The sequence below is a fragment of the Aeromonas sp. 604176 genome (assembly GCF_049170755.1).
Classification (GTDB): domain Bacteria; phylum Pseudomonadota; class Gammaproteobacteria; order Enterobacterales; family Aeromonadaceae; genus Aeromonas; species Aeromonas veronii_A.
In genome coordinates this window covers 1-45,261 of sequence record NZ_JAAKNE010000024.1, presented here as the reverse complement: position 1 = coordinate 45,261, position 45,261 = coordinate 1, and the positions used below count along the sequence as shown (strand labels likewise).

Annotated in this window: 36 protein-coding genes, 4 tRNA genes and 1 pseudogene; 21 read left to right on the top strand and 20 right to left on the bottom strand. The window is 59.6% G+C overall.

From position 1 onward, the window contains the following. On the top strand, nt 1–951 hold a 951-nt coding region (locus G5358_RS06550; protein WP_421323823.1), incomplete at its 5' end, for an SEC-C metal-binding domain-containing protein. Between the two features lie 184 nt (nt 952–1,135). After that, nucleotides 1,136–1,540, top strand: coding sequence for an 8-oxo-dGTP diphosphatase MutT (mutT, locus tag G5358_RS06545; RefSeq protein WP_204384572.1), 405 nt, complete (start codon nt 1,136–1,138; stop codon nt 1,538–1,540). Nucleotides 1,541–1,617: 77 nt separating this feature from the next. Here the strand turns inward: mutT and yacG are convergent, their stop codons facing one another. The 9 genes from yacG to G5358_RS06500 all read right to left on the bottom strand — a co-directional run bounded on the left by yacG (nt 1,618) and on the right by G5358_RS06500 (nt 9,353). Next, nucleotides 1,618–1,812 (bottom strand): DNA gyrase inhibitor YacG, encoded by a 195-nt coding sequence (yacG, locus tag G5358_RS06540; RefSeq protein WP_005336142.1) that lies wholly within the window; start codon nt 1,810–1,812, stop codon nt 1,618–1,620. 9 nt (nt 1,813–1,821) lie between these two features. Continuing rightward, the gene (gene zapD, locus G5358_RS06535) at nt 1,822–2,544 is read right to left on the bottom strand and encodes a cell division protein ZapD (protein WP_005355104.1); all 723 of its coding nucleotides are present in this window, start codon (nt 2,542–2,544) and stop codon (nt 1,822–1,824) included. A 37-nt stretch (nt 2,545–2,581) separates the two neighbouring features. Continuing rightward, the gene (gene coaE / locus G5358_RS06530; RefSeq protein ID WP_338455675.1) at nt 2,582–3,196 is read right to left on the bottom strand and encodes a dephospho-CoA kinase; all 615 of its coding nucleotides are present in this window, start codon (nt 3,194–3,196) and stop codon (nt 2,582–2,584) included. 13 nt (nt 3,197–3,209) lie between these two features. Beyond that, nucleotides 3,210–4,082: a prepilin peptidase gene (locus G5358_RS06525; protein WP_421236043.1), complete on the bottom strand. Its 873-nt coding sequence runs from the start codon at nt 4,080–4,082 to the stop codon at nt 3,210–3,212. Nucleotides 4,083–4,143: 61 nt separating this feature from the next. Next, nucleotides 4,144–5,385, bottom strand: coding sequence for a type II secretion system F family protein (locus tag G5358_RS06520; RefSeq protein ID WP_421223102.1), 1,242 nt, complete (start codon nt 5,383–5,385; stop codon nt 4,144–4,146). Between the two features lie 129 nt (nt 5,386–5,514). Next, a complete protein-coding gene (gene tapB, locus G5358_RS06515) occupies nt 5,515–7,221 on the bottom strand; it encodes a PilB family type IVa pilus assembly ATPase TapB (RefSeq protein ID WP_216952199.1) in 1,707 nt (568 codons plus the stop codon). Between the two features lie 3 nt (nt 7,222–7,224). Continuing rightward, nucleotides 7,225–7,701, bottom strand: a complete 477-nt coding sequence (locus tag G5358_RS06510) for a pilin (protein WP_421254449.1) — start codon at nt 7,699–7,701, stop codon at nt 7,225–7,227. Between the two features lie 314 nt (nt 7,702–8,015). Continuing rightward, nucleotides 8,016–8,879 carry a carboxylating nicotinate-nucleotide diphosphorylase gene (gene nadC / locus G5358_RS06505; protein ID WP_227341829.1) on the bottom strand — a complete coding sequence of 288 codons (864 nt, stop codon included), beginning with the start codon at nt 8,877–8,879 and terminating at the stop codon, nt 8,016–8,018. Between the two features lie 3 nt (nt 8,880–8,882). Next, the gene (locus tag G5358_RS06500) at nt 8,883–9,353 is read right to left on the bottom strand and encodes a retropepsin-like aspartic protease family protein (protein ID WP_040068932.1); all 471 of its coding nucleotides are present in this window, start codon (nt 9,351–9,353) and stop codon (nt 8,883–8,885) included. A gap of 130 nt (nt 9,354–9,483) precedes the next feature. Here G5358_RS06500 and ampD point away from each other — a divergent pair, with 130 nt between their 5' ends. The 5 genes from ampD to lpdA all read left to right on the top strand — a co-directional run bounded on the left by ampD (nt 9,484) and on the right by lpdA (nt 17,427). Further along, nucleotides 9,484–10,059 carry a 1,6-anhydro-N-acetylmuramyl-L-alanine amidase AmpD gene (gene ampD, locus G5358_RS06495; RefSeq protein ID WP_069554218.1) on the top strand — a complete coding sequence of 192 codons (576 nt, stop codon included), beginning with the start codon at nt 9,484–9,486 and terminating at the stop codon, nt 10,057–10,059. A 278-nt stretch (nt 10,060–10,337) separates the two neighbouring features. Continuing rightward, nucleotides 10,338–11,102 carry a pyruvate dehydrogenase complex transcriptional repressor PdhR gene (gene pdhR / locus G5358_RS06490; protein ID WP_421269950.1) on the top strand — a complete coding sequence of 255 codons (765 nt, stop codon included), beginning with the start codon at nt 10,338–10,340 and terminating at the stop codon, nt 11,100–11,102. A 79-nt stretch (nt 11,103–11,181) separates the two neighbouring features. Continuing rightward, nucleotides 11,182–13,842 carry a pyruvate dehydrogenase (acetyl-transferring), homodimeric type gene (gene aceE, locus G5358_RS06485; RefSeq protein WP_270905385.1) on the top strand — a complete coding sequence of 887 codons (2,661 nt, stop codon included), beginning with the start codon at nt 11,182–11,184 and terminating at the stop codon, nt 13,840–13,842. Nucleotides 13,843–13,961: 119 nt separating this feature from the next. Next, entirely contained in the window at nt 13,962–15,851 is a 1,890-nt protein-coding gene (gene aceF / locus G5358_RS06480; RefSeq protein WP_204419767.1) for a pyruvate dehydrogenase complex dihydrolipoyllysine-residue acetyltransferase, read from the top strand. 148 nt (nt 15,852–15,999) lie between these two features. After that, complete coding sequence (lpdA, locus tag G5358_RS06475) at nt 16,000–17,427, top strand: dihydrolipoyl dehydrogenase (protein WP_005336123.1); 1,428 nt, start codon at nt 16,000–16,002, stop codon at nt 17,425–17,427. Between the two features lie 69 nt (nt 17,428–17,496). Here lpdA and G5358_RS06470 read toward each other — a convergent pair whose 3' ends face one another. Both G5358_RS06470 and G5358_RS06465 read right to left on the bottom strand, forming a co-directional pair. Next, on the bottom strand, nt 17,497–17,679 hold the full coding sequence (locus G5358_RS06470) for a hypothetical protein (protein ID WP_216952195.1): 183 nt from the start codon (nt 17,677–17,679) through the stop codon (nt 17,497–17,499). A 143-nt stretch (nt 17,680–17,822) separates the two neighbouring features. Then, nucleotides 17,823–19,733: a methyl-accepting chemotaxis protein gene (locus G5358_RS06465; protein WP_421323822.1), complete on the bottom strand. Its 1,911-nt coding sequence runs from the start codon at nt 19,731–19,733 to the stop codon at nt 17,823–17,825. Between the two features lie 234 nt (nt 19,734–19,967). Here G5358_RS06465 and G5358_RS06460 point away from each other — a divergent pair, with 234 nt between their 5' ends. After that, nucleotides 19,968–22,223 carry a patatin-like phospholipase family protein gene (locus G5358_RS06460; protein ID WP_421323824.1) on the top strand — a complete coding sequence of 752 codons (2,256 nt, stop codon included), beginning with the start codon at nt 19,968–19,970 and terminating at the stop codon, nt 22,221–22,223. 229 nt (nt 22,224–22,452) lie between these two features. Further along, nucleotides 22,453–25,050, top strand: coding sequence for a bifunctional aconitate hydratase 2/2-methylisocitrate dehydratase (acnB, locus tag G5358_RS06455; RefSeq protein WP_421323821.1), 2,598 nt, complete (start codon nt 22,453–22,455; stop codon nt 25,048–25,050). A 107-nt stretch (nt 25,051–25,157) separates the two neighbouring features. Here acnB and G5358_RS06450 read toward each other — a convergent pair whose 3' ends face one another. Further along, entirely contained in the window at nt 25,158–27,575 is a 2,418-nt protein-coding gene (locus G5358_RS06450) for a GH92 family glycosyl hydrolase (protein ID WP_216954456.1), read from the bottom strand. Nucleotides 27,576–28,152: 577 nt separating this feature from the next. Between G5358_RS06450 and G5358_RS06445 the strand changes: the two genes are divergently transcribed. The 3 genes from G5358_RS06445 (at nt 28,153) to G5358_RS06435 (ending at nt 32,433) form a co-directional block, all read left to right on the top strand. Continuing rightward, nucleotides 28,153–29,739, top strand: coding sequence for an EAL domain-containing protein (locus G5358_RS06445; RefSeq protein ID WP_088868335.1), 1,587 nt, complete (start codon nt 28,153–28,155; stop codon nt 29,737–29,739). Nucleotides 29,740–29,901: 162 nt separating this feature from the next. Next, nucleotides 29,902–31,296, top strand: a complete 1,395-nt coding sequence (locus tag G5358_RS06440) for a D-arabinono-1,4-lactone oxidase (RefSeq protein WP_421323820.1) — start codon at nt 29,902–29,904, stop codon at nt 31,294–31,296. Between the two features lie 9 nt (nt 31,297–31,305). Continuing rightward, a complete protein-coding gene (locus G5358_RS06435; protein ID WP_421323819.1) occupies nt 31,306–32,433 on the top strand; it encodes a CobW family GTP-binding protein in 1,128 nt (375 codons plus the stop codon). On the opposite strand, the gene G5358_RS06430 is transcribed toward G5358_RS06435, so the two are convergent. Beyond that, the gene (locus G5358_RS06430) at nt 32,418–35,525 is read right to left on the bottom strand and encodes an efflux RND transporter permease subunit (RefSeq protein WP_421323818.1); all 3,108 of its coding nucleotides are present in this window, start codon (nt 35,523–35,525) and stop codon (nt 32,418–32,420) included. The two genes, G5358_RS06435 and G5358_RS06430, sit on opposite strands and share 16 nt — an antisense overlap. Beyond that, nucleotides 35,522–36,622, bottom strand: a complete 1,101-nt coding sequence (locus tag G5358_RS06425; RefSeq protein WP_421276346.1) for an efflux RND transporter periplasmic adaptor subunit — start codon at nt 36,620–36,622, stop codon at nt 35,522–35,524. Before G5358_RS06425 ends, G5358_RS06430 begins: the two co-directional genes overlap by 4 nt. Before the next feature lie 90 nt (nt 36,623–36,712). On the opposite strand from G5358_RS06425, the gene G5358_RS06420 reads away from it, so the two are divergent. Further along, complete coding sequence (locus G5358_RS06420) at nt 36,713–37,321, top strand: TetR/AcrR family transcriptional regulator (protein WP_158113360.1); 609 nt, start codon at nt 36,713–36,715, stop codon at nt 37,319–37,321. 11 nt (nt 37,322–37,332) lie between these two features. Then, complete coding sequence (mdtD, locus tag G5358_RS06415) at nt 37,333–38,736, top strand: multidrug transporter subunit MdtD (RefSeq protein WP_421323817.1); 1,404 nt, start codon at nt 37,333–37,335, stop codon at nt 38,734–38,736. Here the strand turns inward: mdtD and G5358_RS06410 are convergent. From G5358_RS06410 to folB, 3 genes are all read right to left on the bottom strand, one after another. Next, complete coding sequence (locus G5358_RS06410; protein WP_158113362.1) at nt 38,708–39,196, bottom strand: YbaK/EbsC family protein; 489 nt, start codon at nt 39,194–39,196, stop codon at nt 38,708–38,710. The two genes, mdtD and G5358_RS06410, sit on opposite strands and share 29 nt — an antisense overlap. 126 nt (nt 39,197–39,322) lie before the next feature. Then, nucleotides 39,323–39,832, bottom strand: coding sequence for a 2-amino-4-hydroxy-6-hydroxymethyldihydropteridine diphosphokinase (gene folK / locus G5358_RS06405; RefSeq protein WP_107684303.1), 510 nt, complete (start codon nt 39,830–39,832; stop codon nt 39,323–39,325). Further along, nucleotides 39,832–40,203 carry a dihydroneopterin aldolase gene (gene folB, locus G5358_RS06400; RefSeq protein WP_270905374.1) on the bottom strand — a complete coding sequence of 124 codons (372 nt, stop codon included), beginning with the start codon at nt 40,201–40,203 and terminating at the stop codon, nt 39,832–39,834. The genes folK and folB overlap by 1 nt, the downstream gene beginning before the upstream one ends. A 157-nt stretch (nt 40,204–40,360) precedes the next feature. On the opposite strand from folB, the gene plsY reads away from it, so the two are divergent. The 6 genes from plsY (at nt 40,361) to G5358_RS06370 (ending at nt 42,716) form a co-directional block, all read left to right on the top strand. Beyond that, nucleotides 40,361–41,023 (top strand): glycerol-3-phosphate 1-O-acyltransferase PlsY, encoded by a 663-nt coding sequence (gene plsY / locus G5358_RS06395; RefSeq protein WP_270905373.1) that lies wholly within the window; start codon nt 40,361–40,363, stop codon nt 41,021–41,023. A 47-nt stretch (nt 41,024–41,070) separates the two neighbouring features. Beyond that, nucleotides 41,071–41,146, top strand: a tRNA-Phe gene (locus G5358_RS06390). Between the two features lie 52 nt (nt 41,147–41,198). Further along, nucleotides 41,199–41,274: transfer RNA gene (locus G5358_RS06385), tRNA-Thr, on the top strand. Nucleotides 41,275–41,277: 3 nt separating this feature from the next. After that, nucleotides 41,278–41,353 (top strand) — tRNA-Phe (locus G5358_RS06380). 8 nt (nt 41,354–41,361) lie between these two features. Further along, nucleotides 41,362–41,437, top strand: a tRNA-Asn gene (locus G5358_RS06375). 106 nt (nt 41,438–41,543) lie between these two features. Beyond that, nucleotides 41,544–42,716, top strand: coding sequence for a nucleoside recognition domain-containing protein (locus tag G5358_RS06370; RefSeq protein WP_421323816.1), 1,173 nt, complete (start codon nt 41,544–41,546; stop codon nt 42,714–42,716). Between the two features lie 76 nt (nt 42,717–42,792). Here G5358_RS06370 and G5358_RS06365 read toward each other — a convergent pair whose 3' ends face one another. Further along, complete coding sequence (locus tag G5358_RS06365; protein WP_421323815.1) at nt 42,793–43,485, bottom strand: B3/4 domain-containing protein; 693 nt, start codon at nt 43,483–43,485, stop codon at nt 42,793–42,795. Between the two features lie 136 nt (nt 43,486–43,621). Then, nucleotides 43,622–43,900 (bottom strand): hypothetical protein, encoded by a 279-nt coding sequence (locus G5358_RS06360; RefSeq protein ID WP_421323814.1) that lies wholly within the window; start codon nt 43,898–43,900, stop codon nt 43,622–43,624. A gap of 27 nt (nt 43,901–43,927) precedes the next feature. Between G5358_RS06360 and G5358_RS06355 the strand changes: the two genes are divergently transcribed. After that, nucleotides 43,928–44,383, top strand: a complete 456-nt coding sequence (locus G5358_RS06355; protein ID WP_421323813.1) for a hypothetical protein — start codon at nt 43,928–43,930, stop codon at nt 44,381–44,383. Nucleotides 44,384–44,817: 434 nt separating this feature from the next. Here the strand turns inward: G5358_RS06355 and G5358_RS06350 are convergent. Beyond that, nucleotides 44,818–45,261 (bottom strand): annotated as a pseudogene (locus G5358_RS06350) (argininosuccinate lyase); the annotation flags it as partial.

The window sequence follows — 45,261 nt, the reverse complement described above, 5'->3', positions numbered from 1 at the left end:
GAAGATACCCTGATGCGGATCTTCGCCTCCGATCGCGTGACCGGCATGATGAAGAAGCTGGGCATGGAAGAGGGCGAAGCCATCGAGCACCCATGGGTCACCAAGGCGATCGAAAACGCCCAGCGCAAGGTGGAAGGTCGCAACTTCGACATCCGCAAGAGCTTGCTGGAGTTTGATGACGTGGCCAACGACCAGCGCAAGGTGGTCTACGAGCAGCGTAACGAGCTGCTGGATACCAACGACATCTCCGAGACCATTCACGTTATCCGTGACGACGTCTACGGCGCGGTGATCGACGAGTACATCCCGCCCCAGTCTCTGGAAGAGATGTGGGATGTGCCGGGTTTGGAAGCACGCCTGAAGGCCGACTTCGCGCTGGATCTGCCGCTGCAACAGTGGCTGGCGGAAGATGACAAGCTGTATGAAGAGAAGCTGCGCGAGCGCATTCTGGACGAAGCCACCAAGCTCTATGCCCACAAGGAAGAGCTGGTCGGCAAAGAGGTGCTGCGCAACTTCGAGAAGGCGGTGATGCTGCAAACTCTGGATGGTCTGTGGAAAGAGCATCTGGCGGCCATGGATCACCTGCGTCAGGGCATCCATCTGCGCGGTTACGCCCAGAAGAACCCCAAGCAGGAGTACAAGCGCGAATCCTTCGATCTGTTCACCCAGATGCTGGAAACCCTCAAGCGCGACGTGGTCAGCATCCTGAGCCGTGTTCAGGTGCAGGAGCGCGATGTGGAAGCGATGGAAGAGCAGCAGCGCCAGCAGGCGGAAGCCGCTCCCCGCACCTATACCCACGCCGCTGCCGAGAGCCAGCTGGCCGATGAACAGGCCGCAGGCGAAGAGGGCCACACCACCTTCGTGCGCGACGAGCAGAAGGTTGGTCGCAACGATCCCTGCCCGTGCGGCTCCGGCAAGAAGTACAAGCACTGCCACGGTCAGTTGACCTGATCGACGCTATGCCATAACAGGCGGGCCAAGTGCCCGCCTTGTTTTTGCCAGAGGGTGGCAAAGTCACTAGGGTGGCGCCACTTGACGGAAAGAAATCGGATATCAGGCATCATCGGTCGCTCACCCAGCCGGAGGTTGGGCTCATCGAACGGCACGATCATGTATCGCGTGTAAAGGTAGCAAGATGGAACAGAAAAAACGGATCTGGGTGGCGGTTGGCGTCATCGAGAATGAACGGGGCGATATCTTCATCGCCAGACGCTCCTCCGATCGCCATCAGGGAGATCGCTGGGAGTTTCCCGGTGGCAAGGTGGAGTCGGGCGAGGATCTGCTCACCGCGCTGGATCGGGAGCTGTGGGAAGAGATTGGCATCCGGGTTTTGGATTGTGCCCCCTTTATGGAACTGCAGCACGACTACCCCGAGAAGCAGGTGTTGCTGGATATCTGGAAGGTGACCCGTTTCAGCGGTGAGCCGTTCGGCAAGGAGGGGCAAGAGTGTCTGTGGGTGCCGGTGGCCGAGCTGAACAACTACCACTTCCCCGATGCCAATGGCCCGATTGTAGCGCGGCTACAGGGTCTGCAGGCTTGAGCCGGTAGCAATCAACAAGCATCAAAAAAGGGCCAATCGGCCCTTTTTTGATATTGCAGAGGTGAGTGACCAGGGGCTTATAGCCACTGATCGCCCTCTTCCGGCTCCGGCAGCAGATCCGGGTTGATCTCCCCCGGGATCCGCTTCTCTTCATCGGCCCACTCGCCAAGATCGATCAGTTGGCAGCGCTTGCTACAGAAGGGGCGAAACGGGCTCTGCGGGCCCCACTCCACTTCGCTCTGGCAGGTCGGACACTTTACCTTGGTGACCATAAGCCCTCCTTAGCAGCAGGCGAGCTGGAACGGCACGTCGCCAATCGGCTGTTCTGCGGTGGGCAGAAAGCGTAGGGCGAAGCGGTTCTTGTGGCCGCTCAGGGTTGGGTAGCAGAACAGATTGCCCGGCAGCTTGATGCGGATCAGCTCGGCGCTCTCGGCGGTGTCCTGGAAGAAACCGTTGCTGGCAACCTGCTCACTGAAGCTGCCCGATTCACGCCACAGGCGCAGCAGCAGAGTGATGGCATTCATCAGCAGATTGATATCGCTCAGCCAGCCTTGCATCTGCTGGTGACGGGCAATGGCCGGTGTGCCGAGCCAGTGGTGTAGCTGCGGCACATCGAAGGCACACAGGCCACCCGGGATGGAGAAACGCTGGCGAATGGAGCCGAGCAGACGATCCTCTTTCAGGCGGGCACCCGGGCGTGGCGAGTTGAGCAGGTTGCGAGAGAGCTGGCTGCTCTCTTGCTGCATCAGTTTGATCTGCTCCAGATCGACATCGGGCAGGCTGGCCCAGTGGCTCAGACGCTGGCCGAGACGCTCCAGATCCTTGATGAGGTCGGCGCGCAGGTCACCACGCTCCAGCAACTCCTGCAGATCGAACAGCCCCTTGAAGAAGGCGATATGTGCCCAGGATTGTTCACTCTCCAGATTGTCGCGGATCTGGGAAAACAGGGACTCCAGACGAAGATAGGTCCGGCTTTTTTCATTGAGGGGGAAATCGTAAATCATGCCTAATCCTGGCCAGCCATAAACCGGCCTAGTGTACTCACACTTGGCGGCCTTGTTGAGAGGCAATTGCCAGATATGTCTCGTGCAGCGCCAAAATCCGCGTTTTAATCGCCATTTCGCTGCCATTGTGGTTTTCGATGACATCATCCGCCGCCGCGAGGCGTTCCACCCGACTCGCTTGGGCGGCGATGATGGCCTTGGCTTGCTCGGCCGATACCCCATCACGGCGACAGGTGCGCTCAATCTGGGTCGCTTCATCCACATCGATCACCAGCACCCGGTTGGCGAGGCCGGTGAGTTTGTTCTCCACCAGCAGTGGCACCACCAGCAGGCAGTAAGGAGAACTGGCCGCGGCACACTGGCGCAGCATTTCGCTGCGAATCAGCGGGTGGAGCAGGGCATTGAGCCACTCCTTGGCCTGTGGATCGCTGAAGACCCGCTCGCGCAGGGCACGACGGTCGAGTTGACCGCTCGGATCAATCACATCCGGGCCAAAATGGTCGGCGATGGCGGCAAGGGCCGGGGTACCCGGCTCGACCACTGCGCGGGCGATCACATCGGCATCCACCACCTCGATACCCAGCGCGGCAAACTGATTGGCGATAGTGGTCTTGCCGCTGCCGATACCACCTGTGATAGCAACTACATACATGGGGGCCTCTTGCTCAAAGCAGGGTAGAGAGATACCAGCGGGTGATGGTATCGCCCCATAGCAGGGCGATCCAGCCCGCTATGGCGAGGTAGGGGCCGAAGGGGATGGGCTTGCCCTGATGATGTTTTTGCAAGGCGATCAGGCTGATGCCGATCACGGCGCCGACCAGAGATGAGAGCAGCAGAATTATGGGCAGGGCCTGCCAACCGAGCCAGGCCCCCAGCGCCGCCAGCAGCTTGAAGTCACCATAGCCCATCCCCTCCTTGCCAGTGAGCAGCTTGAAAGCCCAGTAGAGGCTCCAGAGCACCAGATAGCCCGCCATGGCGCCAATCACGGCATCTGTCAGCGGCACGAAGCCACCAGCCAGATTGAACAGCAGCCCGCCCCACAGCAGTGGCAGGGTGAGCTGGTCGGGCAGCAACATCTTGTCGAGATCGATAAAGGTGAGGGCGACCAGCACCCAGGTCAGCAGCAGGGCGGCCAGCGTGCCCCAGCCCGGGGTTATGACCATTGCTACGGCGAGCGAGAGCAGGGCGGTCAGCAGCTCTACCAGCGGATAGCGGGCCGAAATAGGGGCCTGGCACTCACCACAGCGCCCCTTGAGCCAGAGCCAGCTCAACAGCGGGATATTTTCCAGTGCTGTGATGGCATGGCCGCAATGGGGGCATGCCGAGCGCGGCACCATCAGGTTGTAGCGCGGTTCGGTTGATTGCTCTTCATCGGGGGTGAAGTAGCCTCGATATTCAGCCTGCCATTCTCGTTCCAGCATGATGGGCAACCGATGGATCACCACGTTGAGAAAGCTGCCGATCATCAGGGAGAAAAGAAAAACCAGCGAGAAGTAGAGCCAGGGCAAGCTGTGAGCCAGCTCGAGAAGAAGTGTCATAACCAACCGTCAGTTATTGAATGAGGGGGAGGGCATGGTTTTGGTGCCATGCCCTGATAAATCAGCCTACCACGTCGCCAAGCTTGAAGATGGGCAGGTACATGGCAATAACCATGCCGCCGACCAGCACCCCAAGCACCACCATGATGAGGGGTTCCAGCAGGCTGGTGAGGCCATCGACCAGATCATCCACCTCCTGTTCGAATATGGTGGCGACCTTGGAGAGCATATCATCGATGGCGCCGGACTCCTCACCGATCATCACCATCTGGATCACCATATCGGGGAAGAGATCGACGGTGCGCATCGCCACGTTGATCTGCATGCCGGCCACCACCTCATTACGGATCGCCATGACGGCGGTGCGATAGACATAGTTGCCGGAGGCACCTGCTGCCGAAATCAGCGCATCTACCAGCGGAATACCGGCGGAGAAGGTGGTAGACAGGGTGCGGGCGAAGCGGGCCATGGCCGCCTTGTGCAGGATCATCCCGACCACCGGAATGGTGAGGACGAACTTGTCGGTATTGTCTTTCACCTTCTGAGAGGCCCGCCAGGCCCGCACGTAAAGGAAGATGCCAAGGGCCGTGCCACCAAAGAAGACATACCACCAGTTCTGCATAAAGCGGGAGATGCCGATAACAAACTGGGTGAACACCGGCAGCTCGGCACCGAAGCTCTTGAAGATATCCTCGAACTGTGGAATGACGAACAGCAGCAGGATGGAGGTGACCACGATGGCGACCAGAATGACCATGGTGGGGTAGAACATCGCCTTCTTGATCTTCGACTTGAGCGCTTCCGACTTTTCCCGATAGGTGGCGATACGGTCGTAGATGGTTTCCAGCGCACCGGATTGCTCCCCCGCCTCAACCAGATCGCAGTAGAGATCGTCAAAATGGCGAGGGTGGCGGCGCAACGCCTCCGACATGGGGGTTCCGGTCTCAACATCGGAGGCGATCTCACCCATCAGCTCGCGCATGGCGGCTTTCTCGTGGCTGCGGGCGATGATCTGCAGGCTCTGTACTAGTGGTACGCCGGCGGAGAGCATGGTGGTGATCTGGCGGGAGATAATCGCGATATCCATCGGCTTGATCTTGGCGCCGCCCTTGGAGAAGAGCCCCTGGGATTTTTTGGCCACCTTGGTGACGTTTACCCCCTGCTTGCGCAGCTCCGCCTTGACGGTATTGATGCTGTCAGCCTGCAGCTCGCCGGAGACCTTCTGCCCCTTGCGATTGACCCCGTGCCAGCGGAAGGCGAAGACTTTTTTCGGGGGGGTGTTCTTTTTCGTTAGGGTTGCCATCTTTGCATCCTGCAATTGGGCGGATGGTCAGGGAGCCCCTGAACCATCTGACCTGATAAATATCCTCAAACGGCTTGGCACCATCTGGTCGCTTGCTGGTAGATCATCTTGCTCGCATCTTGGCGAGGTTTAATTGGTGGTGACCCGGTTGACCTCGGCCAGGCTGGTGACACCGAGCCGTGCCTTCTCCAGTCCCGAGGTGCGCAGGGTGCGCATGCCCTCTTTCTGGGCAATCGCCGCAATTTGCAGGGAGTTGGCCCCCTGCATGATCAATTTTGCGATATTTTCCGACATTAGCATGATTTCGTAGATGCCGACTCGCCCCTTGTAGCCACCGGAACACTCCTTGCAACCAACCGGTTTGAACAGTCGCAAGCCGGCTGCCAGCTGCTGTGGGGTAAAACCCAGTTCCAGCAGCTCGGCTTCCGGCACTACCTCCGGCGCCTTGCAGTGGTCACACAGCTTGCGGGCCAGCCGTTGGGCCATGATCAGGGTGACCGAAGAGGCGATATTGAAGGCGGGCACCCCCATGTTCATCATCCGGGTCAGGGTTTCGGCAGCCGAGTTGGTATGCAGGGTCGAGAGCACCAGGTGGCCGGTTTGTGCCGCCTTGATGGCGATCTCGGCGGTTTCGAGATCCCGTATCTCCCCCACCATCACCACATCTGGATCTTGCCGCAAGAAGGAGCGCAGAGCGCTGGCAAAGGTGAGCCCCGCCTTGGGGTTGACCTGTACCTGGTTGACGCCCGGCAGATTGATCTCCACCGGATCTTCGGCGGTGGAGATGTTTACCTCGGTGGTGTTGAGAATATTGAGGCCGGTATAGAGCGAGACCGTCTTGCCCGAGCCGGTGGGGCCGGTGACCAGTATCATCCCCTGCGGTTTCGAGAGGGCTCGCAGGTACTGTGCCTTCTGGCGGTCGTCAAAGCCAAGCTGCTCGATATTGAGGCGGGCCGCCGAGGAGTCGAGCAGACGGATAACGATCTTCTCCCCCCACATGGTGGGCAGGGTGTTGACCCGCATATCCATCGACTTGTTGCGCGACAGCTTCAATTTGATGCGGCCATCCTGCGGCAGCCGCCGCTCGGCGATATCGAGCCGCGCCATCACCTTGAGGCGGGCAGAGAAGCGGTTGGCCAGATTGACCGGCGGGGTAGCGATTTCGTGCAGAATCCCGTCGATGCGAAAGCGCACCCGATACTTGAATTCGTAAGGCTCGAAGTGCAGGTCGGAGGCGCCGCGCTTGATGGCATCCATCAGGATCTTGTTGATGTACTTGACGATGGGGGCATCGTCATCGGCGGTATTGACGCTCTCGTCCAGCCTGCTGCTCTCGTCGCTTACCTCGAGGTCGGAGATCTCGGCCTCGTCGATATCCTCCATGCCGAGGGCGTCGTTTTCGCTCTCCAGCAGCTTGCCGATCGCGGCGGTAAGCTTATTCTCCTCCACCAGCAGCGCCTCGGTATGAAGGCCGAAACTGAAGCCAAAGTCCTCCAGGGCCGAGACATTGGTCGGATCCGACATGGCGATATAGAGAGTGTGGCCTTGGGTATAGATGGGCAGCACATGGTGTTTCTCAATCAGCTTCTGATTGAGGTACTTCTGCGGGATCTCGGCCAAATCGAAGGCGGCAAGATCCAGCAGAGGTACCCCATACTCCAGCTCGCAAAAATCGGCGAGCGCCTTGCTGTCGAGGATGTCGTTTTCTATCAGAAAGGTGACAAAGGGTTTGCGCTGGGCCTTGGCCTGGCTCAGATAGCGCTGGGAGTCCTCTTCACTGATCAGTGAAGAGGCGGCCAGGCTTAACGCCAGGCCGCTATTAGGGCTAGATGTCATGTATTAGCAGATGCCTGCTGTTACACAAGTCCCCCCATTGGCATCGCTGGAACCATCATGCTTCCAAGTCACTTGTTTTGTTGTCGCATCCACAGTTCCTTTAAGAATGTAAGTTGCTCCTGCTGCACTAGAACCTGAGTTTATGCCTTGAGATGTCACCGTAATTTTTACGTTAGGAGCTGTGTCTGCTGCGAGAGCCACGGCATTTACATAGCCTGCAGCAGAAGGCGCTGGAGGTATGCCGTTTGCACCTTGACTGGTACAAAGAGTATTGGTTGTGGCAATGTCTTTTGTTTGAGCACATACCTCAACAGCAGTTTTTAGTGCCCCTGTAGCTGAGATTACTTCTGAGAATTTCGCTTTTTGTGTGTACGTTTGATATGCAGGCAATGCAATCGCCGCCAGAATGGCTACGATCGCGACCACGATCATCAATTCAATAAGTGTAAAGCCTGATTGTTTCTTCATTTCGCTGTTCATGGAAAATATCCTTTTATCCTTGGTTCCTGGGAAGTGCCGGTGGAAAATCATCTGCACGTCAGTATCTTATCCGAGCTGTCAGGGGTGGCAACAGAGATTGTCTATTTTGTTAATCACACTTCTTTCATTTAGCAAAAACTTGATGCGTGTCATAAAAGAAGTGGCCTCCTATGACTCTTTCTGTGGCCGGATTAGGGTCCGTCTGTACACTCCTTTGCCGAGGGATCCTGCATAAAGAAAAGGCGCCTCTGGCGCCTTTTGCAAGTTGTTTGTCCGGTTATATCGAGTGTTTGCTCAAGCCTGTGGGGGGCGTCTCACGGTTGGATAAAGCGCATGGAGAGATCGAGTGCCCGCACATGCTTGGTGAGCGCCCCGACAGAGATAAAATCGACGCCGGTGGCGGCAAACTCGGCCAGAGTATCCAGCGTCACATTGCCGGAGACTTCGAGCTTGGCGCGGCCCTGATTGATGGTGACCGCTTCCCGCATCATGGTCACGTCGAAGTTGTCCAGCATCACGATATCGGCCTTTGCCGCCAGCGCTTGTTCGAGTTCTGTCAGTGATTCCACTTCCACCTCCACCGGTTTACCCGGATTGAGATGACGAGCCTCATTAATCGCCTCGGCAATGCCGCCGCAGGCGAGGATATGGTTCTCCTTGATGAGGTAAGCGTCGTAGAGGCCGATGCGGTGATTCTTGCCGCCGCCACAGGTGACTGCGTACTTCTGGGCGGTGCGCAGCCCAGGGATGGTTTTGCGGGTGTCGAGCAGGCGGCAGTCAGTGCCCTCCAGCTCTGCCACATAGCGCGCGGTGAGGGTGGCGACACCGGAGAGGGTCTGGACAAAGTTCAGCGCATTGCGCTCGCCGGTCAACAGCAGACGGGCAGGGCCATGGAGGCGGAACAGCTCCTGATTGGGGGAGAGCACTTCCCCATCCTGCACCTTCCACTCCACCTTCACGTCGCCGCCGAGTTGTACGAACACTTCATCCACCCAGGGCTGGCCGCAGAATACTCCTGCTTCACGGGTGATGACCCGGGCGCTGGCCATCCGGTCGGCCGGGATCAGCTGGGCGGTGATATCGGCGCTGGCGTCCGGTTGGTCCAGCGTGGTGAGGGCATCGCCCAGATCTTCGAGTAGTGCGGCGCGCACGGCGCGGCTGACATCCTGTTGAAACATGCCTTATTCCTGCAAGGGTCTGAGCAGCAGTTGCCGCTCCTTTTGAACCAGCTCCAGCCGACCGAGGGCGTTCATGCCAACCAGCACTTCGTCACCGTCTGCCGCCGGATTGATAAAGATGGCCAGATCGTACAAGGTCAATGGCCCCATCGCCAGCGTTTCGATGGTGCCGTTGCCGACCCGGATCTGCCCCGCGGCGGTATTGACCTGGCTGCTGCCATGAGCGGTCAGGCCGAGCCGCTCGGCAACCTGCTGCGGGATGGTGATACGGGTGGCGCCGGTATCGAGCAGCAGTTGCACCGGCTGGCCGTTGATGGCACCCTCCAGACGATAGTGGCCGCTCTGGTCGGCCCGCAGCAACAGCTCGCCGCTGGCGGTGACGCTGGGTTGGTTGCGGGAGTGAAAATAGAGGGTCAGCAGACCCATCAAAGAGAGCCAGGCCAGTAACCACATCCAGCGTGCCGTGTGCTGCATACCCCATCCATATCGAGCGGAAGATGACCCAGCCTAACATACCATTTCCCTTGGATTCAGTGAGTTGGTGCCGGATTGCCTATCAGGTATCTTCGTTTTCTCGCCATTTATCAGCCAACTCGAGTAGCCGATGACTCAACTCGCTTCGCAACCTTGTTTCTCTATCGATGCCGCTGGCTGGTGCCAGCAGGCGCGCCGGGTGCCTTCTCCCCATCACAACGAACGGGCCGCGCCGGATGATATCTCCCTGCTGGTGGTGCATGGCATCAGCCTGCCGCCGGGGGAGTTTGGCGGTCCCTTTATCGACGATCTCTTTATGGGGCGACTCGACCCGGAGGCTCACCCCTATTTTGCCGGTATCCATCAGCTGAGGGTCTCGGCCCACTGCCTGATCCGCCGTGATGGCGAGCTGGTGCAGTATGTGCCATTCGGCGCGCGCGCCTGGCACGCTGGTGTCTCGAGCTGGCAGGGGAGGGAGGCATGCAATGACTTCTCCATCGGCATCGAGCTGGAAGGGACTGACGAAATCCCCTACACCGAGGCTCAATACCGGGCATTGGCAGGGCTCACTCGAGCCATCTCGGAGCGCTATCCGGCCATCACCCACGAAAAAATTGTCGGCCATTGCGATATCGCGCCAGGGCGCAAGACGGATCCCGGAGCCAGTTTCCAGTGGGATTACTACCGGCAACTACTAAACAGCTAAAGTAAACATTCAAATTTAGTTTGGATTTTAAAATCAATGGCTTGCCTATCTGGCAGGCCATTTTTGTCTCTGGTTGCGCAAATGTTATTTGTGAGCGAAGTCAAGAATATTGGTCAGACCATTTTCTATGAGCTAAATCATGTTTCCCCTGCTTTACCTCTTAAGTGGCAGGGCTGATTCTTGACTCAGATCATCTTTTGAGTGGACTTTTCAAAAGGCCTCTGCTAATTTTCGCCCCATCCATGAAATTGGTAATACCAATTTAACAAAGTAGCCTCATGCCCTATCGCAAGATTACGCAACCCAAGTTGGCCGACTCCATTGTCGCCGAGCTGGAACAGATGATTCTGGAAGGCAGCCTGCAGCCGGGACAGAAATTGCCTCCCGAGCGGGAACTCGCCATCCAGTTTCAGGTATCGCGCCCCTCCCTGCGCGAAGCCATCCAGCGACTGGAAGCGCGCGGATTGCTTTATCGCCGTCAGGGCGGCGGCACTTATGTGCAGAATGCCCTGAGCAAGGGGATCGCCGATCCTCTGTTCGAACTGCTCAGTACCCACCCGGAAGCCCAGTATGACCTGCTGGAGTTTCGCCACGCGCTGGAAGGCATCTGTGCCTACTACGCGGCCTTGCGGGGAACAGGGTCTGATTTCGAGCGCATTCGTCAGGTACAAATCACCATTGAAGAGGCGGGCCAGTCGGGCTCGCTGGTGGCCGAATCGGCAGCCGTCACCCAGTTTTATCTGGCGGTGGCCGAGGCGTCCCACAACGTGGTGCTGCTGCACCTGCTGCGGGCCATGAGCCCGATGCTCGAGCAGAACATTCTGCAGAATAACGAGATTTTGAATCGCCGCCCGGGAGTGGTAGCTAAGATACGTCGCCATCGCGCGAATCTGATCGAGGCTATTCTTTCGGGGGCTCCGGAGCGGGCCAGAACAGCTTGTCATGAGCATCTGGCCTTTATCGAGGACACCTTGTTGGATATGCAGAGGGAAGACAGCCGGATCCAGCGATCCATGCGTCGGATCCGTCAGCAGGAAAACTAATCCCACAAGGCTTTATTGTCGAATGCTTGCGCCCTTCGCCGTGCAATGCCGTGCAATCACAACAACATAGGAACCAGCCATGTCTGATATCCTGAAGAACGATGTGGACCCGATAGAAACGCTGGAGTGGCTTGCCTCTCTGGAATCCCTGCTGCGTGAAGAGGGTCCGCAACGCGCTCAGTTCATCCTTGAACAGTTGGCCGAGAAAGCCCGCGCAAGCGGTGTGGACGTGGCTGCCAAGGCAAATCGCGATTACATCAACACCATCCCGTCCAGCGATGAGCCGGACTACCCGGGTGACCTGGAGATGGAACGCCGCATTCGCGCCATCATCCGCTGGAACGCCATGATGATCGTGCTGCGCGCCTCCAAGAAAGACCTGGACCTGGGTGGTCACATGTCTTCCTTCGCTTCTTCTGCGACCATCTATGATGTCTGCTTCAACCACTTCTTCCGTGCTCGCAACGAGAAGGATGGTGGTGATCTGGTTTACTTCCAGGGTCACATCTCCCCGGGCATCTATGCTCGCGCCTTTGCTGAAGGTCGTCTGACCGAAGAGCAGCTGGACAACTTCCGTCAGGAAGTAGACGGCAAGGGTCTGCCTTCCTACCCGCACCCGAAACTGATGCCGGACTTCTGGCAGTTCCCGACCGTATCCATGGGTCTGGGCCCCATCGCCGCCATCTATCAGGCTCGCTTCCTGAAGTACCTGACCGACCGTGGCATCAAGGATTGCTCCGAGCAGACCGTTTACGCCTTCCTGGGTGACGGCGAGATGGACGAGCCGGAAGCCAAAGGTGCCCTGACCGTTGCCGTGCGTGAAAAGCTCGACAACCTGGTATTCGTGGTTAACTGCAACCTGCAGCGTCTGGATGGTCCGGTTGTCGGTAACGGCAAGGTCATCAACGAGCTGGAAGGCCTGTTCGCTGGCGCCGGTTGGGATGTCACCAAGGTTATCTGGGGTCGCAAGTGGGATGAGCTGCTGCGCAAGGATACTTCCGGCAAGCTGATCCAGCTGATGAACGAGACCGTGGACGGTGACTACCAGACCATGAAGTCCCGCGACGGTGGCTACATCCGCGAGCACTTCTTCAATCGTTATCCGGAAACTGCCGCGCTGGTCAAAGACATGACCGACGAGGAGATCTTCGCCCTGAACCGCGGTGGTCACGATCCTCGCAAACTGTTCGCTGCGTTCAACAAGGCGACCCAGACCAAGGGCAAGCCGACCGTTATTCTGGCCAAGACCATCAAGGGTTACGGCATGGGTGAAGCGGCTGAAGGCAAGAACATCGCTCACCAGGTCAAGAAGATGGAGCTGGACTCCGTGCGTCACCTGCGTGACCGCTTCAACCTGCCGGTGGCCGACGAGCAGCTGGCCGATCTGCCGTACCTGAAGATCGAAGAGGGCAGTGAAGAGCACAAGTACCTGCATGCTCGTCGTGCAGCCCTGAAAGGCTATCTGCCGACCCGTCTGCGCGAAAGCACCACCAAGCTGGAAATCCCGGCGCTGGATGCCTTCGGCCCGCTGTTGGGCGAGCAAGCGCGCGAAATCTCCACCACCATGGCGTTCGTGCGTTCCCTAAACGTGATGCTGAAAGACAAGTCCATCGGCAAGCGCATCGTTCCGATCCTCGCTGACGAAGCCCGTACCTTCGGTATGGAAGGTCTGTTCCGCCAGATCGGTATCTACAGCCCGCACGGTCAGCAGTACACCCCGCAAGACCGCGACATCGTCTCCTACTACAAGGAAGACAAGCAGGGTCAGGTTCTGCAAGACGGTATCAACGAGCTGGGCGCCATGTCCTCCTGGCTGGCTGCTGCGACCTCTTACAGCACCAACGATTGCCCGATGATCCCGTTCTACATCTACTACTCCATGTTCGGCTTCCAGCGGATCGGCGACATGGCGTGGGCAGCCGGTGACCAGCAAGCCCGTGGCTTCCTGCTGGGTGCAACCTCCGGTCGTACTACCCTGAACGGCGAAGGTCTGCAGCACGAAGATGGTCACAGCCACATCCTGGCGAACACCATCCCGAACTGCATCTCTTACGACCCGTCCTATGCCTATGAAGTGGCGGTGATCGTACAGGACGGCCTGCGCCGCATGTACGGTGAGAACCCGGAGAACGTGTTCTACTACATCACCACCCTGAACGAGAACTACGCCATGCCGGCCATGCCGGAAGGCGCCGAGGAAGGCATCCGCAAGGGTATCTACAAGCTGGAATCCGTCGCCGGTGCCAAGGCGAAAGTTCAGCTGCTGGGTTGTGGTTCCATCCTGGGGCACGTGCGCAAGGCTGCCCAGATCCTGGCCAGCGAGTACGGCATCGGTTCCGATGTGTTCAGCGTCACCTCCTTCAACGAGCTGGCCCGTGACGGTCAGGACGCGGATCGCTGGAACATGCTGCACCCGACCTCTGAAGCGCGTGTTCCCTACATCGCTCAGGTACTGGGTTCCGAAGCCACCATCGCTGCGACCGACTACATGAAGTCCTTCGCCGATCAGGTTCGCGCCTTCGTTCCGACCGAGAACTACCGCGTGCTGGGTACCGACGGTTACGGCCGTTCCGACAGCCGTGCCAACCTGCGTCGTCACTTCGAAGTGAACGAGTTCTACGTGGTGGTTGCTGCTCTGACCGAACTGGCCAAGCGCGGTGAGGTAGACAAGCAGGTTGTGGCCGACGCCATCGCCAAGTACGGCATCGATGCCGACAAGGTCAACCCGCTGTACGCGTAAGTGGATCAAGGGTCGCGCCGTCATGCGGCGCGACCCTGCCAGGATTTAAAACGGTTAACGCGAGATGTGCGTGGCGGCATCAACCAGTCACGCGGATCGACGCAAGAGGATAAAGCACAATGTCCAAACAGATTATGGTGCCGGATATCGGCGCCGATGAAGTTGAAGTCACCGAGATCATGGTGGCCGTGGGTGACAAGGTCGAGCTGGACCAGTCCATCATCGCGGTAGAAGGCGACAAGGCCTCCATGGAAGTACCGGCCCCGTCTGCCGGTATCGTTAAAGAGATCCTGATCAAGGTAGGCGACAAGGTTGCCACCGGTTCCCAGATCATGATCTTCGAAGCCGAAGGCGCTGCCGCCCCTGCTGAAGTGGCTGCACCGGCTGCCGCTGCTCCGGCCGCCGCACCTGCCGCTGCCGTGCGCAAAGATGTGCACGTACCGGACATCGGTGACGACGAAGTGGACGTGACTGAAATCATGGTTGCCGTGGGCGACATGGTTGAAGCCGACCAATCCATCATTGCCGTGGAAGGTGACAAGGCCTCCATGGAAGTGCCAGCGCCGTTTGCCGGTCGCGTGGTCGAGATCAAGGTTGCCGCTGGTGCCAAGGTCTCTACCGGTTCTCTGGTGATGGTATTTGAAGTGGCTGGCGCTGCGCCTGCTGCCGTTGCTGCTCCGGCTCAAGCTGCCGCGCCCGTGGCTGCTGCCCCGGTTGCCGCCGCTGCCAAAGAGGTCAACGTACCGGATATCGGTGGCGACGAAGTGGAAGTCACCGAGATCATGGTTGCCGTGGGTGACAAGGTTGAAGCTGACCAGTCCCTGATCGCCGTGGAAGGTGACAAGGCCTCCATGGAAGTGCCTGCGCCGTTCGCCGGTGTGGTCAAAGAGATCAAGGTGAAAGCGGGTGACAAGGTCTCCACCGGTTCCCTGATCATGGTCTTCGAAGTGGCTGGCGCTGCTCCTGCTGCCGCGCCGGTTGCTCAAGCTGCCGCCCCGGTCGCTGCAGCCCCTGTTGCCGCTGCTCCGGCTCCGGTTGCCCAGGCGGCTGCCGCTGCGACCGATTTCGTTGCCAACGACGCTTATGTACACGCCTCTCCGGCGGTACGCCGTCTGGCGCGCGAGTTCGGCGTCAACCTGGCCAAGGTGAAGGCCTCCGGTCGCAAGGGCCGCATCGTCAAAGAAGACGTGCAAGCCTACGTGAAGGATGCCATCAAGCGTGCCGAGTCCGCTCCTGCCTCTGCTGGCGTAGCCGGTGGCAACGGTCTGGGCGTCCTGCCGTGGCCGAAAGTAGACTTCAGCAAGTTCGGTGATGTGGAAGAGGTCGAGCTGACCCGCATCCAGAAGATCTCCGGTCCGAACCTGCACCGCAACTGGGTCATGATCCCTCATGTCACCCAGTTCGACGAAGCCGATACCACCGAGCTGGAAGCGTTCCGCAAAGAGCAGAATGCGATGCTCGAGAAGCAGAAGGCAGACGTGAAGATCACCCCGCTGGTGTTCATCCTGAAAGCCGCCGCCAAGGCGCTGGAAGCCCACCCGCGCTTCTGCAGCTCCCTGTCCGAAGATGGCAGCAAGCTGATCATGAAGAAGTACATCCACATCGGTGTGGCGGTAGATACCCCCAACGGTCTGGTTGTGCCCGTGGTGCGCGATGTTAACAAGAAGGGCATCATGGAGCTGTCTCGCGATCTGGCCGAGATCTCCAAGAAGGCCCGTGCCGGCAAGCTGACCGCTGCCGACATGCAGGGCGGTTGCTTCACCATCTCCAGCCTGGGTGGCATCGGCGGTACCAGCTTTACCCCGATCGTCAACGCGCCGGAAGTGGCCATCCTCGGTGTTTCCAAGTCCGAGATGAAGCCGAAGTGGAACGGCAAAGAGTTCGCGCCGCGCCTGATGCTGCCGCTGGCTCTGAGCTACGACCACCGCGTGATCGATGGTGCCGATGGGGCTCGCTTCATCACCACCATGAACGGCGTGCTGTCCGACATTCGTCGACTGGTCCTGTAAGTGAGAGGGCGGGCCCAGAGCCTGCCCTTTTTACTTCTCATTTCATTAACATGATCGTAAACTTGCCCCGTTTTTTTCACGGCTGCAGCCACCCGTTCCGGTATAAGACTGCGCTGTCCGGGGATATAAGAACGACAAAGAGGTCATGATGAGTAAAGAAATCAAAACCCAGGTCGTAGTACTGGGTGCTGGCCCTGCCGGTTATTCCGCTGCTTTCCGTGCAGCCGATCTGGGTCTGGATACTATTATCGTCGAGCGTTACTCCACCCTGGGTGGCGTCTGCCTGAACGTGGGCTGCATCCCCTCCAAGGCGCTGCTGCACGTTGCCAAAGTGATTGAAGAAGCCAAGGCGCTGGCCGAGCACGGCATTGTCTTCGGTGCCCCGCAGACCGACATCGACAAGATCCGTCTGTGGAAAGAGAAGGTTATCAACCAGCTGACCGGCGGTCTGGCTGGCATGGCCAAGATGCGTAAAGTTCAGGTTGTTAACGGCTTGGGTAAATTTACCGGCCCGAACACCCTGGAAGTTGAAGGTGCCGACGGCAAGACTACCGTGACCTTCGACAACGCCATCATCGCGGCCGGTTCCCGTCCGGTGAAGCTGCCGTTCATTCCCCACGATGACCCGCGCGTATGGGACTCTACCGATGCGCTGGAGCTGAAAACCGTTCCTGGCAAACTGCTGGTTATCGGTGGCGGCATCATCGGTCTGGAGATGGGTACCGTTTACTCCTCTCTGGGTTCCGAGATCGACGTGGTGGAATTTGCCGACCAGCTGGTTCCGGCTGCCGACAAAGACATCGTCAAGATCTATACCAAGCGTGTGGCCAAGAAATTCAACATCATGCTGGAGACCAAGGTCACCGCAGTTGAAGCGCGCGAAGACGGCCTGTACGTCTCCTATGAAGGCAAGCACGCCCCGGCCGAGCCGGTTCGTTACGACAACGTGTTGGTTGCCGTAGGCCGTGTGCCGAACGGCAAGATGCTGGATGCCGAGAAGGCAGGCGTTGCCGTGACCGAGCGCGGTTTCATCGAGGTGGACAAGCAGCTGCGTACCAACGTGGCGCACATCCACGCCATCGGTGACATCGTTGGTCAGCCGATGCTGGCACACAAAGGTGTTCACGAAGGTCACGTTGCCGCCGAAGTTATCGCCGGCAAGAAGCACTACTTCGACCCGAAAGTGATCCCGTCCATCGCCTACACCGAGCCAGAGATGGCATGGGTTGGTCTGACCGAGAAGGAAGCCAAGCAACAGGGCCTGAACTTCGAAGTCGCCACCTTCCCGTGGGCTGCTTCCGGTCGCGCCATCGCGTCCGACTGCTCCGACGGTATGACCAAGCTGATCTTCGACAAGGAGAGCGGCCGCGTCATCGGTGGTGCCATCGTGGGTACCAACGGCGGTGAACTGCTGGGTGAAATCGGTCTGGCCATCGAGATGGGTGCTGACGCCGAAGATATCGCGCTGACCATCCACGCTCACCCGACTCTGCACGAGTCCGTGGGTCTGGCTGCCGAAGTGTTCGAAGGCTCCATCACCGACCTGCCGAACGCCAAGGCCAAGAAGAAAAAGTAATCTTCTGCCATCTTCATGAAAAAGCCGCTCATTTGAGCGGCTTTTTGTTTTCGGGGTTTGGCTAAGAGGTTAGCAGCGCCCCTTCTTGGCCTGACCGGGCGGGCAGAAGGTGCCATAACCGCCACCACTGCCGTCACTGACCCGGATCCGGGTATCGTCTACGCTCACGTCAGCGCCGTGTACCCGCACCGGCCCGTTGCTGCAGGCGCTGAGCACTCCTCCCAGCAACACCATCACTATCAGTTTGCCCATAACTCCTCCTCATATTTCCCTGATTATGAGGCATTTCGAGAGCCGCATAACGGCGGTTGAATGGCCGTGCGTCACCGTTTGCCGTGGCTATGACAGAGGGTGCCGCAGCGCCCTCTGGTGAGTCTTCATAAGTGGGATGCAGACTACAGCCGGAAGTTGCCAACCAGCTTGTCCAGCTGACCGGAGAGCTGCTGCAGGCTGCGGCTCGATTCGGTCAGCTGGTGGGCGATATCGGCGGTCTCCATGGTGAGCTGGTTGATATCTTCCACGTTGCGGTTGATCTCGCCGACCACGCTGGACTGCTCCTCGGTGGCGGTGGCGACCTGGATGTTCATGTCGTTGATCTGGGTGATGTGGGCGGTGATCTGGCCGAGGGCTGCGTTGGCCTCATCGGCCTGGCTCACCACCTCCAGACTCTGGTTGCACCCCTGTGCCATGGCGCTGACGGCGCGGGCACTCTGCTCCTGCAAGCGGTTGATCATCCCCTGTATCTCGGCGGTCGAGGCGGCGGAGCGGTTGGCCAGATTGCGCACTTCATCTGCCACCACGGCGAAACCGCGACCCTGTTCACCGGCGCGAGCGGCCTCGATGGCGGCGTTCAGTGCCAGCAGGTTGGTCTGTTCCGAAATACTGCGAATGGTTTCGAGGATGCTGCCGATGGAGTCGGTCTGGCTCGCCAGCGACTCGATGACCCCAGCCACCTGCTCAATCTCGCCGGAGAGGTCGACGATGCCGTGGCGCGCCTGCGCTACCACTACTGCCCCTGCATCGGCCTGATCGTTGGCCTGTCTGGCTACTTCGGCTGCCAGCGAAGCGTTACCGGCGATCTCGCTCACCGTGGCCCCCATTTCGTGGATAGCGGTGGCCACCTGCACGGTGCGGTCACGCTGGGCAGTACAGTTGTGCTGGGTCAGCTGCGCCTTGTTGGCCACCTCGTTGGCGGTGGCCGCGAGCTGGCGGGAGTTCTCCGCCACCTGCTCGATGGAGCCGTGGATCTTGGCGACGAAGTTGTTGAAACCGGTGGCGACCTGACTCAGTTCGTCACGTCCTTCCACTTTCAGGCGCTGGGTGAGATCCCCATCGCCGCTGCCCAGCTCCTTGAACAGGCGGGCCAACTCGTTGAGCGGGCGGCTGACCGAGCCTGCCAGCAGCATCCCCATCAGCCCCATGGCCAGCGCAATCACCAGCGAGATCATCAGGATCTCGTTGCGGGTCTGATCCAGCTCGGCATAGATCTCGGCTTCTGGCACCTGGGCCACCAGATACCAGTCGAGCAGTGGGATATAGCTGCTGGCCAGTACCATGGACTCGCCATTGACTTCGGCGTTGATGACGGCAAAGGGACGTTTGGCCAGCAGGCTGCCGGTATCACCGCTGGCAATGTTGCCAAGCGTGTCACGCTCGATGCGGTTGGCCTCGGGGTGCAGCTTCACCTTGCCGCTGCCATCGACCATAAAGACGATGCCGCTCTCTTCCAGCCGGAAGTTGGAGACCATGGTCACCATGGTGTCGAGGGATTTGGCAAAGCCGGCCAACCCGCGCCCGTTGAGCTGCTGGAAGTTGACGAACAGCTTCACCTCGCCGTTGCTCTCGCGGAAGATGCTGAGGGTCATCTCCTTCTGGCTCTTGGTGTAGTCATAGAACCAGGCATCTTGCGTGGGGGTCAGGTTGCGCAGAAAGCCATCCTGGTTGTAGTAGGCGGCACTCTGACGATCGGCGAAGGAGGCGGTCACCAGACCATACTGGTTGGCCACATCCTTGAGCTGGTTGATGAGGATTGGCTCCTGCTCTTTGGGCATGCCCCGATCCACCCAGTCGAGGATGAAGCGGTCGGTGGCCAGTTGGCGTGCGGCCTGGGCGATGCCGTGGAGATCCTGTTCAATCTCCTTGCTGATCCGCTGGGTCAGGTTGGGGAGCTCCTGTTCGAACATCCGGTTTTCGATCAGTTGCTGGGCCGAGCGTTGGCTGAAGTAGCCTACCAGCAGGCAGGAGACGACCACGGCCAGAGTGACCGTGGCCAGTATTTTCTGTTTAAGAGTGAGGGTTGCCAGCATAAAGGTGCTCAAAAGGTTGAGATTGACGACGCTCATATTAGCGGCAGCGCGGCGCTACCCATGAGGCTTGCAGCCCTTTATTTGCGGATTACGTTTGCGCTCACAGGGGCGGCGGCGTGCCCCTTCGCCATGCAGCACAGGCGGGATGCGGATTGACGGTTGCGCTAACTGCCGGGCCCCTTATAGTAGAGGCCATCCTTGGTGACTGACCCTCTGAATAATATGGAAAATATGATGCGCAGCTTAGGTGCGGGATGGACCCGTCTGCTTTTGGTGATGCTGGCGGCCTGCCCGCTGCTGGCTGTGGCGGCACAGGGGGATCGCCCGAAGATTGCGGTGGTGCTCAGTGGCGGCGGCGCCAAGGGATCGGCCCATATCGGCATCCTCAAGGTGCTGGAGCAGAAACGGATTCCGGTCGACATCATAGTCGGCACCAGCATGGGCTCTTATGTGGCGGGGATGTACGCCATGGGGCTCAGTGCCGAGGAGGTGGAGCGCACTACCCTGGCCATCGACTGGAACAAGGGCTATCAGGACAAGGTGGGCCGCGACGAGCTGTCGTTGCGTAAAAAGCAGCAGAACGAGCAGTATCAGCTGCGCACCGATATCGGGGTGAATGGCGACACCACCCAGCTGCCGGACGGTTTTTTCCAGGGCCAATCCATGGCCAGCCTGCTGCGGGGGGCCACCTCCAACCTGCCGGTACAGGAGAGCTTCGACGATCTCCCCATTCCCTACCGCGCCATGGCGACCGACATGGAGACGGTCACCCCCTTTGTGCTGGATCGCGGCAGCCTGGCCAAGGCAATGCAGGCCTCCATGTCCATTCCCGGTGCCCTCAAGCCGGTGGAGTGGGAGGGGCACATCCTGGCGGACGGCGGTAGCGTCAACAACATGCCGGTGGATGTCGCCAAGGCAATGGGGGCCGACGTGGTGATCGCGGTGGATATCGGTGCCAAGCTGCGTACCCGTGAATCACTCAAGTCAGGGTTGGCGATGATCGACCAGCTCACCACCTACATGACCCAGGTGGGTACCGACAAGCAGAAGGCGCTGATGGGGCCGAAAGACATACTGATCGCTCCCGAGTTTGGCGATATGGGGATCGCCGACTTTGCCCGCATGCCGGAGGGGATCAAAATGGGTGAGGCGGCGGCGTACAAGGCGTCGCTGCAACTCGATAAGCTGTCGCTCACCAAGGCGCAGTACAACGCCTATCGCAACCAGAAGCTGAGCCGCCGTGCCGAGCGAAGTGGTCAACCCGCCTACTTCATCGACAAGGTGGAGATCATCAACAAGTCGCGCCTCTCCGACGAGACGGTGCACGCCATGCTGAAGGTTCGGCCGGACAAGATCCAGACCAACGAGAGTCTGGAGGCTGGCATTCGCCGCCTCTATGCGCTGGAGTCGTTTGACCGCATCACCTATGAAGTGGAGGAGCGCGATGGGGAGAACGTGCTGGTAGTGGATGCCAGCGAGAAGAACTGGGGGCCTGGTTACCTCAACTTCCAGTTCGGTTTCACCGATGACTTCGAGAATACCTCCAACTACAACGTCGGCATGTCCTACACCCTCACCAACGTCAACGAGTGGGGGGCCGAGTGGTTGACCGAGGCATCACTGGGCACGGCCAAACATATCAAGACCGACTTCTATACACCGCTGGAGCCCTCCCAGACCTTCTATGGCGAGGCGAGCCTGGCCTATGACCAGACCCAGAGAAGCCTCTTTAATCCGGATCCGGACGAACCGATATTTACCTATCTCGATACCGAGTACTCCTTCTTCAGCGCCGATCTGGCGGTCGGCTGGAATCGTCAGCCCTGGAGCCGCCTGTCTATGGGGCTGGAAGGGCAGACGGGCAGTATCGAGATCAAAAACTTCAAAGAGCTGCAAGGGGATGCCACGGCGTGGGGCCCCTATGTCCGCTTTGAACACGACAATCTGGATAGCCGCTATTTCCCCTATCAGGGGGTGAAGTGGGATATGAAACTGGGCCACTCCCACGTCAGTGTGGATGGACTCGAGTCGGCAGATGGCCGCAGTGAAGGCTGGAATTATCAACTCTCCATGATCAAGCCCTGGTCATGGGACAGGCACAGCCTCAACCTGATCCTCGAAGGGGGTGGCTCGGGCAGTGAAGAGGTGGTGCCACTGCATATTCAGGATCTGGGCGGGCTGTTCCGCCTCTCAGGTTTCCAGCGCTACCAGCTGAGCGGTCGCTACAGCCTGTTTGGTGGCCTGCGTTACATCTATCGGGTGGCAGACAATGACTTCGGTGCCCTCAAGATGCCGCTCTATCTGGGGGGATCTCTGGAGCAGGGCGGGGTCTGGAACAAGGGGGAGGATATCAGTCTGGAGAGCTCGTTTACCGCCGGGTCGGTTTATGTCGGGGTGGAGAGCTTCCTCGGCCCTGTGTTCCTCGGCTACGGCATGGCGGAGGGGGGCAATGACGTCTTCTATCTGCAATTGGGCAGTACGTTCGAATAATGCCGAAATGATGCCAATTTGTTAACTCTGGTTGAGGGCGTTCAATTAATTTTCAAAAAACACCAGTCTGTTTAATTGGTTACGATTTTGTGGTGAATAAGCAAACAGGGTTTGGATTTTAATTAGTCGTTAAAACTTATATAGTGGGGAGCACCCTACGGGGTGTCCCGCAAGGACGATCGCCGCGAGCCTGGGCGAACCCCAAAAAAAGACCAAAGAGGAATTAGTCGTGCTTGAAACATATCGTAAACACGTCGCAGAACGTGCCGCCGAGGGCGTGGTTGCCAAACCTCTGGATGCAGAGCAGGTCGCCGCCCTGGTTGAGCTGCTCAAGAACCCGCCCGCTGGCGAAGAAGACTTTCTGAAAGAGCTGTTGTCCTCCCGTATTCCCCCCGGTGTTGATGAAGCGGCCTATGTCAAAGCCGGTTTCCTCACCGCCGTCGCCAAGGGCGAAGCCCACTCTCCCATCCTGACTGCCGCCGAAGCCGTTGAACTGCTGGGCACCATGCAGGGTGGTTACAACATTCAACCGCTGATCGACCTGCTGGATCACGCCACCCTGGCGCCGCTTGCCGCCAAGGGGCTCTCCCACACCCTGCTGATGTTTGACTCCTTCCACGACGTGGAAGAGAAGGCCAAGGCGGGCAATGTCCACGCCAAACAGGTGATGCAGTCCTGGGCTGATGCCGAGTGGTTCCTCTCCCGCCCGGAGCTGGCCGAGAAGATCACCGTCACCGTGTTCAAGGTGACTGGCGAAACCAACACCGACGACCTCTCTCCGGCACCGGACGCCTGGTCCCGCCCGGACATTCCGCTGCACGCGCTGGCGATGCTGAAAAACGCCCGTCCCGGCATTACCCCGGACAAGGATGGCGCCGTCGGCCCCATCAAGACCATCGATGCCCTGAAAGAGAAAGGCTTCCCGCTGGCCTATGTGGGTGACGTGGTCGGTACCGGTTCTTCCCGTAAATCCGCCACCAACTCGGTGCTCTGGTTTATGGGTGACGACATTCCGTTCGTGCCGAACAAGCGCGCTGGCGGTGTCTGTCTGGGTGGCAAGATTGCCCCGATCTTCTTCAACACCATGGAAGATGCCGGCGCACTCCCTATCGAAGTGGACGTCTCCAAGCTGGAAATGGGCGATGTGATCGACATCTACCCCTATGCCGGCAAGATCTGCAAACACGGCACCGAACAGGTGCTGGCGCAGTTTGAACTGAAAACCGACGTGCTGATCGACGAAGTGCGCGCCGGTGGCCGTATCCCGCTGATCATCGGCCGCGGCCTGACCGACAAGGCCCGCGAAGCGCTGGGGCTGCCGTTCTCTACCGTATTCCGTCGCTCGCAGCCGGTGGCCGATACCGGTAAAGGCTTCACCCTGGCCCAGAAGATGGTGGGCAAGGCGTGCGGCGTGAAGGGCATTCGCCCGGGCACTTACTGCGAGCCCAAGATGACTACGGTCGGCTCCCAGGACACCACGGGCCCGATGACCCGCGACGAGCTCAAAGATCTGGCCTGCCTCGGCTTCTCCGCCGATCTGACCATGCAGTCCTTCTGCCACACCGCGGCCTATCCGAAGCCCATCGACGTACAGACCCACCACACCCTCCCGGACTTCATCATGAACCGCGGCGGTGTGAGCTTGCGTCCGGGTGACGGCGTCATCCACTCCTGGCTGAACCGCATGCTGCTGCCGGATACCGTGGGTACCGGTGGTGACTCCCACACCCGTTTCCCCATCGGCATCTCCTTCCCGGCGGGCTCCGGTCTGGTGGCTTTCGCCGCCGCTACCGGCGTGATGCCGCTGGACATGCCGGAATCCGTGCTGGTGCGCTTCAAGGGCGAGCTGCAGCCGGGCATCACCCTGCGTGATCTGGTCCATGCCATCCCCTACGCCGCCATCCAGAAAGGGCTGCTGACCGTCGAGAAAGCGGGCAAGAAGAACATCTTCTCCGGTCGCATCCTCGAGATCGAAGGTCTGCCGACCCTGAAAGTGGAACAGGCATTCGAACTGGCGGACGCCAGCGCCGAGCGCTCCGCTGCCGGTTGCACCATCAAGCTGGATAAAGAGCCGATTATCGAGTATCTGAAGTCCAACATCGTGATGCTGAAATGGATGCTCTCCGAAGGCTACGGTGACGTGCGCACCATCACCCGTCGCATCAAGGGGATGGAAGAGTGGCTGGCCAACCCGACCCTGATGGAAGCGGACAAGGATGCCGAGTACGCCGAAATCATCGAGATCGATCTGGCCACCATCAAGGAGCCGATCCTGTGTGCGCCGAACGATCCGGACGATGCCCGTCTGCTGAGCGACGTGGCTGGCGACAAGATCGACGAGGTGTTCATCGGTTCCTGTATGACCAACATCGGTCACTTCCGTGCCGCCGGCAAACTGCTCGAGAAGTATCAGGGCGAGCTGCCGACCCGTATGTGGATCGCACCGCCCACCAAGATGGACAAGGATCAGCTGACCGAAGAGGGCTACTACGGCATCTTTGGTCGCGTCGGTGCCCGCATCGAGATCCCGGGCTGCTCCCTCTGCATGGGCAACCAGGCGCGGGTAGCGGAAGGGGCCTCCGTGGTTTCTACCTCCACCCGTAACTTCCCGAACCGTCTGGGTAAAGGTGCCAACGTCTATCTGGCCTCAGCAGAGCTGGCCGCCGTTGCCGCCATCCTCGGCAAGATCCCGACCGTGGCGGAGTACCTGCAGTACGCCAAGGCGCTCGATGCCACTGCGGCAGATACTTACCGCTACCTCAACTTCAACGAGATCGCCTCCTACACCAAGAAGGCCGATGCGGTGATCCTGCAACAAGCTGTCTGAGTGAATGGCAGAGAGAGCCCTTTCAGGGGCTCTGTGTAGGCCAATAAAAATGCCGCGTAGCTACGCGGCATTTTTCATTTATGGGGATCTTGCATTCATACGGACGGTTAGAGTCGGGTCATCGCCTCTCTCTTGTCACCAGTCATAACGAAGTGAAGTTCCCCTCCGGCCCTGATCTCGCTGTGCTCGAAGGTCAGATCCCCCGATAGCGGCTTGTCGTTGATGGTGACAGACTTCACGTACTTGTTGTGAGGGCTGTTGTTGTCGGCGGTGATCCTGAAGGTCCCGTCCTTCACCGCGATCGTCACCTCATCGAACAGTGGGCGGCCGATGCTGTAGTGCAGGGAGGCAGGGGTCACCTGATAGAACCCCATGGCCGACATGATGTACCAGGCTGACATCTGCCCCACGTCTTCGTTGCCGATCAGGCCCGTTGGCTTGGTGGTATAGAACTCGTTCATGATCCGATCGAGATACTCCTGAGTTTTCCACGGTTCATCGGTCATGTTGTAGAGGTAGGGGATATGGTGGGATGGTTCATTGCCATGCATGTACTGGCCGATATAGCCAGTCAGATCAGGCAAGACCTCCCCGGTGTTTGATGAGCGGGCATTGAATAGTTCATCGAGATCCTCGCGCAGACCCTTTTCTCCACCCACTTCCTGTTTGAGCCACTGGAAGGCATGCAGTGGCTGGAATTTCCATTGCCAGCTGTTGCCCTCGGTGTAGGCGAACTCGTCCACATAGTAGGGATCAAACGGCAATAGCGGACAGACGCGCATCTCTACGCTGGTACCATCCGGCTTGTTGACCATTTCCAGCTTGCAGTCAGGTGATTTTTCATCGACTGGCTGATTGAATTGACTTGCCGGGCGGTGCGGGTTCCAGCTGTCAGGGTGGTTTTTGGGGCGGAAGAAACCAGTCTTGGCATCCCAGTGGTACAGGTAGTTGTCCGAGCGTTTGAGAAACTCCTGCTGAACCTTGTTGTTGCCCGCCATACGAGCGATTTCCGAGAGAGCCCAGTCACCATAGGCAAACTCCAGAGTGTAGGAGGCGGAGTTCCAATATCCCCAGTGTACATAGCCGTTCTGCTCATAAACCTCGAGCTGGGCAATGCTGGCTGCGCCGATGTTTTGGTCTTCGGTCCAGTCGGGGAACTCCTCCTTTTTGTGATAGCGAGCGGTAAATTCGGCAGCCTCCAACGCCTCCTGGGGATCCACATTCAGGCCCTTGGCCATGGCATCCGCGATGATGGAGATAGCAGGAAAGCCTATCATGGTGCCTGTGTAGTGACCGTGCAGCTCCCACTTGGGCAGAATGCCGCCATCTTTGTACTTGCGGATCAGGTCGTTGACATACTCCTCTGCTTTGCGGGGATTGATGATGGTCTGCAGCGGATGCTGGGCCCGGAAGGTGTCCCACATGGAGTAGACGGAGTAGTTGGGGATGGCCCCGGCATCCTTGATCTCCTGAGTGCGCATGGCGCGGTACTTGCCATCCACATCCTGGAAGATCATCGGTGCAATTTGAGAGTGATACATGGCGGTGTAGAAGATCTCTTTTTGAGTCTGAGTGCCCCCCCTCACTTTCACTTTTTCCAGCTCGCCATGCCAAGCCTGCTGGTTGCTGGCTACCTGCTCCTCGAAACCCCAACCCGGCACCTCGGTTTCCAGATTTTTCTGTGCCCCTTCAACCCCGGTGGGGGAGATCCCGACCTTCAGCTCGAGTGGTTGTTCACTGGGGCTGAAAGTCAGATATGCGATGGTTTTAGTTCCCCTGAATGCATCCTGTGTCAAGGTCGTTTCGGTTGTTACGCCATCGACAACGATGCTGGCTTTGACCACTGGCTGGCTGAATTTTGCGTAGAAATAGATGTGCTGGTTATTGGCCCAGCCATCCGAACTGCGCTTGCCGCGAATGGTGTATTCATCGACAAACTCGATATCACCAATAGTGGTACGATTACCCCAGCTCTTATTCAGGGTATGATCAAGGTCGATTTTAATTGCAGGGGTGCTGCCTTTGGTGAAGGTATATTTGTGATATCCAACCCGGGCTGACGTTGTTAACTCTGCCTTGATTTTTCCGTTGTTAAGAATGACGGAGTAGTAGCCCGCCTCTGCTTGTTCATTGGATTTGTCAAATGTGTTGTAAGTAGTGTCGTTTTTATCGGTAAACGGCAAAACTAGAATATCACCAAGATCAGTAATGCCAGTGCCTGACAAATGGGTGTGAGAGAAGCCATAAACTGGAATATCTGATCGCTTGCCATGGTCAAAATAACCTGCCGCAGAGCCCCACCCCTCCATCTCTGTATCAGGGGAGAGCTGCACCAGCCCACCCGGGTAGACGGCTCCTGGAAAGGTATGGCCATCGGCACCGGTGCCGATCAATGGGTTTATATACCGGATGAGCGATTTATCAGGTGTCGGACGAACGTTGTCAGAAATGGTGGTCGAATCACTATCACAGCCAGATAGTGCTATGGTGAGAGCTATGACCAGTGGCGTTAGTTTACTTTTCATGACCTGACTCCTTGGCAAGGTTATATCATTTATGATTGTGCAATATCTTTCTTCGCCAATATTTGGCAACGGTTGATGTGGTTATGGATAGGATTCCAATATCTACAGGTGAGTTTAATGGTTGGCAAATATCATCATTTGATGTTCTTTGTTTTGGTGAGTTGATATTAAGAGTGTGTTGATTGAACGAGTAGATTAATTATGTTGCATTTACTGGATTATTATGACGGTTATTCAGTAGTGTGAATTAGATCACCAATGCTATTCAGGAAGGTTTTTCTAGGTTATTTCCAACTGGCAGAGTGAACCTTTCCGGCAAGTAGTTAACCTTTGCTGCGGGACGGTTGGGAAATGGATTGCAAGAGCAGAAGATGCGTCAGATGAGTTTGAACCGTTCGGGGCCTTTTGCTGCAGCGTTCATTCCTGAGTAAACCTTATAGTTCGTTTTATACACGCTTTACGTTATGTTGTCTGGTTATGACCGGTCGCGAAAATAGTGCTTTGCTATCGGTGTGAGTTAACTTCTTTTTTCTTTGGCTTGTGCGGGCTGGCCCGACGAATTGCGGCGTGGTTCTTTATGTTTCTGTTCAGGATCGATCTCTCCCGAACCGGGTTACGCTTCGGCGGTGCCTTGCTGGTCTTTACCCTGCCGCTGCTGGTGGGAGCTTGGCTCATCCACAGCAATTATGTGCAGGAGCTGAAAGCGGAATCCAGCGCCTCGGCCCACAAGGCCAGAACCCTGATGGAGTCGATGCTAGATCATGCGGAGCAGGCCAATCGCTCCGTGCTGCCCTTGGTGAATGCTCCCTGTCGCGACAACCTGCTGGTGCTGCGCAAGAAGGTCGCCATCGAGCCTTTCCTGCGTTCGGTCAATCTGGTGCGAAACGGCATCATCAATTGCACTTCGCTGTTTGGTGAGGCCAATGATGCCGATGACGGCTCCATCTACACTGGCCGCAAGCTGCTGCTGATGAGTGGCAACCGGGTGCGGCAAAATCACCCGCTGCTGGTGGTGCGCACCGAACAGGGGAAGGATGCTGCCTTGAGCGCCATCGACAGTACCCAGCTCAGCTTCATGCTCTCCATGAGCGGAAAATCCAGTGCGCTCTATCTGCAGGTGGGGTCGGCCTGGCTCAATGAGTCTGGCCGCTATCTGAGCGAGGCGCCCACCCTCCATCGCGGGATCAGCCAGGCCCTCACCTCATCCCATTATCCTTTCACCATCCATGCCGGTTATGCCATGCCGGTCTACTGGAAGTCGCTGTGGGCCGCGCGGCATGTGGCGCTGTCGTGGCTGGCGGTTTCCTCGCTTTTGCTGGCCTGGCTGGTGTGGTGGGTGCTGGGGCGGCCCGGCTCGCCAACAGATGAGTTGCGACGTGCCCTGCGGGCCAGGGAGTTTGTTCCCTATCTGCAGCCGCTGATTGCCAGCCACGACGGCAAGATGATGGGCGCCGAGGTGCTGATGCGCTGGGAACATGTTAATGAAGGGGTGATCCGGCCCGATCTCTTTATTCCGCAAGCGGAGGAGTCGGGACTGATCGTCCCCATGACCACCCATATCATGAAGCAGGTGGCGACACGGTTGAACCGCTCTCAGGAGCAGTTGCCCGACGGGTTTCATATCAGCTTCAACATCAGCGCCGCCCATTGCCACGATTTTGCCCTGCTGGCCGAGTGTCGCGCTTTCCTCGGTCACTTTGTTCCCGGCAAGGTGGTACTGGTGCTGGAACTGACCGAGCGGGAGCTGTTGATGTCAGATCCCCAGACCCTCTCCCTGTTCCGCCAGCTGGACGAGATGGGGGTCAAACTTGCTATCGACGACTTTGGCACCGGCCACTCCAGCCTGGCTTACCTGCAGCAGTTTCATGTGGATTACCTCAAGATCGACAAATCCTTTATCGCCCGCATCGGTACCGAGTCGCTCTCGGAGCATATTGTGGATAACGTGATCGATCTGGCGACCCGGCTCGGTCTGGCGCTGGTGGCGGAAGGGGTGGAGAGCGAGCGTCAGGCTGACTACCTCAGGGCCAAGGGGGTCGACTATCTGCAGGGGTACCTGTTTGCCCGCCCCATGCCGCTGCGCCAGTTCTGCGAGGAGCTGCTGCCGGAAGAGGCTCAGACCCGCCAGCCAGATGGGGTACGAGGCATCCCGAACGCCACCTGATCTATCGGTGACAGACGGGCGGCCACGTTCCCCTCTGGCAGGGTAGGGAAGTGCTCTCTCCCTATCCCCCCTCGAGTGCAGGGGCTTGTTTTTCATGCCTTGCGGCTCGCTTTTCGGTAGAATCAGCGCTCATTTTGACGTCAGTAAAAGATGAGGCGCGGTATGACGGTTCAGTTCCAGGCATTTCACAGCATCAAGGCGATTGGTAATCGGGAGGTGCTGTTCAACTGGTCGAGAACCAATCCCCTCGGGGCGCTGGATCAGGTGTGGCGCCCGAAAAGCCGCGACGAGCTGCAAGCGCTGCTGCGGGAACACCCCGAACGCAAGCTGCGCCTTATCGGCTCCGGCCTCTCCTTCGAACCCATCCACAGCGTCTATGCCGAGGGCAGTCAGGCGCTGCTGGTGGACTTGCACCACCTGCGCGGCCAGCTGGCCAAAACCGCCGATACCGTGACCTATCAGGCGGGTACGCCGCTCGATACCGTTTATGCCGAGCTGATCGCCATGGAGCGGATGCTGCCCGCATCCCCGGGCGTTATCGGCATCCAGACCCTGGGCGGCGCCCTCAGCACCGGCACCCACGGTCAGGGGCTGCACCAGTCTGCCCTGTGCGATGCGGTGGAGGCGATGACGGTGATGCTGGCCAGTGGCGACATCATCCTGGTGGATCGCACCGACCCGCGCTTCGGTGCCTTCGTGATGGGAATGGGGATGCTCGGCATCCTGCTCGACGTCACCCTGCGCACCGTGCCCAACCGCATTATGCGCTGCACCAAGTTCACCACCGATTACCCCTTCCTGCTGGAGCACAACGAACGGCTCAACCGCGAGCATGGCTTTGTGAAGAGCTGGTGGTTTGCCTGGACCGGCGAGAGTCACATCTGGCTGGTGGACCCTGCCTCCGATGAGGAGGTGGCCCGTTATCGCGCCGGTGGTAGCGAGCCGCTGCTGCTGGATGGCGATATCGACGCCCGCATGAATGCCACCATTGATGCCACTTTGCAGAAGATGGCGAAAGACACCAAGGATGAGGCGTTGGCGGGGGAGCACTTCGAGACGGTGCGCCGCTTCAAGGATGCCTCCGATCTGGTGGGCAACGTCTACCAGATCCTCTGCAAGGGGATCCCGGCACCTCAGATCAACTGTGAGGTGGCGGTGCCGCTTCATCGCATGAACGAGGCACTGGAGACCCTGCAGGCGTGGCAGGAGGCCAATCCGGGCGTGCTGCACTATCCCTTTATCCTGCGTTGTACCGGCCCTTCCGAGGCCTGGCTCAGCGCCGCTTACGGCCAGCCGGTCTGCTGGATCGGTTTTCTGGTCTATCTGGCGGCGGACGGCACCTTCGTCAACGGCTCCATGGAGCAGATGCGCGAGCTGCAGCAACTTCTGGCGCCCCTTGGCGGCATCCCCCACTTCGGCAAGCATCTGGCGATGGATCTCTACGACTTCCCGGCCCTGTTGCCGCGTTGGAACGACTTCGTGGCGTTGAAAGCCGAGCTCGACCCCCACGGCCGCTTTGAAAACCGCTGGCTCAGCGACCTGTTTGCCAACCGGTAAGGATCTGATATGACCGATATGCAAGATACCCGTATCCCAGTGACCCTGCTGACCGGCTTTCTCGGCAGCGGCAAGACAACTCTGCTCAACCACTGGGTCAAGCAGCCGGAGCTTGGCGAGTGCGCCGTGCTGATCAACGAGTTCGGCTCGGTGGGGCTGGATCACCATCTGGTGCAGCAGGTGGATGAGCAGGTGATGCTGCTCGACTCCGGCTGCATCTGCTGCTCGGTGCAGGGCTCTCTGGTGGAAGCGCTGCAGGGGCTCTTTATGAAGGCCATCCAGCGCAAGATCAAACCGTTCAAGCGTCTGATTATCGAGACCACCGGTCTGGCCGATCCGGCCCCCGTGCTTTTTACCCTGCGCGAAGAGGGCTTTATCGCCCAGCGCTACCGCTTCGATGGCACCGTCACCGTGGTGGATGCCGGTCATATCGAGCAGCAGTTGGCGGCCCAGTATGAGGCGGTGAAACAGGTGGCGCTGGCGGATCTGCTGGTGGTGAGCAAAGGCGATCTGGTGGATGACGAGCAGCTGGCACGGGTCGAAGCCCAGCTGGCGGCACTCAATCCAGCGGCCCCGATCCAGCAGGTGACCAATGGTGAACTGTCGCCAGCTGTGCTGGAGAAGCTCGGCGCCTACAACGAAGCGGCCGGGCGCGATGTGCGCCAGCTGCTGGCCTGGCTGCGCACCGAATCCCCCAAGCAGGGGCTGGCGTCACCGATGCAACCGAAGATGCAACCGTTCGCCGCCAAGGTGGGCACAGCTGCGCCTACCCACTTCGAGCACGGCAACATCGAGAGTTTCTCTTTGCGTATTGGTGAGCCGCTCAAGCCCTCTCGTCTGCTGGCCGCCATCGATGCGGTGCAGGCGCAGTATGGCGATGCCCTGCTGCGCCTCAAGGGGATCTTGCAGCTGGAAGGGGAGAGCCAGCCGGTGGTGATCCACGGCGTCCACGGCCAGCTCTATCCGCTGCAGGCGCTGGGCGACTGGCCGGAGGGCAAGGCCCAGTCCCGACTGGTGTTTATCGTGAAAAGTCAGGACAAGGCCGGTATCGAGCAGCTCTTTATGGCGACCCTCAAGGCCCCCGAGCCCACTCTGGAAGAGCGGCTCAAAGCCATGCTGGGTCAGCCCGGCAACTGATCTTGCGCGTTGCAGCTCTCCTGCATCGGGTCAGGACGGCGGCGGTTGAATAGCACAAACGCCACCGGCACAAAGTAGAACGAGAGCAGGGTCGCCAGCGCTGTGCCACCTGCGATGGCGATGGCAAAGGGGGGCCAGAAGCCGCCGCCCCCCAGCAATAGCGGGATGAAGCCGCCCACCGTGGTGATGGTGGTCGAGACGATGTGGCGGCTGCAACCTGCGACCAGATCGCGGATCTGCGGCAGATTGCCCTGTTGTGCCAGCGGGTCTGCCCTCAGCTCGGCCAGAATGACGATGGCGGCGTTGATGGCCAGCCCCATGAGTCCCAGCAGGGCGATGATCACCGTAAACCCGAAGGGGTACCCCAGCAGCCAGACCCACAGCAGGCCGAGCCCAGCCGACTGGATCGCCACCAGGGTGACGATGCCTGCCAGCCGGAACGAGTTGAAGCTGAGCACCAGCACGGCCACCAGCAGCACGGCGACCAGGCTGACATGGGCCATCAGATTACCCACCGATTCATCCCGCTTGGCGGCTTCCCCGCCAAACTCCAGTCGATAGCCCGGCGGCAATGCCAGCGCCTTGGCGGCCAGCCTCTCTTTGACCTGCTCCAGCACGGTTTGCGGCAGTACGCCGACCGCCAGATAGGCCTCCAGCACATTGACCCGCTCCCCATCCCGACGGCTGATCTCCCCCCAACTTGGCAGCAGCTCGGGAGTGGCCAGTGCCCGCAAGGTGAGATTGGCTACCCCTTGCTGGCCGGTGCCGGTGAGCGATAGCGGCACATTGAGCAGCGCATCCGGATCCTGACGCAAGGGCTCGGCCAGTCGCACCCGCACCGGGATTGACTCGGTGCCTTCCAGCACAGTGCCGCCCAACCTGCCATCCAGTGCGCCCGCCAGCCGGGAGGCAACATCGGTCAGGCTCATGCCTGCCAGTCGGGCGGCCTCCTCATCGACCTGCAACCAGAGTTTGGGGGCCCCGGCCTGCAAGGTGGCGCGGGTCTGCACCACTGCCGGGGTATTGGCGAGCAGACTGCGCAGCTCCTCTCCCAGACGGTGCAGCTGTTCAAGGTCGGGGCCAAACAGCCGCAGCTCGACCGGGGCATTGAAAGGCGGCCCCTGTTCCAGCTTGCGCACCAGGATCTGCGCTTCGGGAAAGGTTGCATCGAGCCGCTGCTGCAGTTGTGGAATGAGCCGCTCGGCAGCATCGGCATCCTGCAGGGTGATCATCCCCTGGGCGTAATCGGCCCGCCCCTGTTTTCTGGGTACCAGGTTGTAGTAGAAGCTGGGGGCGTTGTCGCCCACCACCCAATCCTGGCGAACCAGCTCGGGGAGACTGGCCAGCTCGGCGGAGATCCCCAGTGCCAGCTCGCGGGTGCGCGCCAGGCTCGCCTGTGGAGAGAGGCTGGCCTCAATGTGGATCATGTCCCGGTCGGCAGGGGGAAAGAACTGTTCGGTGAGGCGGCCCGCCACCCAGAAACCGAGCAGGGGCAGCAGACTGACCAGCAGCAGGGTGCGCCAGGGGTGAGCCAGCGCCATGGCGATGCTCTGCTGGAAACGGGCGCTCACCCGGGGCAGGTGCAAGCCATCCTGATACCAGCGTCCCCCCTGATCACGGCCAATCCAGCGGGCTGCGAGGCCAGCCACCAGGGTGTGGGCGATGAGGTAGGATCCCAGCAGCGAGCAGATCACCGCCCAGGCGATGCCGCCGACAAACTCGCCCGCCGGGCCCGGCATCAGAATGATCGGCATAAAGGCGAGCATGGTGGTGAGGGTGGAGCCCAGCAGTGGCAGCCAGAGGTGGCCGATGGCTTCCAGTGCGGCGGCACTCATGGCCATGCCGTGGCGGCGCTGATACTGCACCCGATCCGCCATGACGATGGCGTTGTCCACCATGATCCCGAGCGCCACCACCAGACCGGTGACCGACATCTGGTGAATGGGCAGATTGATCAGGTTCATGCAGGCGAATGAGAACGCCACGGTAAGCGGCAGCGACAGGGCCACGATAATGGCGGCCTTGACCCCCAAGGTCACCAGCAGCACGGCCACTATGATGAGGAAGCCCTGCACAATGTTGATGAGCAGGGTGTCGAGCCGCTGATCGGTATAACGCTGCTGATCGAAGCTGGTGACGAGGCCGATATTATCCGGCAAGTCTTGTTGCAGCTGGGCCAGCATGGTGTCGACCCGTGCCGACCAGAGGTCGATGCGGTGATCCTGTGCCATGCGCAGGCCGACCACCACGGCCCGCTCACCATTGGCAAAGGCCAGCTGGCTCTCCGGCTGGTGCAGGGTACGTCTTACCTCGGCAAGATCGCCAAGGCGCAGGGTCTGGCCCTGCTCGCCGGTACGCAGCGGGATCTGGCGGATCCGCTCCAGGGTATCGAGGGCGCCGCGGATCTCCACCTGAAAGCGATTGTGGCTACCCTGCAGCTCCCCGGCGGCCACTTTGGCATCGGCACCACTCAGCGCCTGGGCAAGCTGTTCGCCACTCATGCCGCTGGCACTGAGGGCGAGGGGATCGAACCGCACCTCGATCTCCTCCTGCGGTGCCCCGACCCGCTCGACGTATTCGGTGCCCGGCAGCTGGCGCGCCCGGCGTTCCAGCTCGGCGCTGTAGCGGGCGAGGCGATCCAGCTGTGGCTGGCCCGGCCCGCGCCAGACTACATTGACCAGCCGGGTGAAGGGGTAGCCCTTCTCGTCATCCAGCTTGGGGGCACTGGCGCCAGCTGGCAGCCCGGCGGCAAGATCTGCCAGCCGGTCACGGACTCTGGACCAGACAGGTTCGACATCGCTGACCTCATCCTTGAGCTCCAGATTGATGATGGAGAGGCCGGGGCGAGAGCTCGACTCGATCAGCTTGATCTCGCTCTGGGCCCGCAGCCGGTTCTCGATGGGCTCGCTCACCAGCGCTTCCACCCGTTCGGCGCTGGCCCCGGGGAAGTGGGTAACCACGCTGGCAAAACGGCTGGTGAGCTGGGGATCTTCTGTTCTGGGCAGGGTCTGCAATGCCGCAAGGGCGGCCGTCAGCAGCAGCGCGACCGTCAACAGCAGCAGGCGGCCATTCTCGATAAACGGGCGGATCATGACTGTGGCTCCGGATGCGCCGTTTGATGATCCACGCTGGTTGTCAGGGTGACCTGCTGGCCCGGCACCAGTTTATGCAGGCCATCGGTCACCAGCTGTTCCTGCCCATTCAGGGCACCACTGATCCAGGCCCGCTCACCATCTTGCTGCAGCAGGGTGACGTCCCGACTGACCACCCGGGGTGGCGTTTCGTCGTTGAGCAGATAGAGGGTCCAGCTGCCGCGCAATCCCTGGGTCAGCGCGGTGAGCGGTACCTCGTAGGCACGGGTAGGCTCGCGGGTCTGATGCAACAGGGTGATCAGTTGCCCCTCTGCCAGTTGTTCGCCACCCCGGGTCAGCTGGAAGCGGGCGGTGCGGGTGTGGGTCTGCCCGTCCACTTGTACCCCCAGATTAAGCAGGCGCCCCTCCAGTGATTGCGCATCGCTTTGCAGGGGGTAGTGTTGGCCGACGATCAGGGACTCGGCCTGTTTCACCGGCACGCCGATATCGGCCTCCCACTGGCCGCTGCGGGTCAGGGAGAAGAGAGGCTGACCTGCGGCCACCACGGCCCCCAATGCCTGCTCGCGGCTGACTACGATTCCGTTGAAGGGGGCGCGCAGCTGTGATTTCTCCTGTTTGACCCGGTTGGCTTCGAGGGCGGCGGCCAGCTGGTTGGCGCTTGCCTCCAGCATGCGGACTTTGCCTTGCTGTTCATCCAGCGCCTGACGGGAGCTGAACTGCTGCTGGCGCAGGGCGGTGAGCCGGTCGAGCGTCTGCCGGGCAAGGGTCAGCTCGGCCTCGTTCTGGGCAGCCCGGGCGGCCAGCTCTTTGGCTTCCACTGCCAGCAGCCGGGTGTCCAGTGTGGCGAGCTGTTCGCCAGCCGCGACCGGCTCTCCGCGTCCCTTGTGCAGGGTGGCGATCCGCCCTGCCAGCTCGAAGCCTACTTGGCTGTGCTCGGGGGCGATCACCCTGCCATTGAAGCGGTGCAGCACCGGGTAGTGATCGCTGGCTTGCAGCGGCTGGGCGATCACCCGGGTCAGGGCGGGTGTTTCTTCTGACTCTGTGACCGGGCTGCAGCCACTCAGTAACAGCGCCAGCAGGATTAAGCAAAGTGTCATGACATCATCCTCTGGTTGACATAACATCAAATCACACCGGTGAGTCTAGTTTTTCGAAACTAGACTGTCCAGTTTGATTGTGGAGGAAAAATGAACATTTCACCCCGTAGTCAGCAGAAGCGGGCTGCGATCCTCGATGCTGCCGGGCGGCTCTTCTGTCAGCACGGTCTGCATCTGGTCAGCATGGACATGGTGGCCAGTGAAGCGGGCGTCTCCAAGCAGACGGTCTACAGCCATTTTGCCAACAAGGAGTCGCTGTTTGCCGAAGCGGTGGGCAGCAAGTGCGTCAGCAGCGAGCTGATGCCGGAGGTGTTGCTGCGTGGCAACAATGTGCGGGAGAGCCTGATTGCCTTTGGTCGCAGCTTTCGCAAGTTGATCCTGAGCGATGATGCCATCAATATCTTTCGCACCTGCATCAGCTGCAACGATGCCCAGCTGGCCACCCTTTTTTTCGAAGCGGGCCCGCTCTATGTGACCGAGATGCTGTCCAACTGGCTGGAGCAGCAGAAGCAGCAAGGCCTGCTTTGCCATCAAGACAGTGAACAGGCCGCCATGCAGCTGTTGCTGATGTGGCAGGGCAAGGAGCGAATGCTCCGTGAGCTGGGTCTGCCGTTGACCCAGAGCGCTGCCGAGCAGGATGCCTGGACCCTGAGTTGTGTCGATCTCTTCCTGACCGCCGCCGCTCCCCCGCAAAAATAATGGAGGTGGCAATGAGCCACACAGTGACAGATGCCCAGCGCAAGTGGCTGCCCCTGCTGGCGGCGGTCGGTTTCTTTATGCAGGCGCTGGATGGCACCATTCTCAACACCGCCCTGCCCAGCATGGCCGAGACCTTGGGAGAGAGCCCGCTGCAGATGCAGTCGGTGATCATCGCCTACATGTTGACGGTGGCGTTGCTGATCCCGGCTTCCGGCTGGCTGGCTGACAGGTTCGGCACCCGCCGCATCTATCTGGCTGCCATCTCGCTCTTTACCCTCGGCTCGCTGGCTTGTGCCGCCTCCGGTTCGCTCTCCATGCTGGTGGCTGCCCGGGTGCTGCAGGGGATTGGCGGTGCGCTGCTGATGCCGGTGGGACGGTTGGCGGTGCTGCGGGTCTATGACAAGCACGAGCTGCTGCGGGTGATGTCGTTTGTCACCATCCCGGGGCTGCTCGGCCCGTTGATGGGGCCGGCGCTCGGTGGCTGGCTGGTGGAAGTGGCGAGCTGGCACTGGGTGTTTCTCATCAACCTGCCGGTGGGGCTGCTCGGCTTTATCGCCAGCTGGCACTTTATGCCGGAGCTGCGGCAGCAGACCGCCCGGTTCGACTGGCAGGGCTTTGTGATGTTCAGCGTCGGCATGGTGCTGGTGTCGGTCGGCTTGCAGGGGCTGGGGGAGCACAGCATCTCCACCGGTTGGGCGCTGTTTGCACTGATCTTCGGCTTGGCGGCGATGGCGAGCTACTGGCTCTATGCCGCCAATGCGGAGCAGCCGCTCTTCAGCCTGAATCTGTTCAAGACCGCCACCTTCGCCATCGGTGTCTGGGGCAACCTGTTTGCCCGCCTCGGCAGCGGTGCCATGCCGTTCCTCACCCCGCTCTTTCTGCAACTGGGGCTCGGTTTCTCGCCGAGCAAGGCGGGGATGACCATGATCCCTACGGTTATTGGCGCCATGCTGACCAAGACGCTGGTGAACAAGCTTATTCCGAAGGTGGGCTATCGCCGCATTCTGATCGGCAACACCCTGTTGCTGGGGGCGATGATCGCCAGCTTCTACTTTATCGACAACCAGCTCCCTTACGGGGTCTTGCTGGGCTGGCTGGCGATCTTCGGCGCCATCAACTCGCTGCAGTTCTCCGCCATGAACACTCTCACGCTGCAAGATCTCAGCCCGACCCTGGCCAGCAGTGGCAACGGTCTGCTCTCGGTGGTGATGCAGCTCTCCATGAGTTTGGGTGTGGCGATTGCCGCCAGCCTGCTCGGGCTCTTCTCGGCGGGTACCTCAGCGGCCAACGGCCAGTGGCTGGCCGGGTTCCATCTTACCTACCTCTGTGTCGGCCTGCTCTCCATGCTGGCGGCGCTGATCTTCGCCCAGCTGGCGCGCGATGGGGCTACGCCATCGGGGCGGGCAGATAGCTGACTTGGCAGGGGAGCTGCGCCAGCACTTCGGCCAGATGCTCGGTCGCCAGCAGAAAGGTCTGCTCCGGGTGGCCCGGAGTCCAGGTGAAGGCGGTGTGGTTGAGCAGTTGCGGATCCACCAGTAGCGGAATATCGGCACGGGGCAGGAAGGGGCAAACCGCCCCCGGCAGGCAGCCGATCTCCGCCTGCATCTCTTCGGCGGTGCAGATGGAGGGCTTGGCACCGAGTGCGGCCTTGACCGCCTTGTTGTCGAGCCGTCCGTCCCTGTGGGTCAGCAGCAGGGCGAAGCGGCCATCCTTGAACTTGAGAAACAGGGTCTTGCTGAACTCCGCCTGCCAGCCGAGGCGGGCCTTGACCTTTTCATCGGTGGCGTAGTCGAGGATGGGTTCATGCTCATAGCGCTGGTGGGGCAGTTCTGCCAGCAGTTGGCAGTTGAAATGGTGAATGGTATCGAGTGGCATGGGGTTCTCCTGTAGTGGGCGCTATCCTGCCAGCCTCGCAGGGTCAGGCCCAATGACACTTTCTTATCCGTGATAAGCAACCCTGTCTGTGCAAACAACAAGGGCGCCGTGAGGCGCCCTTGCGGATCAGTGATGCTGCAATTCGCACGCTTCCCAGTGAAAGGGAATGGGGCACAGCTGCTGGGAGGCCTTGTCATAGGCTTGCCACAGCTCGCCCATGGTGCGGCCATCGACGGGGTGGCGCAGTTTGGGGGCCAGCTCGGCCAGTGGCCAGAGCACGAAGGCGTTGGTGAGCACTTCACCGCGCGGCAGCACCAGCGGGGTGTCGCAGACCAGATCGCCATAGAGCAGTAGGTCGAGATCCAGGGTGCGCGGGGCGAACTTCTTGGCATCCGGCTCACGGCCGTGGGCGAACTCCATGGCCCGCAGTCGCTGGCAGACGGTGGTCAGCGGCAGATCGGTCTCGGCAGCCGCCACCAGGTTGTAGAAGGGGCGGCCGTTGAAGCCGACCGCCTCACTCTCGAATACCCGGGAGACCCGCAGCTCACCAAATTCGGCGTGCAGGGCATCGAGCCCGGCACGGATATGGCGCTCCCGCTCGATGTTGGAGCCCAGGCTGATATAGATGGTGGTCATCAGTTGCTGCTCGCGGCCGGCGTGCGATGGCGCAGGATCTCGACGCCGACCCCGGCGGCATTGGGCACGGCGCCCGGCTTGGTGAGGGTCACCTTGACCCACTGCACCCGCGCGTCGGTCAGAACCAGCATGGCGACCTGCTCGGCCATGGTCTCGACCAGCTCGACCACCTTGCCGCTGACATGTTCGCAAATCTTGTTGGAGAGGTCGGCATAATCCAGTGCCAGATTAATGTCGTCGGTTGCTGCCGCGGGGCGGTTGTCGAACCCCATCTCGAGGTCAAAACGGAGCTTTTGGCGAATGCCCTTCTCCCACTCATATACACCTATGGTGGTCAAAACTTCGAGTCCGCGAATAAACACCTTGTCCATGACTGTACTTCTTCTTTACTCTTGATGGGCTGTGATGACAGCGCAGGGATGCTGGCCGGGCAACAGGCTTGCCGAGGCGCTCTGGGTGGGCATGGGCCCATGCCAGCGTATGTGGCCCGCATCATACCCCATTCATATCGTGGTAAAAACGACCAAGATGACGGCCCTGACGATTTTGATGATTATTCTGGCCTACCTGGGTGGTTCACTATCCAGTGCTGTGCTGGTCTCTCGCTGCACCGGTCTGCCCGACCCGCGGGATCATGGCTCCCACAATCCGGGGGCAACCAATGTGCTGCGCCTCGGTGGCCGGATGGCGGCGCTGGTGGTGCTGCTGCTCGATGTGCTCAAGGGCACTGTGCCCGTCTATCTCGCCTGGTATCTGCAGATCAAACCCGTCTACCTCGGCTTTATCGGGGTCGCCGCCTGTCTCGGCCATATGTACCCCCTCTTCTTTCATTTTCGTGGTGGCAAGGGGGTAGCGACGGCGCTCGGTACCATGCTGCCCATCGGCTTCACCATGGGGGGCGCCGTGATAGGTACCTGGCTGCTGGTGCTGCTGGTGAGCGGCTACTCCTCGCTGGCCTCCATCATTACCGTGCTGCTTACGCCACTCTTTACCTACCTGCTCAAACCCGAATATACCCTGCCAGTCTCGCTGCTCTCCTGCCTTATCCTGCTCCGCCATCACGAGAACATCTCCCGCCTGCTCAAGGGGGAAGAACCCAGAGTCTGGGGGCGAAAACGCGCGGCCTGTGCCGAGGAAGTGGCAGAAATGGACGATGTTGCGCAAAAAAGAGACGAACGAGACAAAAAGTGAAATTTCCCGTTGACCATCCGCCTTAAAATCCGTTTAATAGCGCCCACGCCCAGATAGCTCAGTCGGTAGAGCAGGGGATTGAAAATCCCCGTGTCGGCGGTTCGATTCCGTCTCTGGGCACCAAAATTTGGTGCCATGAAATAAAAATTTGTTCATGCACAATGGTTTAAAGTGTGCCGGCTTAGCTCAGTAGGTAGAGCAACTGACTTGTAATCAGTAGGTCACCAGTTCGATTCCGGTAGCCGGCACCATTTGCCCAGATAGCTCAGTCGGTAGAGCAGGGGATTGAAAATCCCCGTGTCGGCGGTTCGATTCCGTCTCTGGGCACCACGAATAATTCCTCCTTAGCTCAGTCGGTAGAGCGACGGACTGTTAATCCGCAGGTCGCTGGTTCGAGCCCAGCAGGAGGAGCCAAACCGAAAAGCCCTTGTCGCAAGACAAGGGCTTTTTTTCATTGGTTCAACACCGCTCTTTTACCATAACAACAATCACACACGCACAGAATGACGGCAGGATAGATATGGAAAATCAAGTAGTTATAGACTCAAAGGGGCGACTGGCCACCATCCGCGAGTGGCTTGAGCCCGTGCTGGTGCTGCTGATCCTGGGCAGCCTGTTTGGCTACCTCGGCAGCCAGATGGGCCTCTCCGCCATGGTCAACACCCTGTTCAATACCGCCCACCAGCTGCTGCTCAATACCGTGCTCTTTATCATGGGGATCACCGTACTTTCCGGCGCCCTCAGCCAGCTGCTGAGCGAATTCGGGGTGATCCGACTGCTGGAGGTGCTGCTGGCACCCCTGATGAAACCGGTGTTTCGTCTGCCCGGTCGCACCGCATTGGCGGCGCTGATGACCTTCTTCTCCGACAACCCGGCGGTGATCAGCCTCGCCAAGGACAGCCGCTTTCGCAAGGGCTTCACCCCCTGGCAGCTAGTGTCGCTCACCAACTTCGGCACAGCCTTTGGCATGGGGCTGATCGTGGTGACCTTTATGGCCACCTTGCAGCTGCCGGGCGGTGAATCCACTGCAAGCGCGGCGCTCATCGGGCTGCTCGGCGCTCTGGTAGGCTCGGTGGTCTCTACCCGATTGATGCAACGGATGATCCGCCCGCTGGTGGGCGAGGTGCTGGACGATGAGCCGACTGTTGCCAAGGGGCACAAGGTTGGGGTGACCAAAGAGGCGGCTCCCGGCTGGCTGCGGATCCTCAACTCTCTGCTCGATGGCGGCAAATCCGGTGTGGAGCTGGGGATGGCGGTGATCCCGGGTGTGCTCATCATCAGTACCTTCGTCATGCTGCTCACCTTCGGCTCCGGCGACAAGGGCTATACCGGCGAAGCCTTCCAGGGGGTAGCCCTGCTGCCGGTGCTGGCTGCCAAGGCTGGCTGGCTGTTTGACCTGCTGTTTGGCTTCCAGCAGCCGGAGCTGGTCGCTTTCCCCGCCACCTCGCTCGGTGCGGTCGGTGCCGCCATGTCGCTGGTGCCCCCCTTTATCGCCAAAGGGTGGATCACCGGTAACGAGGTCGCGGTGTTTACCGCCATGGGGATGTGCTGGAGTGGCTTCCTGAGCACCCACACCGCCATGCTGGATGCTCTCGGTTATCGCCACCTCACCTCCCGCGCCATCGTCGCCCACACCATCGGCGGCCTGTGCGCCGGGGTAGCCGCTCACCAGCTTTATATGCTGCTGGGCTGAGCAGGGTGAAAAGAGAGAGGGGCGCTGTGGCGCCCCTCTCTGTATCTATCGGTGACGAGTTGGCTCGTCCTTCGGTTTACTCAACATAGCCGAGCAGGCTCTGTGCGATCACCGCTTCCGGCATCATCTCCCGCAGCCCGGCGATCAGTTTTTCCCCCGCCTCATGCAGCGCAGCCAGCGGCATCTCGGTCAGGCTCTCCAGAATGAACCACATCTGGCCCGAATCGACACTGAGTCGAGTACGCACACCCTGCCGCCAGTTCCAGCGCCGACAGGTGACCCCCTTGTCATCCCGCCAGACCACCTCGCCGGGTTCCGGAGATTCGTGTGCGGGTTCGCCCCCCTTCATGGTATCGAACTGCTCGCTGCCATCGGCTACCACCAGTCGCGGTAGTCCCTCATAGGTGAGCAGGTTTTCGCCCCCCACCGGAATGGCGTAGCGGATACTGATGGCGTTGTAGAGATCGACTACGGGATCGATGGCGGGCAGGTTGCCATCGCGGGTGACCCGCTTTCTCAGAGCCTCGGCGGAACAGGGAGTCCGCTGCGGCTTGGCGCCAAATTTTCTGAACAGCTCGCCCCAGGCGGCGAGATGCGCCTCTGCCCACGGCACATCGGCGGTCAGCATGGCGGTGCAGGCTTCATCAAGGGCGCGCGCCCCCACGTTCGGGTCGACCACGGCGGCGGCCTGCACCGTGATGCTCAAAGCGCGAAAGCCGGGAGCCAGCTGGTTGACTTCGGGGGAGATATAGGGGGTGATCAGGGACATAGCGACTCCATAAACGAAAGAGGCTGGGAGAAGGCGGCTGCCGGCCAGCATAGCGGCAACGGCAAATCCGGTTTGAGAGCCATCATGCGCGAACATGTTAGATAAGAAAATTTACATGATCTTAATGCCCATAAGTTTAATGAATGAAAAATGACGTGATCAAGGGGATGGCGGGCATGTAGCGGTATATAGCGAAGAGGAGCCCTGCCGTCTCCGGTTTGCTGCGGTAATGCCCCTTTGCCGCCTGGAACTGCAGCGGCAGCCGCTGGCCGCCCGGCTCTCTTGTGATGACCTCAGTTGCAATGCCCAAGCACGAGGCGGTCACCAAAATTGCTAGGTTGTTCAATGAGTTGGCTATGGTTGGCGTTTTTTCATCGTTCTGGCCCCGCTTATGCATTCCTCTTGGCAACACCATCAAGGGTCGTTGTCGCGGAGAGATATCATGATCAGCAACCAGCTTCCCCTTGCCTCTATCGCCCTCAAGCTGGGCAGTCAGCTGCTCGGCAGCAGTGCCAAACCCGAGTCTGTGCAGCAAACAGTGCAGGAAGATCGCCTCGCCCCTACCGTCCAGAGCCTGTTCCAGCGGCTCGGTATCAAGGATGCCAATAGCGAGCAGAACCGCGCTGCCATCAACCACTTTATGGGGGAGCTGATGCAGACCCTGGGACAGGAGAATGGTGGTCAATCCCTCCCTACCGCCATCGATAGTGCCCGTAGCCAGTTGGCGAGCGGCACCCAGAGCACCCGCCTCGATGCCCTGCAAAGCGAGCTCGATACCCTCAAGGATTCCCTCGGTGCCAGCAATCTCAACCTCGACCAGCTGCTCGGCGCCTTTAAACAGACCCTGCCCAATGGCAAGGGGGAGGGGGTGGGCAAACTGCTCAATGCCAGTGCGTGAAATGCCTGAACAGTATCGACTTCAGTAGATGACGAGCCTGTCAATAAATAATCTGGTAGCGTATTCGTGTGGATGTGATGCAAAGCGTGACTATGGCTATTTCCTAGGAATAGCCCACCCGTTTCATATCCATAGAAGAGAGGAATTCATATCTTTCTATTCGTGGAGAATCAAAGATGTTTTCAATCAAATCAATGAAATGTAAGAAATGCAGTAACCACTTCAAAGGGTTCGTGCTGGGTTCTTTCAACGTAATGAGTGAATACACTGCAGCTTGCCCAGCTTGTGGATATATCGTGTCAGTTTATGGAAGTGGTGAATTCATTGATAAGGCAATACCTGCAAATGCCATTATGTTGAAAAGCGCTTAAAGCCAAGATAAAGCAAGAGGGGGAGCGATTGCTCCCCCTCTTATTTTCCAAATACATCTGAGATCAACCCGCCCGTTTGGCCAGCCACAGCTCTGCGGCAGTGAGGGCTGCCTCAACCTGCTCCCGGGCAACGCCGCCTTTGGCAACCCGTTTGGCCAGTGTCGCTTCCAGTTCCAGATTGGGGTAGACGTCGAACTCGATTACCGGGCTGAAGCGCTGGAACTCGCCGATGGAGAGCTCTTCCAGCGGTTTGCCCACGCTGATGGCAAAGACCACGGTTTCACCGACGATATGGTGCGCTTCACGGAACGGAATCCCTTTGGCCACCAGATAGTCCGCCAGCTCGGTGGCGTTGGCGTAGCCGCCCTGCGCCGCCGCCATGGTGCGCTCACCATTCACCCTCAGATCGATCAGCACCAGCGCCGCCATATCGAGGCAGTCGTGCCAGGTGTCGAGGGCATCGAACAGCCCCTCCTTGTCTTCCTGCATGTCCTTGTTGTAGGCCAG

What these genes read in the sequence shown, in the direction of transcription:
- mutT (WP_204384572.1), top strand. Translation starts at nt 1,136, where the DNA reads ATGGAACAGAAAAAACGGATCTGGGTGGCGGTTGGCGTCATCGAGAAT.
- yacG (WP_005336142.1), bottom strand. Translation starts at nt 1,812, where the DNA reads ATGGTCACCAAGGTAAAGTGTCCGACCTGCCAGAGCGAAGTGGAGTGG.
- zapD (WP_005355104.1), bottom strand. Translation starts at nt 2,544, where the DNA reads ATGATTTACGATTTCCCCCTCAATGAAAAAAGCCGGACCTATCTTCGT.
- coaE (WP_338455675.1), bottom strand. Translation starts at nt 3,196, where the DNA reads ATGTATGTAGTTGCTATCACAGGTGGTATCGGCAGCGGCAAGACCACT.
- G5358_RS06525 (WP_421236043.1), bottom strand. Translation starts at nt 4,082, where the DNA reads ATGACACTTCTTCTCGAGCTGGCTCACAGCTTGCCCTGGCTCTACTTC.
- G5358_RS06520 (WP_421223102.1), bottom strand. Translation starts at nt 5,385, where the DNA reads ATGGCAACCCTAACGAAAAAGAACACCCCCCCGAAAAAAGTCTTCGCC.
- tapB (WP_216952199.1), bottom strand. Translation starts at nt 7,221, where the DNA reads ATGACATCTAGCCCTAATAGCGGCCTGGCGTTAAGCCTGGCCGCCTCT.
- G5358_RS06510 (WP_421254449.1), bottom strand. Translation starts at nt 7,701, where the DNA reads ATGAACAGCGAAATGAAGAAACAATCAGGCTTTACACTTATTGAATTG.
- nadC (WP_227341829.1), bottom strand. Translation starts at nt 8,879, where the DNA reads ATGTTTCAACAGGATGTCAGCCGCGCCGTGCGCGCCGCACTACTCGAA.
- G5358_RS06500 (WP_040068932.1), bottom strand. Translation starts at nt 9,353, where the DNA reads ATGCAGCACACGGCACGCTGGATGTGGTTACTGGCCTGGCTCTCTTTG.
- ampD (WP_069554218.1), top strand. Translation starts at nt 9,484, where the DNA reads ATGACTCAACTCGCTTCGCAACCTTGTTTCTCTATCGATGCCGCTGGC.
- pdhR (WP_421269950.1), top strand. Translation starts at nt 10,338, where the DNA reads ATGCCCTATCGCAAGATTACGCAACCCAAGTTGGCCGACTCCATTGTC.
- aceE (WP_270905385.1), top strand. Translation starts at nt 11,182, where the DNA reads ATGTCTGATATCCTGAAGAACGATGTGGACCCGATAGAAACGCTGGAG.
- aceF (WP_204419767.1), top strand. Translation starts at nt 13,962, where the DNA reads ATGTCCAAACAGATTATGGTGCCGGATATCGGCGCCGATGAAGTTGAA.
- lpdA (WP_005336123.1), top strand. Translation starts at nt 16,000, where the DNA reads ATGAGTAAAGAAATCAAAACCCAGGTCGTAGTACTGGGTGCTGGCCCT.
- G5358_RS06470 (WP_216952195.1), bottom strand. Translation starts at nt 17,679, where the DNA reads ATGGGCAAACTGATAGTGATGGTGTTGCTGGGAGGAGTGCTCAGCGCC.
- G5358_RS06465 (WP_421323822.1), bottom strand. Translation starts at nt 19,733, where the DNA reads ATGCTGGCAACCCTCACTCTTAAACAGAAAATACTGGCCACGGTCACT.
- G5358_RS06460 (WP_421323824.1), top strand. Translation starts at nt 19,968, where the DNA reads ATGCGCAGCTTAGGTGCGGGATGGACCCGTCTGCTTTTGGTGATGCTG.
- G5358_RS06450 (WP_216954456.1), bottom strand. Translation starts at nt 27,575, where the DNA reads ATGAAAAGTAAACTAACGCCACTGGTCATAGCTCTCACCATAGCACTA.
- G5358_RS06445 (WP_088868335.1), top strand. Translation starts at nt 28,153, where the DNA reads ATGTTTCTGTTCAGGATCGATCTCTCCCGAACCGGGTTACGCTTCGGC.
- G5358_RS06440 (WP_421323820.1), top strand. Translation starts at nt 29,902, where the DNA reads ATGACGGTTCAGTTCCAGGCATTTCACAGCATCAAGGCGATTGGTAAT.
- G5358_RS06435 (WP_421323819.1), top strand. Translation starts at nt 31,306, where the DNA reads ATGACCGATATGCAAGATACCCGTATCCCAGTGACCCTGCTGACCGGC.
- G5358_RS06430 (WP_421323818.1), bottom strand. Translation starts at nt 35,525, where the DNA reads ATGATCCGCCCGTTTATCGAGAATGGCCGCCTGCTGCTGTTGACGGTC.
- G5358_RS06425 (WP_421276346.1), bottom strand. Translation starts at nt 36,622, where the DNA reads ATGACACTTTGCTTAATCCTGCTGGCGCTGTTACTGAGTGGCTGCAGC.
- G5358_RS06420 (WP_158113360.1), top strand. Translation starts at nt 36,713, where the DNA reads ATGAACATTTCACCCCGTAGTCAGCAGAAGCGGGCTGCGATCCTCGAT.
- mdtD (WP_421323817.1), top strand. Translation starts at nt 37,333, where the DNA reads ATGAGCCACACAGTGACAGATGCCCAGCGCAAGTGGCTGCCCCTGCTG.
- G5358_RS06410 (WP_158113362.1), bottom strand. Translation starts at nt 39,196, where the DNA reads ATGCCACTCGATACCATTCACCATTTCAACTGCCAACTGCTGGCAGAA.
- folK (WP_107684303.1), bottom strand. Translation starts at nt 39,832, where the DNA reads ATGACCACCATCTATATCAGCCTGGGCTCCAACATCGAGCGGGAGCGC.
- folB (WP_270905374.1), bottom strand. Translation starts at nt 40,203, where the DNA reads ATGGACAAGGTGTTTATTCGCGGACTCGAAGTTTTGACCACCATAGGT.
- plsY (WP_270905373.1), top strand. Translation starts at nt 40,361, where the DNA reads ATGACGGCCCTGACGATTTTGATGATTATTCTGGCCTACCTGGGTGGT.
- G5358_RS06370 (WP_421323816.1), top strand. Translation starts at nt 41,544, where the DNA reads ATGGAAAATCAAGTAGTTATAGACTCAAAGGGGCGACTGGCCACCATC.
- G5358_RS06365 (WP_421323815.1), bottom strand. Translation starts at nt 43,485, where the DNA reads ATGTCCCTGATCACCCCCTATATCTCCCCCGAAGTCAACCAGCTGGCT.
- G5358_RS06360 (WP_421323814.1), bottom strand. Translation starts at nt 43,900, where the DNA reads ATGGTGTTGCCAAGAGGAATGCATAAGCGGGGCCAGAACGATGAAAAA.
- G5358_RS06355 (WP_421323813.1), top strand. Translation starts at nt 43,928, where the DNA reads ATGATCAGCAACCAGCTTCCCCTTGCCTCTATCGCCCTCAAGCTGGGC.